Origin of the sequence: Bacillus sp. FSL K6-0073, from assembly GCF_038006085.1 — a bacterium.
Classification (GTDB): domain Bacteria; phylum Bacillota; class Bacilli; order Bacillales; family Bacillaceae_G; genus Bacillus_A; species Bacillus_A cereus.
This window is the reverse complement of record NZ_JBBOUN010000001.1, coordinates 32,501-80,000: the sequence shown is the minus strand read 5'-3', so window position 1 is coordinate 80,000 and position 47,500 is coordinate 32,501. Positions and strand designations below refer to the sequence as shown.

Here is a 47,500-nt window from a genome sequence, read left to right as displayed (position 1 = left end):
CTAGAAAAACTGCCAGCAACTAACTGGCAGCTCTTCTTTCTTTCACGTAATTATAGGAAGTGTATAGAAGAATGTCAATCTCCTATGTCCATTATTAACCAACGTAAATTGTTTGTTGTTTCGCTTCCACTTCTTCTACAAATGTACCTAACACATTCGCAAGGTCTTCCCGTGTGTTACAAGCATTAATACCATTACGTACACTCGCATTACCACGAACACCTTTTAAATACCAAGCTGCATGTTTTCTCATCTCTCTTACAGCGACACTTTCATTCTTTAAGTTGATAAGACGATCTAGATGCAACATACATACATCAATTTTCTCGCGCACTGTTGGTTCCGGCATTAATTCACCTGTCTCCAAATACTTTACCGTACGATAAATCATCCACGGATCTCCAAGAGCAGCACGACCAATCATAACACCATCTACACCAATTTCATCAAGCATACGCTTTGCATCTTGCGGCGTTGCGACATCACCATTTCCGATAACCGGGATATTTACAGCTTGTTTTACTTGTTTAATAATATCCCAATCCGCTTTTCCTTCATACATTTGCACTCGTGTACGTCCGTGAACCGCCACAGCTTGGCCACCAGCACGCTCAACAGCCCTAGCATTTTCTATTGCGAAAATATGTTCTTCATCCCAACCGATACGCATTTTAACTGTAACCGGCTTTTCAACAGCATCTACAACCGCTGCTACCATTTCATATATTTTATTCGGGTCTAAAAGCCACCTTGCCCCAGCATCACATTTAACGATTTTCGGCACTGGACAACCCATATTAATATCAATTATGTCTGCTGTCGTATATTTATCTACATATTTCGCAGCATCTACAAGAGTTTCTTTCTCTCCACCAAAAATTTGTAAACTTAATGGCTTTTCTCTCTCGTCGATATATAACATATCTAATGTTCTTTTATTATTAAGTAATATTGCCTTATCACTTACCATTTCAGCACAAACTAAGCCGGCACCAAATTCTTTTACTGTTAAACGGAATGCAGAGTTACACACTCCCGCCATCGGTGCTAGTACAACCGGATTTTTCATCTCGATATTTGCAATCTTTAACAATCAATCTACTCCTTCCTGTACAATCACTTTGGCATTAATTCCTCTATCGAAACATTTAATGCCTTAGCAACTTCTACTACAAAATCTTGAGAAGGCGATCTATTCCCTCTCTCAACCTCACCTAAAACAGATACAGATACCCCTAGTGCTTTAGCAAAACCTTCTTGTGTGTAACCTTTTAGCTTTCGAAAAGCACGAATGCGTCTTCCCCATTTTTCTGCTTCCATACCGTTACTCCCTCTCGCCTTTTCATTTCTTCTACTTGTGAACATGAAATGTTTTGTTTTATGTCTTGATTAATTTCTAACAACGGAACGATAACAAAAGCTCTTTCAAACATCCGCGGATGCGGAACAATAAGATTCTCTGCTTCAATATTCTCTTGATTATAAAGTAAAATGTCAAGGTCGATAGTCCTCGGCCCCCACCTAATTTCCCTTTTTCTTCCTAGGTCATTTTCTACTTTTTGTGTTACTTTCAATAATTCTTGTGGTGATAAATTGGTAGAAATTTTTATAACTAAATTTAAAAAGCAACTTTGGTCAGTATAGCCAACTGGCTCAGTTTCATATACAGATGAAATATCATCAACCTGAATATAAGGATTTTTATTTAAAAACTGAATCGCTTCGGTTAGATACGTATAACGCTCTCCAATATTTGACCCTAATGCAATGTAAGCTATATTGTTCATGGACGTTCTCTCGTAATTTCTACTGCTACAGCACGATAATGACCCGGTATCGGTGGATCCGGCTTAATTACCTTAATTGTACAGCGCGAAATACTTTCATATTGTTTTAATATATCTGCAGCAATATTTTCAGCGATACTCTCCACAAGCTTATACTTTCTATCCTCAACAACTTTTCTACATAATTCGAAAAGCTCTCCATAATTGACCGAATGCTCTAAGTCATCACTTTCCCCTGCACGCTTTAAATCCAACTCCACCGTTAAGTCAACTTTAAATCTCTGACCTAATTTATTCTCCTCTGGGAACACGCCATGATAACCATAAAACTCCATATCATGGATATAAATTTTATCCAATTACCTTACCCCCTTACCAATCATCGCATCCATCATTTTAGCCATACGCGCCATTTCTTTCACATCATGGACACGAACAAACTCACAGCCCTTTTCAATACCAAGACAAACAGTAGCTCCCGTTCCCTCAAGGCGTTCCTCTACTGGCAAATCTAATACGTGCCCAATAAAGGACTTTCTCGAAGTACCTAAGAGAACCGGATAACCTAGCACATTTAACTGTTCTAAATTACGCATCGCCTCTAAGTTCTGCTCAGGTGTTTTAGCAAAACCGATACCTGGATCTAAAATAATATTCTCATCTCGCACACCAGCATTTTTAGCAATTTTAATACTGTCATACAAATCAGCAATCATATCCGCCATTAAATTACGATAATTCATGTTATCGCGGTTATGCATTAAAATGATAGGTACATCGTAATGAGCTGCGACTTCAGCAATTTTCGGCTCCGCCTTCGCTCCCCAAATATCATTAATAATATGAGCACCAGCCTCAATTGCTTGCTTTGCAACTTCAGCTTTATATGTATCGATAGATATAGGCAACTTCACTTCTTTTGAAACTGCTTGAATCATCGGGACAACTCGCTTTATTTCTTCTTCTACTGATACTTTAGCAAAACCTGGGCGAGTAGATTCGCCACCAATATCAATAATATGAGCACCTTCACCTTGCATTTTTTTTGCGTGACGTACCGCAACATCTACCTCGTTGTAACTCCCACCATCAGAAAACGAATCTGGTGTTACATTTAAAATCCCCATAATTAATGTCTTTTCATTTAAATTCAATGTATATTCGCCGCAGCATAAATCATAATCCCACTTCAAACTACACATCTCCTCTTCGTAATTCATTTCTGCTCCATAATTTCTCTCTTTGCATTCCATAAAGGTACATTAAACTTTTTGTAACCACTCCTACTTTACCCGGGAAATCCTGCGCTTCTATACGATAAAGCGGAACAATTTCTTGAATGGAGTTTGTTACGAAGACTTCATCCGCTGAAAGTAGCTCATCTTTTGTAAAGAAACCTTCCTTTACTTCTATATTTAATTCTTCAGCACTCTTTATAATAAACGCACGAGTGATACCATTTAAAATCCCTGTCTCTAACGAAGGTGTATATAAAACATCACCTTTCACAAAAAATAGATTGGAAACAATACCCTCTGCAACATAACCTGCTTCAGTAAGAAAAATACCTTCCTTACTCACAACATTTCCAATTTCACGCTTCCCTAAAATATTATTTAAATAATGATGAGACTTCAGGCGAAATGTTCCTTCCGGTGTATTTCGCACTTGTTTTAGAATAACACCTTCTTTTTCCACTACATCTCCTGGAGCTGTTAAAGGTTTTATAAAAACAATAACCGAAGGCTCTTCATACATTTCCGTTTGTAATCCTATTTCATCTATACCCGCTGATACATTAAAACGTACATATGCATGCTCCAATTCATTCTTAGCGAGTAAATTTTTTAAAATAAGCATCACGTCATTTTTTGTCATTGTCCATTTAATTTGCAATGTATCCAGCGCTTCTATTAAACGGTCATAATGATCATCCAATAAGAAAGGATGACCATTATAAATACGAAACGTTTCAAAAACTCCAAGACCATATAAATAACCATGATCATAAGGAGAAATTTTCGCTTCACTTGCTTCTACATACTGACCATTTACGTAAATTAACATAATGTTGCACTTGGACTGTATTTACGAATGAAATTCTGTAACAACTCTTTCCCATGAGAAGTCATAATAGATTCCGGATGGAATTGCACACCCTCTATCGGCAATGTCTTATGACGAAGTGCCATAATTTCTCCTTCCTCTGTCCAAGATGTTACCTCTAAGCAATCGGGTAACGTCTCTTTCTTAACAATAAGGGAATGATAGCGCGTCGCAGTAAACGGATTAGGAATATCCGAAAAAATCGTCTTTCCATCATGATGCATAAGCGACGTTTTCCCATGCATTAATCGTTCTGCACGGACAACCTCTCCACCAAACACTTGTGCAATGGATTGATGCCCAAGACAAACTCCAAAAATCGGAATCTTTCCAGCAAAGTATTTAATAACTTCCATACTAATCCCCGCTTCATTAGGACTACATGGACCTGGAGAAATCATTAGAAAATCTGGTTTCATATTCTCAATATCTGAAATGGTCACTTCATCGTTACGTTTAACAACGAGCTCTTGTCCAAGTTCTCCAAGAAACTGCACTAAATTAAATGTAAAAGAATCATAATTATCAATCATTAATATCATTTCTCTCACCTAACCGTTTCTTCGCTACGTTCTTTTGCACGCCATAAAGCAATCGCCTTTTTTAACGACTCTTTATATTCATTTTCTGGATTTGAATCAATTACAATTCCCGCCCCTGCTTGCACATGAGCTTTTCCATCTTTAGCAAGAAGTGTTCTAATTACAATATTCAATTCTGTATCTCCAGAATAACCAATCCAACCGATTGAACCTGTATAAATCCCTCTCCGAACAGGTTCTAATTCCTCAACAATTTCCATCGTACGTATTTTCGGGGCACCAGTAATTGTTCCCCCAGGGAATACAGCCTTCACTAAATCAAAAGCATCTTTATCTTCTTCCACCTCACCACGTACATTAGAAACAATATGCATAACATGTGAGTATTTCTCAATCACCATAAATTCATCTACTTCTACAGTGCCATATTTACAAACACGTCCTAAATCATTTCTTTCTAAATCCACAAGCATTACATGCTCTGCTCTTTCTTTTTCGTTCTCAATTAATTCTCTTGCTAATTCTTCATCCTCTTGCTCATCCGCGCCTCTAGATCTCGTTCCAGCAATTGGTCTTGTACTTACTTCAGTTCCTTGTTTCTTAATTAACAACTCTGGCGATCCACTAACAATTTGAAAATCCCCAAGCTCCAGGTAACCCATATATGGAGATGGATTAATTTCACGAAGACTTGTATAAATTTCTAGTGGGTGTGTCTGTAACGTTCTTTCTTGTCTCGTCGACAAGTTTACTTGGAACACATCACCCGCCCCAATATATTCTTGAATACATTCAACTGCCTTCATAAAGCTGGCTTCAGTAAAAGCAACTGCTTCACTTTTCTTTTCAGGACTTTCAAAGGGCACGGTCACTTCAGGCGCTTCTGTCATCCAAAGACTCTTCCACTCATTTAGCCGTTCTTTTGCCTCTTCATATTTATCTACATAATGCGTAATAACCCATAACACTTTTTCTTTTTGATCATAGACAAATACGTCATCAAATAATAAAAAGAAGATGTCAGGTATATTAATATCATCTTCCGCAAGAGAAGGTAGCTTTTCAATATAACGGATACAGTCATAACTGAAATAGCCAATTGCACCACCTTGAAAAGGCGGATACTCTGGGTTATAGTCCGTCTTCCATTGTTCCATATATTCTTGCATTAAATCTAACGGATTCCCCCGTTTTATTGTTTCCTTACCACTTTCACTTATATGTAACGTTTCATCCTTCCCTCGGATTACCGCTACTGGGTTCAGCCCTACAATGTTATAACGACCGCCACGGCCGCTTTCTAACAAAATATGTTGCGATTTACCCTGAGAAAGAAATTTATATTGCTTAAAGAAATCTAACTGATATGGAATAGAAAGCGCTAAAGATTTTCTTCGTTGCATATCAACACCCCGTCTTCTTTTATCCCACCCTCTTAGATTAACCAGCTCAAACTACATAAGTTATTTATATAGAGATTGATTATACTCGAAGGCTAGTGAAAATAATTTAATTATACTACCTCTTATTTTACATGAAGTTTTCTAGTCATTCACTCTTTTCCTATTTCCAATCCCAAAAGAAAAAGCACCCTTTTTCAAGGATGCTTTTTCAATCGCGTTTAATTATGATTCAAATTGATAAAGTGGTGTACTTAAATAACGTTCACCGTTACTCGGGATAATAACAAGTACCTTTTTCCCTTTACCTAACTTTTTCGCAACTTCTGTTGCTGCATAAATAACTGCACCTGAAGAGATACCAACTAAAATACCTTCCTCTTTAGCCACTCTTCTCGCATATTCAAATGCTTGCTCTGTTTTCACTTGAATAATTTCATCATATACTTCTACATCCAACGTCTCCGGAATAAATCCCGCCCCAATTCCTTGGATTTTATGTGGACCTGGTTTCCCACCAGATAATACTGGTGAATCTGCAGGTTCTACTGCATAAATTTTAATATCTTTATACGCTTCCTTCAGTACTTCACCCGCACCAGTAATCGTTCCACCTGTACCAATACCTGCAATAAACGCATCTAATTGGTCGCCCATTTGTTCAATAATTTCTGGACCTGTTGTTAAACGGTGAATTTCTGGATTCGATTGGTTTTTGAACTGTTGTGGTATAAAGTAGCCATGCTCTTTTGCTAATTCAGTCGCTTTACGAATTGCTCCACCCATTCCTTCAGGCCCTGGAGTCAATACTAATTCCGCACCGTAAGCACGTAATAAATTACGACGCTCAATACTCATTGTTTCTGGCATTACTAAGATTGCATTATATCCTTTAGCAGCCGCTACCATCGCTAAACCAATTCCTGTGTTACCACTTGTCGGCTCAATGATTGTATCGCCTTCTTTTAATAATCCATTTTTTTCAGCATCTTCAATCATAGCTAATGCGATACGATCTTTAACGCTACTCCCCGGATTCATAAATTCTAATTTTAAGTATATATCTGCGCTGTCTGATTCTACGATGCGGTTCAACTTGACGATCGGCGTTTTCCCGATTAATTCTGAAACTGATTGTGCCACTCGCATTCCTGTCACTCCTAACACCGAGTATTTTTATTGGTTTTATCTATATTTAGATTTTGTCAGAAAATTCCCTGTTTGTCAATTCATTTGGAGGATTGCTCCTCTTAATTCCCTTATTACAAATTCTCGATTAAATTTGTAATATCTTCTTTAGAGAACTTGTATCGTTCATTACAGAAATGACAGTGCACTTCTGTCTCTTCCTCTTCTTCACGAACTTGCTCTAACTCTGTTTTACCTAAACTAATTAATACACTCTCAATACGCTCGCGTGAGCATGTGCAATTAAATTGAACATCCATCGTTTCTAATACTTTTACTTTATCTTCTCCAAGAACTGCATATAGTAGCTCTTCCGGAGAAAGGCCTTGTTCAATCAACGTTGATACAGGGGGAATTTTTTGTAAACGGTCTTCAATAAATGAAATCGTTTCATCTTGCGCACCCGGCATAATTTGAAGGATAAATCCACCTGCCGCTAATATGCTATCATCTCCATTTACAAGAACACCAACACCTACAGAAGAAGGCGTTTGTTCAGAAACTGCAAAATAATACGTAAAGTCTTCTCCTAATTCTCCTGAAACGATTGGAGATTGACCAATAAACGGCTCACGCATTCCAATATCTTTAATTACAGTTACAAACCCCTCTGTACCTACCGCTTGATATACACGTAACTTCCCTTGTTCTGTTCCTTCAAAATCAACATGCGGATTCGTTACATAACCACGTACATCTCCATTTGCATGAGCATCTACTAAGATAGGACCAATCGGACCGTTACCTTCTACCTTAATCGTTAACTTTTGCTCACCTTTTAACATTGCGCCCATCATTGTACCCGCAGTTAAAGAACGCCCTAGTGCCGCTGAAGCTGTTCTCCATGTATCATGACGTCTTTGCGCCTCACTTACTGTATTTGTTGTACGTACACTATACGCACGCACTTCTCCATCAAACGCTAACGCTTTTACTAAATAATCTTTCATACGTATTTATTCACCTTTCTCATGCTGTAAATTTGCATTACGTTCATATAACATGTACAAACCTTTTAACGTTAAAAATGGATCTACAATATCAATTACATTCGATTCTTCGGAAATTAATTTTGCTAATCCACCTGTTGCAATAACTTTAGGTTCTTGTCTAGCTTCTTCTTTCATACGCTTAACAATACCTTCCACTTGTCCAACATAACCATAAAGAATACCCGATTGCATCGCACTTACTGTATTTTTCCCAACTACACTGCTTGGTTTTGTAATTTCGATACGAGGAAGTTTTGCTGCTCTGCTATATAAAGCCTCTGCTGAAATCATAATTCCTGGCGTAATAACTCCACCCATATAATGCTTTTCTTCGTTAATATAACAATATGTAGTAGCCGTACCAAAATCAACAATAATAAGCGGACTTCCATATAAGTGGATTCCTGCTACTGCATTTACAATTCGGTCTGCGCCTACTTCACGCGGATTTTCATATTTAATATTTAGCCCTGTTTTTATCCCAGGCCCTACTACAAGCGGTTTAATTTTAAAATATTTTTCACACATGCGCTCTAAAGCAAACATAATTGGTGGTACGACTGAAGACACAATAATACCTTTCACATCTTCAAACGAAAGACCTTCATGCTCAAGCAATTGCTTTACAAGCATTCCATATTCATCTTCTGTCTTATGACGATCTGTTTCCATGCGCCAATGCTGACGAAGTTCCCCCTCTTCAAACACACCTAGTACAGCATTTGTGTTCCCTACATCCAATACAAAAATCATATTCTCACCACTTATCTTATTTAATCTATATTTGTGCAGTATGTATAAAACTTATAAAAACATCATATCACACATACTTATATAATCAGCTTTCCTATCCTCATCATTTTACAAAAAGATCGCTCTCTATTTCAATTTTTAATACTAGTTTTACTTAAATTACTTTATCCACTAAGTTCTCAATAGTAATTAATAAAGGTTTTAACAAACAAAAAAGGAGTGACGATAGTCACTCCTTCGTTTCTTACTTATCTTCTTTATCTTCATCGTCTTTCTTCATGTTGATGTTTACTTTCACATCATCTGAAGATGTTGGACGTTCTGGCAATCTGCCGTAATCACATAAATGATTGATTTGCTCAGCATCTAACGTTTCTACTTCAAGTAACGTTTTTGCAATAAGATCTAGCTTATCACGATTTTCAGTAAGAATGTCTTTTGCACGAGCATAACATTCTTTCATAATCGTTTGCATTTCTACATCGATATCGTGTGCAATTGCATCACTGTAGTTTTGCTCTGAATGGAAGTCTCTTCCTAAGAACACTTGACCACCTTGCGAACTACCAAATTGCATTGGTCCAAGCTTATCACTCATACCGAATTCTGTAACCATACGTCTCGCAATGCCCGTCGCACGTTGGAAGTCGTTGTGAGCACCTGTACTCACTTCACCAAATACAATCTCCTCAGCTACTCGACCACCAAGTAAACCAGTGATTTTATCAAGTAACTCTGGCTTTGTCATGAAGTAACGATCTTCTTTCGGAAGCATTACTGCATATCCACCAGCTTGACCACGAGGGACAATTGTTACTTTATGAACGACATCAGCTTCATCAAGAACAACACCAATTACAGTATGACCCGCTTCATGGAAAGCAACGATATTACGTTCTTTTTCAGAGATAACACGACTTTTCTTAGCCGGACCTGCAATAACGCGATCCGTTGCTTCATCAATGTCACTCATATCAATTTTCTTCTTATCTTGACGCGCAGCTACTAAAGCAGCTTCGTTTAATAAGTTTTCAAGATCAGCACCAGAGAATCCTGGCGTACGAGTTGCAATTGCTCTTAAGTTGATATTCTCATCAAGCGGTTTATTACGAGCATGCACCTTCAGTACAGCTTCACGGCCATTTACATCTGGACGATCTACTGTAATTTGACGGTCAAAACGACCTGGACGTAATAATGCTGGATCAAGAATATCAGGACGGTTTGTCGCAGCGATGATAATAATACCTTCGTTTGCACCGAATCCATCCATTTCAACAAGTAATTGGTTCAACGTTTGCTCACGCTCATCATGGCCACCACCAAGACCTGCGCCACGTTGACGCCCTACTGCATCAATTTCATCAATGAAAATGATACAAGGAGCATTTTTCTTTGCATTTTCAAATAAATCACGTACACGTGATGCACCGACACCGACAAACATCTCTACGAAGTCAGAACCACTGATAGAGAAGAATGGAACGCCAGCCTCACCTGCAACAGCACGCGCTAATAAAGTTTTACCTGTACCTGGAGGTCCAACTAATAGGACACCCTTTGGAATACGAGCACCAACTTCAGAGAACTTACGAGGGTCTTTCAAGAATTCAACTACCTCAACAAGTTCTTGTTTCTCTTCATCCGCACCAGCAACATCTCTGAAACGAACTTTTTTCTTTTCATCATTATATAACTTCGCCTTACTTTTCCCGAAGTTCATAACACGGCTACCGCCGCCTTGAGCTTGGTTTAATAAGAAGAAGAATAAAATGAAGATGATGACAAATGGAATGATTGAAGTAAAGAATGTTACCCAAGCACTTGTTTCTTCTGCTGGTTGATACTTAACTTCGGCACCTTTCGCTTTATCATTAATTTTCTTTTGTAATTCCTCAGTATTTGGTGCATAAGTAACAAATTGTTCTCCTTGGCTAGAGTTATTAAATTGTCCTTTTACCTCAAATACACCATTTTTCGGTTGAAGTTGCACATTACGCACTTCACCGCTTTCTAGTTTAGTAATGAATTTGTCGTAGCTAACTGATGTCGTTTTTTGTGTCGAACCATTAAAATAGCTCACGATTCCAATTACTACTAAGAATATCAGTAAATAAAAGATGGTATTACGGAAGATACGATTCATTCCTAACCTCCTCTCACGGCATAAACACTATAGTAAATCGTAACATAGAAAAACTTTCCTATACAATTGTGAAGCCTATATTTAATTAATTTGAGTAAACGCTTGGTTTTAATACGCCTACATAAGGAAGATTACGGTACTGCTCTTTATAATCTAATCCATATCCTACTACAAATTCATGTGGAACAGTAAATCCAACATAATCCGCTTTCAGATCAACCTTACGGCCTGTTGGCTTATCTAATAATGTAACAATTTTTACAGACTTCGCTTTACGATATTTGAATAAGTCTACTAAGTAGCTTAGTGTAAGACCACTATCAATAATATCTTCGACGATTAAAATATCGCGACCTTCTACAGAAGTATCAAGATCTTTTAAAATTTTCACTTCGCCTGTTGAAACTGTAGAGTGACCGTAACTAGATACAGCCATAAAATCCATTTCAAGATATGTATCTGTTCTCTTTAATAAATCTGCCATGAATGGCATTGCGCCTTTTAATACACCAATTGCAAGAGGTACTGTGTTTTTATAATCCTCTGCAACAATTGCACCTAGTTCGCGCACCTTTTCTTGTATTTGCTCTTCAGAAATTAATACTTTTTCGATATCTTGATTCATCATTTCATTATCCTCCCGGAAGACTCCTTGCTTTTGTAGTGAATAATCATATATTTATCCTTCTTTGCCATCTCTTTCGAAATTGCAAATGCAGATCGCTTCAACAAGGGTACCCAAATAATGGTCCCACTTGCATCACAAACGACCGGCCATTCTTCTCTTTTTTCTTTCGGTACTTTTGCTTCGATAAAAATAGCTTTTATCTTTTTCGTGCCATTCATACCTTGTATTGACATGCGATCTCCATTTTCCCTAGAACGAATACGAAGTGGATATGATATATCATTATACTTAGCAACAAATACTGTTTCATTCATGTTACTTGGTATATCTTCGCTCACCTCTGTTACAAATTCATCCCCGTTCAATAGCGTAATGGTCCCGGGTACTGATAAATCTTGTAAAAAAGGAGAAACAATTTCTTGTTTAAATCTAAAGCTACACTCCTCGTATGTACGAACAATTTTCAAATCACCTGGAAAATCAAGTGAACCTGAAGGTTGTGTCCGCTTAAAAAACTCAATCACCTTGTCAATATGTATGGAAGAAAGAGAAGATGGAATCTTATATTCATAAAGATAGTTTAATATTAGTTGAATCCCTCTTCTTTGTAAAGGCATAGACATGGATTCAAAGGCAGGAATTGATAAGCTAATTTGTTTATCACTTTTTTTTGTAATTACTTTATTCATTTTTTCAAAAGCTAATTCCTGCAAATAAGCCTCATCCTCTTGCATCTGCACGCTAAATTTTTGGAATTTCTCATGCACTTGTGGATTTTCTTCTTTCAAATGAGGAAGGACATATTTACGTAATCGATTCCTTGTATATACTTCCTTTTTATTACTCGGATCTATACGTGGCATTAAATTTAGCTTATTACAGTAATCAACAATTTCTTCCTTCGTTACCCCAAGTAACGGCCTAATTAAATACCCATTATGAAAAGGACGCTTCACTGCAATTCCTGCATATCCTTTCGGAGTACTCCCTCTTACAAGACGCATTAAAATTGTCTCGACTTGATCATCTCCATGATGTCCAAGAGCAACATATCTTGCATCATATTTCTTCATTATTCTTTCCAAAAATGCATATCTGCATTCTCTAGCAGCAACCTGTGCATTCATTCCGTATTGCTGTTGATATTGTGATACATTAATCCTTATCGTTTCACAAATAATTCCCAGTTCTTCACAAAGGCCCTGCACAAACCGTAAATCCTCATGAGATTCATCACCTCTAAACATATGATCCACATGAGCTACTACAATTTCCAACTGTTTTTCCGCTCTTTTTTCTAATAAATAATATAAAAGCGCTAACGAGTCAGGACCACCAGAAACTCCCACAACAATTGTTGAATCATTCTTTAATACATCATGCTGCTTTACAAAGTCATCTACTTTTTCAACAAATGTATCTTTCAACTTCGTAATCACCTTTCATTAAACAAGAACAGCAACGTTAGTTGCCTTGTCTACAATGGTACAACTTTTACAAACATTGTGCAAAAAAAAGATATACAAAAATTACATTTTTATCTTACATCCTCCGTGTATATTCACAAAATTAATAACATTACCTTTTTCCACAAAAAAACCTAGGTATTCACCTAGGTTTTTAAAATCAAATTATAGATAAACATTCCACTTACATTTTACTGCGCCTGCATTCCTACAATCGGAATCGTAGCCCACTTCGGCATATTTTTCTTCACTTTTGCCACTACAATAGTCATATCATCATTTATATAACCATCACAAGAGCGAATCACTTCTTCCATAATGATATCAGCAATTTCTTGCGGGTCTTCGGTTTGCAATTCTTTAATTTTTCGTTTCATCCACAATTCATGATTCTCCACATGCTGTGCTCCTTCAAAAATCCCATCGCTCATCATAATAAGAATATCGCCCGTTTTTAATTGTTCACCCACCACATCAACTTCAACATCTTCAATGATTCCCATCGGCAAATTACTTGCTTCAATTTTCAAAATATTATTTGCGCGTTTAACAAAACTCGGCGTCGATCCAATCTTTAAAAACCTTGCACTCGCATCCCGCAAATCTACCATAGCTAAATCTAACGTCGTAAACATCTCTTCTGTCGTTCTCAAAGAAAGAATTGAATTGATAGACTTAATTGCTATTTCTTCATCAATGCCCGATTGGAGTATTTTTTGTAATAATTTCACCGTTTCCTTACTTTCCATATGAGCCCTTTGCCCATTCCCCATACCATCACTAATTGCAAGTGCATATTTACCAACACTTAAATCCATCATCGCATAAGAGTCACCCGAAACAAATCCACCGCCTTTTGCAGCTGTAGCCAATCCTGTATCAAGAGAATACGTCTTCGCCGAACCAAATGATATTAAACTATGGCCATTTGGATAAGAAGACTTTTCTTCATGTTTAACGACAATATTTTCTTTAAGGATATCCGAAAGCATCGGTGCAACTAACTTTTCACATTCACCATGTTCATTAGATGCAACTGGAATTAACATTTCAATATCAATACTTCCTCTATCTAAACAATAAATATCAACATGCTCTACTTCGACACCAAAATCACGGAATGCTTGCATAATCTGTTCTTCCTGCACTTGATGATTTTCACGCTCTCGTTGTATCTCCTTAGCAAAATCCTCCATAACCTTTGATACACCTAATAATTGCTCCGCTACTATTCTACGATTTTCCTTCATTTGTTTTCGTAATTTTTGTCCCTCATAGAAGTGATCTAATTCACCCGCTACTAAATCCGTCACTTTTTTCCCTCTCACACAATGCTTGTCCCACTCACGAACTAATTTACGATTATGTTGCAGGGTTCCTTCTTCCGTTTCATTCATTATTTGTTTCATATAATCGTACGTTTTATCAAAATTCACTACCCAGCATTGATCCTTTTTAAAGCATGTTTGACATGTTTTCGCAGTAATTGTACTCAAAAACAAATCTGCTTCTGTCTCTTTATCTTCTTCCTCTACATACCCATATACAGAAAAGCTATTAGATAAAGCAGCAAATACATTTGCAAATTGGTTGATTTTATTTGCTGTAACATCACGCATCCTTCTTAAATACTGTTGTTGATCTTGCGAATGCTCTTGTGTACCTGGCATAAATTTAGCAATACGATCCAAAACAAGCTTCGGTGTTAATAAGAAGATAACAATCGCTACACCTGACTCAATTAAAGTTGTTACAATATTTGTCTGTTTGTCCACATATAATGTAATTAAGCTTGTCCCAATTAATAAACCTAAACTAACACCTAAACGCTTCCCTTCTTTTAACAATCCACCAAGCAATCCAGAGAAAGCAAGAAGGCTAAGCTGAGACAAGCTAGACACATTTGCTAAACTTAATATTAGTCCTGTTACAACCCCTACTGTGGATCCTGTGGCAGCACCCGCAATAAATGCAAATACTAGCACTAAATACCTTGTAAAAATATGTTGAATAGAAGCATCATATACAAACCAATCTGTTGTACCCGTTAAAACAGATGCTAGTAATATAATCAAACAAACAATTTCTTCCGTCTCTAATGCCTGTTGTTTTCCTTTCCTTTCCACTAAAAGCGGGACGCTTTGTAAAAATATCATAGTTAATACGAAACTAAGCCCAGCCTCAATGGTACTAACGAGTAAATCGTACATGGTGACAGTTTGTTGCGCAAAATATACAACAACTAAGTGTGCGGTTAATGCGGAGATAAATACTTGAAATGGAACAAGTCCAACAGTTTTACGTGTAAATCGACTAAAGAAGATATTATAAATGAAGAAGGTAAAGATAGATGCAAAGGTAAAAAACAAATTATCTATCGATACCGAAAGAGCTCCTCCCATTAGAGCTAAAAATGCTAGCGGCATCTTATCCCGCTTCATAACATAAACAGCAGCAAAAAATGGGAGTGCAAACGGTAAAATATTTGTTAATATATATGCTCGTCCCAAAAGAAAACCAATAACAACAATAATAAATCCCCATCTAAAGAAAACTTGCTCAAATTTCATTCGCAACTTACTCGTCCACTTTATTCCTCCAAGCTGACTCTCATTCATTGCCAATGCACTTGTATTCATAGTATTCCTTCCTGCTTTAGGCATATTTTTAACACCACCTGCATAGTTTAATTACTGTCATTATAAAAGATGATTGTTGGTTTTTTTGTCAAAACAACAGTTTTCACTTTTATAATCGTTCGACTTTTTATTCGAAATAACTCTACAGATATACACGGTATGTAAGTTATTTTTGAGATTTTAATTAAATATTCAGAAAATATAGGGTGATTTTGTAGAAGTGTTGTATATCTTAATTTATTTAACAAAAAAAGATCATGCAAATTTGCATGATCTTTTTAGATGACCCGTACGGGATTCGAACCCGTGTTACCGCCGTGAAAGGGCGGTGTCTTAACCACTTGACCAACGGGCCGTTAAATTAAATATAGCGGCGGAGGGGATCGAACCCCCGACCTCACGGGTATGAACCGTACGCTCTAGCCAGCTGAGCTACACCGCCATGTCGTCTTATTTAACGGACAATTAGTATCTTACATCAGATACTAATTAAAGTCAACACATCTCAAAAACTTTTTTAAAAATATTTTTAACATATAAAAAAGCACCCTGAGCCATCACTCTGGGTACCTCTCTATATGTTAAAAACTAAACGTCCTTATTATCCGCGACGCGCGCCACGGCCACCACGTTTAGACTCTGTGTTACGCTTTAAAGAAGTTAAACGATCTTCGCTATCTTTTAAGAAGCGTGCCATCTTTTGCTCAAATGTTTCTTTCGGAGCTCGGTCGTTACCGCCACCGCGATTATCTCTGTTGAAAGAGCGATTATTACGTTGTGGACGTCCAGAACGTTGTTGATCACCACCGCGTTGGTATTCACCGCGTGGACGATCTCCTTCTGTTTTTTCACGTTCTTTCGCTTTTTTGATAGATAAACCAATCTTTCCATCTTTTTCAACATTAATAACTTTTACTTCTACTTGGTCGCCCACTTTTAAGTGATCGTTAATATCTTTTACATAGTTATCAGCAACTTCACTAATATGAACAAGACCCGTTAAGCCCTCTGGCAGCTCCACAAAAGCCCCAAAATTTGTAATACCTGTTACTTTACCCTGTAACTTGCTGCCTACCTCGATTGACATAAAAAAAATGCTCCTCCTTAGTGGTTAAAAAGTCAAATTTTACTTTATTATATATAATCCTAAAATATAGTGTCAATAAGACATACTCTACTTAGAAACAGGAAAAATTATCTCCCCTTTACCAGAGAAGAAATAATCCCTTCTAGCAATCTTTAATACGTACTCTTCATCATTTAACTTTTGAACTTCGTCTTTTAGACTTTTTTCTTTATTCGTTAATGAATCCAGTTCTTTTTTCATGTCCTTAACTTTTGCTTCTTTTGCTTTAATGGAACTGTTTTGTTGATAAAACGTTACACTAATACTCGCAATAATTGTAAAAGTAAAGACAAGAAAAACCGCTAAACGGCGATAAAGTCGCTTCCTGTTCTCATCCGTTTGTATTATATGCTCTTTAACAGGATTTGGACTCTGTTTTTCGATTGTTCTTTGTCTCAGTTCCCTCATTTCCGAGGTCCCCCTAACTTCTTTTTTATATGCTCCCATAGTTGGAAGATATGTCCCTTCAATTTTGCTATATATTGCAGGAACCCTATATGTTTCACTATAAAAAGTTTAACACGATTAGGGAGAAGTTTCCATATGAGCGAAGCAATAAATCGAACAGGCCAGAAAAAAACTTTCCATATGAAAAGTAATATCCAAATCACCATTTTCCATAACACATGTCCAATTGAAAGCAGTATACGAAATAAGAATAATATAAATGCAATAAATAGCTGCGCTATAATAATAACAGGTTTTATCATGAGTAGCTGTATAATTCGAACAAAAAAATATGTTGTTTGCATAAAAATATAGATGAGAAAATTTAACAGCTTCATGTATAGTGCCTTCAGTAAGCTTTGATATGCCGCAAAACCACATAATAATGCCAAAAACACATATATACGTAGCTCAGCTTCATTTACGAGAAGCAATACATAAAAGACGGATAATGCTTGGACAATCCAAAATAATATATCATGTATAAATACAAGCCAACGTTTACGTTCTTGGCGCTTTAAAAAACGTTGATATGTATCTAAAGACGCTCCAATCCAAGCACCCATTCCAATCATTGAAAGCATTGTATACAACTGAATTGTTAAGCTCATTTAAACAACTTACTAAAGAAACCTTTAGTTTTTTCCCCTTGATTTTCATCAATATACAGCATCTCATTAACTTTCCCTTTAATCGACACAATACCTTTTTCCACATCTAAATTTTTCATTTGTAAATTTTGACCACGAATTGTTAAAAAACCCATTACGGTCTCTAGTAAAAACTCTTCGCTATCAAAACTCTCTACCTGCTTCACACCGGTAATATCAATTATACGCCTGCCACGCATAATAATGTCATGCTCTACAGAAACATTTTGTTGATTAGAAGACGTAGGTGAGTAACCATTATTCACGTAAATCCCCCCATAGGTTTTTACTAGCTAATAGTAATGTATGAGGGGATAAATGATTTTAGAACAAGCCTTCTTCCGCTTTTACTTTTTCTTCACGAACTAAGCTATACATATTTGCTGCATCTTCTTTTTTAGTTGTTTCTTTTAATTCATTTATTTTCACAGTCACTATTTTTTGACCAAAACGAATTGTTAATTCATCAGCTACTTTCACATCAGAACTCGCTTTTGCCACTTGACCATTAATAGATATTCTTCCTTGATCAGCTACTTCTTTCGCTAATGTTCTTCTTTTAATTAAACGTGATACTTTTAAAAACTTATCTAGACGCATATCAAATCCCCCTATTAACGCTCTGTTTGTTTCGCTTCTTCCCATAAAACATCTAACTGTTCTAATGATAAATCTTTCATCTCTTTATTCATTTCAGCTACTTTTGCCTCCATGTATAAAAAACGACCAGTAAATTTCTCATTAGTTGAACGTAACGCCTCTTCTGGATCTATTTTGTAATGACGAGCTATATTAACAAATGCAAATAGTAAATCACCAAACTCACCTAGCATCTTTTTCTCATCCATATTTGTAACCTCTTGTTGGAACTCTTGCCATTCTTCCAAAGCTTTTTCTATCATCGGTTGCACATCAACCCAATCAAATCCAACCTTACCAGCTTTCTTCTGGATTTCATAGGCGCGTAGTAACTGCGGCAAACTTTTGGGAACGCCATTTAAAACAGATTCTTTCACGAATCCTTTTTCTTGTTTTTTAATTTCTTCCCAATTTGCAATCACTTCATCAGCGTTGTTTACATCCGTATTTCCAAACACATGCGGATGGCGACGAACCATTTTCTCAGATAGAGTTCGAATGATATCATCTATAGAGAACCAACCTTCATCTTCTCCGATTTGAGCATGAAGCATAACTTGTAATAATATATCACCTAATTCTTCTACTAAGTGATCATCATCCTCTTCATCGATTGCTTCCAACACTTCATAAGCTTCCTCAATTAAATATTTCTTTAATGATTGATGTGTTTGCTTTTTATCCCACGGACAACCATTTGGACCACGAAGTTCCGCAATAATTTCTCTAAGAACATCAAACTGTTGATACAAGGACGCACGCTCCTGAACTGGCGGCACGTACACACTCGTTAAATTATTCAATTCCGTTTCATGATCTAACATGTACAACGGTACCTTCTTTACTTGTTCAAATGAAGTTCCTGCAGCTGTTACGATATACACTTCATAATCATCTGGTAACATCTCCATTAATGTTAATTTCACATCAGATGCAACGAATGCATCATATACTTGGCAAAAGATTAAATGTTGACGCAGTTCTAATTGCCCTCTTTCAAATGATGTAGCATCAAGTAATTGGAATCCTTCAATCGGATCAATCTTTAGACTTGCAAACATAGGATCAAGGAAACTTTGTCCACCCTCAATTCGCACTTCAACATTTGAAACCTCTCCTTTTTCCAACAGTAGCTGAACTGTTCTTTCTGCTACAAGTGGATGCCCGGGAACAGCATAGATAATTTCTGTACCTTCAGCTTGTTCTAGCAATTTATTCGCAATTGTTTCATATACAATTTCAAACGTATCATGTGCTTCATATACAGCATCAAAAGACGTATATTGTACGCCTTCTTTCTCCAATTCTTCTATAACTGGATGTTCCTTCGTTCTAACAAACAGATGGTCTGCTTCTTTTATTTTTCGATATACACCCATCGTTAGCTGATCTAATTCACCAGCTCCTAAACCTAAAACAGTAATGATTCCACTCACAACCAGTCACCTCTATCCACTCTTCTTCAATGAACCTTCTTTTTTCTCTTGTTTCATAACGGTTCCTAATTCTTTTTTTGTAAATACACGTAATTTCAAAATAAAAAACATATATGTCAATCCGCCAATGGCTACACCTAACAACGCTTCAAGTGTCGCGCTTCCTCTATGTTCCGTATCAATTACTAATCCAGACATCTGTAACACACGTGTGAACATCATTAATACAAATCCCATACAGATACCACTAATTACTATCCCTAACATATTTCGCTTATTGATAAGTGACCCTGATACAGCTCTCGTAAGCAACAAAGTATTTAGTCCAGAGATTATAATTAACGCACATAAAGTCGCAAAGGCTGCACCTTTCACACCAAAATAAGGCATGAATATATAATTTAACGCTAACTTTAAGCAACCTCCAAATACAACAAATAATGCTGGCTTAAACGTTTGCCCCAATCCTTGTAAAATAGAAGCTGTCGTAATTGACAATGAACTAAATAAAATAGATAACGATAAAATAGATAAAACATCTGATCCATCACTGTTTTCAAACAACATAATATTCGTAGGTTGAATAATACAAGTTAGTCCAATAGCTGCTGCAAGTCCAATAACACATGTTATTTTCACTGCTAACTTTACCTTTTCTTGAATAAAGGAAAGATCTCCTCTTTCCTTCGCCGCTGTGATAATCGGAATAAGTGACAACGAGAAAGAAGTCGTCACAACAGTACCTAATTGCATTAGCGGAATACTTCTATCATAAACACCCTTTAATACCTTTGCATTTTCAGCCTGTTCTCCCGCACCAATAAGTAAGCTGTAAAAGGACACTGAATCAGCCATCTGTATAAAAATAAGCACTAAATTACTAACACAAATCGCTAACCCCTGCCAAAAAAGGATTTTAACTATCTTCCTTTTACCCTTAATTCTCGCTGCACTTTTGAAGAATATAGAACGAAAATCTTGACGCATATACAATATAAGTACAATAATCCCAATAAGTCCACCCGCAATTGAGCCTAACATAGCCCCTGCACCAACTGTATATAAATCAAATCCGTGAGCAATTAGGAATAGCGATACAAATACAATAATAGAAACTCGAATTGTTTGTTCTATTACTTGCGAAACAGCCGTTGGCATCATATTGTTGAATCCTTGAAAATACCCTCTTGCTACAGACAAAAATGGCATCAATAAGAATGAAAATGAAATAACACGTAGTAACTTATCTAAGTGTATATCGCCCATAGCTACCGCAATTGTTTCGGCCCCAAAAAACAATGTAAAGAAGCCTATAAAACCAATTCCTAATAAGAACCAAAAAGATACACAAATAATTTCTTCTGCTTCTTTTTGTTTTCCCCGCTCTAGTCGTTCTGCAACCATTTTCGAAATGATAACAGGAAATCCATAAGTAGCTAAAATTAAACAAAATCCATAAAACGGGTAAATTTGTTGGTAAATATAAAACCCAATATCCCCCGCTATATTTTGATATGGAATACGGTAAAAAGCGCTTAATACTTTTGTAACGAAACTTGCAATCGTTAATATAATAGCCCCACGCCAAAAGGCTTGATACTTCTTCGCTTCCATACAAGAAAACTCCTTTTTCTATTCTCACCTCTCGTATTATATCATAAAGAAAAGAACAAACTCCCTTCCCAACACGGGTAATAATGAGTTCCTACACGTTAAAAATATTCAACGAAAAAAGGTAGCAAAGTGCTACCTTCATTCAATATACATATATCTCCAAATAATTGATTTCTCAAAAAGAAAGATCATAATTAGGAAAGATTGCTACTTCTAAAATCAATATACCCTTACTGTTCCATTTGTTTCGCTAAGAAACTGGCAGCAGTATTAACCGCTTTATGCTCGATCTCGCTTATAATAGCTTCTTTTGAAAAAATAATGACGGCTCCAATCGGATCTCCGTTTGCAACAATCGGTCCAACTGTATAAGAATGAACCTTTTCTGTTACACCATCAATAATGGAAATATCACTTTCATCCGTCATAATAACAGACTTTCGTTCTTCCATCGTTTTTTCAATTAAATCGCCAACACTTTTATTTAAGTATTCTTTTTTCGATACGCCTGATACTGCGATGATAGAATCTCGATCACACACAAGCACATTATGTCCTAAGCTGTCATATAAAGCATCAGCATATTCTTTTGCAAAATCACCTAGCTCACTAATTGGAGAATACTTCTTTAAAATTACCTCTCCATCGCGATCAACAAATATTTCTAGTGGGTCTCCTTCTCGAATACGTAAAGTTCTACGAATTTCCTTCGGGATTACGACCCTGCCTAAATCATCAATTCGACGTACGATTCCAGTTGCTTTCATTCTAATGCTGCCTCACTTTCTACTGATGATCAAAGTGGTGAATTTACCTGTTCATGTAAAAATCACCAACTGTTAGATATAGTATTTTACACATTAGTTCTTCTATGCACGTCGAATTGTATTTTTTTATCTTATTTTAGGCATTTATTACTTCTTTTTTTACATCTGGCAAGCCTTTTAATAAATTTTCAGCAATCGTTAACCACTTCGATGTCTCTAAGCCATTTGTTTTCATAACAATTTTCAATTGTGATCCTTCCATTCCTAAACCGATCATACGTCCAAAACTATTTCCGAGCATGAATAATTTTCCACCATCAATATTTTGACTTGCTTGTTCAGAAAACAGGAATGTTACTTCAAATTTATTCTGCTTAATTAATTCAATTTTTTCTTTCATTGCCAACACTTTAATATTTGCAATTTGTAATAAATAACCAACTTCTTGTGGATAATCGCCAAATCTATCGATCATTTCTTCCTGCAATTCTTCAATATCCTCAATTGCAGAAACACCTCTAAATTGTTTATACATCATAATTTTTTGCTTACTATCTGAAATATAAGCATCTGGTAAGTATGCATCTACCTCTAAGTCAATTTCAACATTAACTATATTTTCAGCCCCATCTGTTCCTCTACGCTGTTCAATTGCATCTTTTAACATTTGAGAATATAGATCAAATCCGACAGAATCAATAAATCCATGCTGTTCTGCCCCTAACAAATTACCTGCTCCACGAATAGATAAATCTCTCATCGCAATTTTGAAACCAGATCCAAGTTCCGTGAACTCTTTAATTGCTTGTAGACGCTTCTCTGCAACCTCTGACAGCACTTTGTCACGTTTATATGCAAAGTATGCATATGCAACACGATTAGAACGTCCAACACGCCCACGAAGCTGATACAACTGTGATAATCCCATACGATCTGCATCAAATACAATTAACGTATTTACATTCGGGATATCTACACCCGTCTCAATAATTGTTGTACTTACAAGAACATCATGCTGTCCTTCTAAAAATGATAGCATAACAGACTCTAATTCGCTTTCGTTCATTTTCCCATGTGCGTACGTTACGCGGGCATCTGGAACTAACATCGAAATTTCATCTGCTTTTCTTTCAATATCCTCTACACGATTATATAGGAAGTAAACTTGACCACCTCTTGCAAGCTCTCGCTCTATCGCCTCTCGCATTAACGCTGGATTATACTCGACTACATACGTTTGGACTGGGAAACGATTTTCTGGTGGTGTCTCAATAACAGATAAGTCGCGCACACCAAGCATAGACATATGAAGCGTCCGCGGAATCGGAGTTGCCGTTAATGTTAATACGTCAACATTCGCCTTCAATTGTTTAATTTTTTCTTTATGTGTCACACCAAATCTTTGTTCTTCATCAATAATAAGAAGCCCTAAATCTTTATACGTAACATCTTTAGATAAAATACGATGTGTTCCGATTACAATATCTACTGTTCCATCCTTTAAGCCCTTAATTGTTTCATTTTGTTGTTTTCTCGTACGGAATCTACTTAATAAGCCTATATTGATCGGATAATCTTGAAAACGCTCTCGAATTGTTTCATAGTGTTGCTGCGCAAGAATCGTTGTCGGTACTAAAATTGCAACTTGTTTTTCATCCATAATTGCTTTAAATGCCGCACGAATAGCCACTTCAGTCTTTCCATACCCTACGTCACCACAAAGGAGCCTATCCATCGGGCGTCCGCGTTCCATATCTTTTTTAATCTCGTCAATAGAACGTAACTGATCCTCTGTCTCTTGATACGGGAAAGATGATTCGAACTCTTGTTGTTCTGCCGTATCTGGCGTATATGCATAGCCTTTTGAAGCTTCGCGCTCAGCATATAGTTTAATTAGGTCATCCGCAATGTCTTGTACAGATTTTTCAACTTTCGTTTTAACCTTTTTCCAATCATTCCCACCTAATTTGTAAACTTTCGGATCCTTACCTTCAGATCCTACATATTTTTGAACTTGATCAATTTGTTCAATTGGAACGTATAGCTTATCATTACCTTGATATTTAATATTTAAATAATCTTTATGAACACCATTAATCTCTAATGTCTCAATACCTAAAAATTTACCTATACCATGATTTACATGAACTACATAATCTCCAACTTTTAATTCCGAATAACTTTTAATACGTTCAGCATTCGATAACTTTTGTTTACGTTGTGATTTTTTAACTTTCTTATGAAAAAGCTCCTTTTCAGTAATGACAACAAGCTTTTGCATCGGCATTTCAAATCCTGCATGTAAATCACCTACAGCAATTTGTAATCTTCCAGGCAATAAAATATCTGTACCTTCTACAATATCTGCCTCAATATCATAATCACTTAAAATATGTTGTAATTTTTTCACACGTTCATCATCCGTTCCGAGTACAACAGTCGTAAAATGCCCTTCATTCCATCTATCAATTTCTGTTTTTAACAAATTCATCTGTCCATGGAAATCTTGCATTGTTTTACATGTTACATTAACAATATTTTGCGGATGTGTGTGTGCGATATGACGCAAGAATAACGTTAAATATACAAAACTTCTTTTTTTATGATGAAGAAACCCCTCGAATGGGTGAGAGAAAGATAAATCTTGAATAATTGTTCCTTCACCAAGAAGTGATATATACCATTCCGCCTCTTCTGTTTCAAGATGTGATGCTGTTTCTTGAATACGGGAAATCTCATCTAAAATTACAACACCATCTTCTGGTAAATAATCTATCAGACTAGCAGGTTCTTTATAGAAAATAGATAAGTATTTAAACATCTGTTCTATACTTTGCCCGTTTTTCAACATCTCAATTTCATGACTTACCGTCTCAAGCACTTTAGTCTTTAGTTTATCATCAGAAAGTTTTTGCATCGTCTTAGTCAAGCCTTCTTCAAGATGCTGAATTCCTGATTTTAATTCTTCCTGTGAAAATAAAAACTCTGTTGCCGGACCAAACCTAACGCTTTCTTTTTTACCTTGAGAACGCTGTTCATCCACATCAAATAATCGAATAGAATCGACTTCTGTATCAAAGAATTCAATACGAAATGGTAGTTCTTCAGTTAAAGGATATATATCTAATATTCCCCCACGCAAACTGAACTCCCCTGGAGCTTCTACCATCGACTTACGTTCATAGCCAATATGATGTAAAGTATGCAAGAGCGCATCTAAATCAATCTCTTGCCCTAGATTGATTTCAACTTGCTTTTGCTTCCACAATTCTTTTATTGGTAAAAATCTACGCAATCCTGCCACTGGCGCTACAATGATTCCATTCTCTCCCGCAGCCAAGCGATTTAACACTTCTATACGTTGCGCCTTCAATTCTGGACTTGCAACTCCAATTTCCGATGCTATCAGTTCATTCACTGGATATAACCACACATCTTTTTCACCAAGTAACGCCACTAAATCTTCATATACTTTTTGTGCTTGGTATAAGTTATGTGTCACGATTAATTGTGATTTTTTTGTTTTTTTATATAAAGCCGCCATTAATAATGAACGAGAAGACGTTGCCATCCCTGATATAAGTTGTTCTTTTAACCCATCTTCTAACCCATTAATAACCGATTGTATCTCTTCATTTTTATAAAATTGCTCTAATAAACCTATCATTTTTAAAACTCCTCTCAACATAAAGAGCAAGTCATTCTATTTTATGCAAATATTTTGGAAAAGGAAAACAGAAAAATGCTTTGGACATGCCAAAGCGACAACATTTTATTGCAGAAATTTTTCATACTCATAATACTCAGGATAAGATGCGAGCGTTTCTTGACACGATTCACAAATCGTTTTTATATATATATTTCCATTCTCATGAAAATGAATCATTTCTACTACTTCTTGCTCCGTTAGTTGAAATAAAACGTCGCTATATACTTTTTCTGCGTTAATGGAGCCTACATTACCTCCGCAGTGTCTGCAATAATAATACCCTTCCATACTAGCCTCCTAAAAATTCAATTACTACTAGTATGGGTAAAACAAAAGAGAAATATTCCCAATCTTATTTTTAACTATTGAAAGTATTCATGATTTGAAGAAAAGGCTTATTTAGCCACTCTTCACATGCATCCGCTGCTTTTTCAATAGAATGGTTAACATCCGGAATCTCTTCAGATGTAAAGCGTCCTAATACATAATCGACTACCTTCATTCCATTTTTCGGGCGATCAATTCCCATACGGATACGTTGAAATTCTTGTGTTCCTAGGTGCGAAATCGTTGACTTTACACCATTATGTCCACCAGCACTACCTTTCATGCGAAGACGCAATTTACCTACAGGAATGTCTAAATCGTCGTACATAACAACGAAGTCCTCAACATCAATTTTATAATAATCCATGAGTGGACGAATACTTTCCCCAGATAAATTCATGTATGTTAGCGGCTTTAATAAGATTACCTTTTCTCCATTAACAAACCCTGCACCAAATACACCTTTAAATTTTTGTTCATTCAAAGAAATGTTCCAACGCTTCGCAAGTTCATCAATGGCCATAAATCCAATATTATGCCTTGTTAATTCATATTCTCTACCTGGGTTCCCAAGTCCTACTATCAATTTCATTCTTGTACCACTACTTTCTTTTTTCGATACGAAAAGACGTAACCAATTTTGGTTACGTCTCATTCTATCCAATTAATTGAATAATACACTCACAGATTCTTCTTCGTATACACGAATGATTGCTTCTCCGATTAATGGAGCAACTGAAAGTTCATGTACTTTGTCGATTTTCTTCTCTTCCGGTAATACGATAGAGTTCGTTACAACTAACTCTTTAATATTTGAATTTTGAATACGCTCAATTGCTGGACCAGATAATACTGGGTGTGTACAGCAAGCATATACTTCAGAAGCACCGTTCTCAACAAGAGCGTTTGCTGCTAATGTAATTGTACCAGCTGTATCAATGATGTCATCAATTAAAATCGCTGTTTTGCCTTCAATATTACCGATAATGTTCATTACCTCTGAAACGTTCGGGCGAGGACGACGCTTATCAATAATAGCGATTGGCGCTTTTAGACGATCTGCCATTTTTCTCGCACGAGTTACACCACCATGATCAGGAGACACGATTACGATATCTTTAAGACCTTTTGTTTCAAAGTAATCAGAAAGAATCGGTACACCCATTAAGTGGTCGATTGGGATATCAAAGAACCCTTGAATTTGTGGAGCATGTAAATCTAGAGTGATTACACGAGTTGCACCTGCTGTTTCAAGCAAGTTTGCTACAAGTTTCGATGTAATTGGTTCACGAGAACGCGCTTTACGGTCTTGACGCGCATAACCATAGTAAGGAATAACAATATTAATTGTTTTCGCAGATGCACGTTTTAATGCATCGATCATAATAAGTAATTCCATGATATGTTCGTTTACTGGGAAGCTTGTAGATTGAATAATGAATACATCGCAACCACGGATACTTTCTTCAATGTTAATTTGAACTTCTCCATCACTAAAACGATCAACAGAACATTTTCCTAGTCCTACTCCAATATGCTTTGCAATCTGCTCAGCAAGTTCCTTATTAGAGTTTAAAGAGAATACTTTCAAATTAGAATTTAGATATTGAGTCGACATCTAGATTAACCCTCCACATTATTATGATTTTTTCTTATTCAGCAATTGATCAACATAGTCTTCTTTGTTAACTTGACGTGCACGTGCTACCGATAATGCTTTTGATGGAACATTCTCTGTAATTGTAGAGCCTGCCGCCACATAAGCACCATCTTCAACTGTTACTGGAGCAACAAGGTTTGAATTACATCCAATAAATACCCCATTACCAATCACAGTTTTGAATTTATTCTTACCGTCATAGTTCACCGTAATTGAACCACAACCAAGATTCACGTCTTCTCCAACTTGTGCATCCCCGATATAACTCAAGTGTGAAGCTTTACTTCTATTACCAAAGACAGTTTTTTTGATTTCCACGAAGTTTCCAACGCGTACTTCGTCTCCAATAACTGAATCTGGGCGAATATGTGCAAATGGACCAACCGATACTTCTGTACCAAGCTTACTATCATGTACAGTAGATTGTCGAATTGTCGTACGATCTCCAATTTCACTATCGCGAATTACTGTATGCGGTCCAATTTCACAATCAGAACCAATTACAGTGTTCCCCTCAATAATTGTTCCTGGATGAAGAACTGTATCGCTACCGATAATTGCATCAGCAGAAATATAAGTGTTACTTGGATCAATAATTGTAACACCATTTACCATGTTCTTTCGATTGATACGGTTTTTCATAATAATTTCCGCTTGCGATAGAGCGACTCTGTCGTTAACACCTAACGTTTCATCGAACTGCTCTGTTTGATAAGCTGATACGATATGACCTTCATTTTTTAAAATCTCAATAACATCTGGAAGGTAATATTCACCTTGCACGTTATCATTTGAAACTTTAGAAAGTGAAGCAAATAAAGCCTTATTATCAAAACAATACGTACCTGTATTGATTTCTTTAATAGCTAATTCTTTCTCATTTGCATCTTTATGCTCAACAATCTTTTCAACATGACCATTCTCATTACGAACAATACGGCCATATCCAGCAGGCTCTTCTATGTATGCTGTTAGCACCGTCGCCATTGCTCCTGCTTCTTTATGTTGCTGAAGTAATGCTTCCATTGTTTCAGCAGTTATTAGAGGCGTATCACCACAAATAACTAAAGTTGTTCCTTCTTCATTTGCAAGTACATTTGCAGCTTGATCTACAGCATGTGCTGTACCAAGTTGTTCTGCTTGTAATGCAAACTCACTTACGTTCCCTAGCTGTTCTTGTACCATTTCAGCACCATGTCCAACAACCGTTACAAGTTTCTGCAATCCTAATTGAGATACTTGATCGACTACGTGTTGTACCATAGGTTTTCCACATACAGGATGCAGCACTTTGTATAGCTTTGACTTCATACGTGTGCCTTTACCTGCAGCTAGAATCACTGCAAATCTGTTTGACATATAGACCCTCCATCGCAACCTATTTATCCATTAAAGATATTATCCTAAATCATCATATATTTCAAGAAACACATTTTAACTATTAAATTTTACCATAATTCTTATAAGATGTTTTACTCTTTAGTATCTTTTTTAAGAAATAAGCTATACTATTTAAAATGATTTTGAAAAAATTAGTAGTTTCTTCTTTTTATGTTAATAAATTATGAAGTTTCCAAATATAAAGCAAAAAAACAAACCCCTGTAAATGCTTACAGGAGTTTGCTACAAAATTATAAGGCTTTTTGTCAAAAGCCCTTTTCATTCGAATTTTACGAAGCACCTGCTTCTTCAAACTCAACCTCTTCTAACTCGCCTAAACGATGATACTCTGTTAAAACCGCATCTTGAATTTTAGAGCGTGTACCAGAATTAATTGGATGTGCAATGTCACGGAACTCTCCATCTGGAGTACGTTTACTTGGCATTGCTACAAATAATCCATTATTACCATCAATTACACGAATATCATGAACAACAAATTCATGGTCTAGAGTAATAGAGGCAATTGCTCTCATGCGGCCTTCTGTGTTTACGCGGCGTAATCTTACGTCAGTCACTTCCATCTTGTGTTCACCACCCTTTTCTAAATAAGCGATATATTTGTATAAATTCCACAAATTTTCTATTTTCCCTTTAATTTTTTAAAAATTTTTAAGATAAAAATTTTTGAAGTAGTTGAATATAGAGATTAGTGGAGGTTATCGCTTACAAAAGGTTACTTAACTAGGGCGATTACTTCAATTTCAACGGAAACATCTTTCGGTAATTTTGCTACTTGCACACAAGATCGAGCTGGTTTATGAGTAGTGAAATAAGAGCTATACACTTCATTCACAGCATTAAAATCATCCATGTCCTTTAAAAATACTGTTGTTTTTACGACTGTATCAAATGAAGCACCTGCTTCCTCTAATACCGCTTGTAAATTTTGAAATACTTGTTCTGTTTGTACTGTTACATCTCCTGTTACAAGCTCCCCATTTGCCATCAATGGAATTTGTCCTGAGCTATAGAACATGTTATTTACAATAATCCCCTGTGAATAAGGTCCAATTGCTTGTGGTGCCTTGCTTGTTTGAACAACTTTCATACTTTTCACCCTTTTATTATTTATTTTACTCTTTAAAAATAGTGTACGAAAGGCAGTTTGTCCATCTATTTTATAATCTATAAATAAAATAAAAAAAGATAGAGCTATCTGCTCTATCTTTTATTCCGCCTCTACAAGCCCTTCATCAAATGGCGCAAGAGAATAATTCCCTTTTTCCACTTGAATCGTTTTTTCTTTCACATCAACTTCCGATAGACGAATTAATGATACAAAATTATTAATTAGTCGTTCTTCAATATCTGTGGATTCTACTAATACACCAATACCAACAACATTAGCCTTGAACTCTTCTAACATACTCATCATACCTTGAATTGTTCCGCCAGCTTTCATGAAGTCATCAATGATTAAAACATTCGACCCTTCTGGAAGACTGCGTTTCGCTAACGTCATTGTTTGAATTCGTTTAGAAGAACCCGACACATAGTTAATACTAACAGTCGGACCTTCTGTTACCTTATTATCTTTCCTTGCAATTACAACTGGTACATCTAAGTAATTTGCCACTGCATAAGCAAGTGGAATCCCCTTCGTTGCCACCGTCATAACTGCATCAATTGGTTGCCTAGCAAAAACAGAAGCAAACAAACGACCTGCGCCATTAATATGGCGAGGATTACTCAATAAATCTGTCATGTATAAGTAACCGCCAGGCAAAATACGATCTCGGTTTTCAAATAAGCCACAAAGCTCATCAATAATTAGATCTGCCTCTTCTTCACTTATATACGGTATATATTTCACTCCTCCTGCTGCTCCTGGTATCGTTTGCAATGTGCCGACCCCTTGTTGTTCAAACGTTTGCTTAATAATAACTAAATCTTCACTAATGGAAGACTTAGCCGATTGATACCTTTCAGCAAAAAAAGTGAGAGATACTAGCTGACGAGGGTTTTGTAGCAAGTAATAAGTCATATCGACTAATCTTGTACTTCTTCTAATTTTCATACTCTCACCTCAAATCACGAATATTCTAAACAAATCATAACGTATTATACGTCTTTATTCAAGCGTTTCTCGCTCTCCTAATAAACGTACCGCATAGACTTGTTCACAAAATCCTTTTAATCCGTTATAAATGCGATGCATTCGTGAATCATGGTGTACAAGTCCAAATACAGTTGGACCACTTCCACTCATTAATACAGCATCCGCTCCAAATCGCTTCATCTGTGATTTAATACGGGCAACTTCAGGATGCATTCCAAATGTTACATCTTCTAAAACGTTACCAACAGTATCACAAATTCCTTTATAATCACCAGAATTTATGACATCAACCATTTTATCTACATTTGGATGTGTAACTCGATTTAACTTTAAATTTCCATACACATCAGCAGTAGATACACCTATATGTGGTTTCGCTAAAATAACCCAACAAGAAGGCGGAGTCTTTATATGCTCAATTTTCTCTCCTCTTCCAGTGGCAATTGCTGTGCCTCCGTATACACAGAACGATACATCTGATCCAATTTCTGCACCAAGCTCTGCTAACTCATCAATTGTAAGCCCTAAATTCCATAATTTATTAAGACCACGTAATGTCGCTGCTGCATCACTACTTCCACCTGCTAATCCAGCTGCTACTGGAATCGTTTTTTCAATAGTAATAGATACACCTTTTTTTACATTAAACTTCTCTTTTAATAATTTCGCTGCCTGATAAGCTAAATTTCGTTGGTCGTCTGGGACATACCGATTATGGGATAAAATTTCAATACGGTCTTCTGCTAATTCCGTTAGTTCTAGACGATCTGCTAAATCAATGGTTGTCATAATCATTTTCACTTCATGATATCCGTCTTGTCTTTTTCCCAGTACATCTAACGACAGATTAATCTTTGCTGGTGCTTTCACTAGTAGCTTCAATCTATTCACCCACTCTATGTACTCAATCTTTTATCGTTTATTTTACCATAAATTTATAGTAAGACGATGACACTTCCCTAATTATAACGAAAAGCATTCAGAATGAAACTACTTATGTAAAATGATGGCACCTTTTAGAGTACAAAAAGCCGAGGAATGTCTCCTCGGCTACCGTAGCATAGAAAGTATCTTACAACTACTGGTTTCGTTTCATTAATTGCTGTTCTGCAATTTCTATAGCACGTTTCACCATGTTACCAGCATCTTTCGCACGAATTCCGCCCCATCCTTCTTTCTGAACAACATCATAAAAGCCAAGCTCTTTTGCTAGCTCTTCTTTAAATTGGTTTGACATGACACCTCTTCGTCTACTCAATGCAGAGTCCCTCCTTATTTTGCTACGGTATAGTTAGTATGCAAAATAATATAGCTTTTCATTTATGGGAATATATGTAATGATATACGGATTATAAAATGACCTCATTATGAGGGTCTCCATAAAATGTTAACTCTACTGTCTCTGTTAAAACATCTGCATAACTATAAGATACACGTTGCAACGCATCTTCTTGTTGATCCAATTGTACAACAAAAACGGAGCGGTATGTTTCTGCTAGTACACCTGATTGCTCCACAGTTTTTCTTCTTCCACTATTTGCTTTTAACATAAGTCGCTGTCCAAGATGGTGATCTAATTCGCTTTTAATTTCATCTAAACGTTTTGACATATACTTCGCTACACCTCGCTGTAATTTAGATTGAACACTTAAAGCACGATATATCTATCCTAATTATTAACCGCGATTCACAGCTAATATCATCCTGCGTTTGAATAGATAGAAGAAATACTATATTGTAAAAGTATCATTACGTAGTCTTTACGTTCTTACCTCTTTTTATCCAAATTCATTTAAATCCTTCCATACAAAAAAGCAAGATACATATGTATCCTGCTTACTCTTCGTAATGTTGAAAAGGTAATCCCGTTCGTAAAATCCCTCTCGTTTCAATTCCACCTAGTCCCTTTTCACCAGTAATTGTATTACGTACGACATCCCATACATTGACTCTCTCCATAAATGAAGTAAAACTAATTTTACCAACTACATATACAGGATCTAGTGCATGAATATTAATTCTAGATGGTGAACTAGCGAAATTGGCCCCTGCACGAATTAGTGCCTCAAAATGTGATTGACATGCCCCAGCAAAAATAACAAGTTGATCCAATGATGGATATTTTTTTCGCACTTCACGAACAGCCTGTACAAAATGCCTTGAATGCCTATATGCCGCTAAATCTCCCTTCACTCCTTTTGATTTTGTATATGCATCATGCCCTGTAATAACGAGAATGTCTGGGCGAAAGTGATCTATTAAGTCTACTACTTTTTCATGCATCTCCGTTTCTTTACAATGAATACCTTGAACAGGAACGCCAATTTTATTATATAAATCTAAGCACTTGCGCAAATATAAAGGGTCTCCATCTATATGCAATACACGTCCCGGCATTTGAAAATAATTTACCTCACTTGTGTATCCACCAGTTGAAGTATGTTCATGCCTTTGTTTCATCAGTACATAATCTTGTTGAAACAAACGATACGTGCGCTCCATTGTTTCTTTCTCACGCTTCACCCTTTTTTTATGTTCTCTTTGATCTATACTAATTAAATCTTCCAGTGGCGCATCCGCCACCAGTCTAATTTCCTCTCCAAACAATATAGCTATCTCGCCTTTTATTTCTATAATACGAAAAAGAATATCCCTCTTATGAGAATATCGTTCCACTAACTCTCCAACATGTAAAACCATTCTCCTACCTCCAAACTCATTAGGCCATCTTACCTGTTTTTAAAGTATGAATTTAGAGAGAGAAAGGTGACAAAAGGGACAGTTCAACTTGAACTGTCCCTTTCATATTCTTATGATAATTTATGAAGAACTAATGCATTACTTAATGTTGCAAACTCTTCAATAGATAGCGTTTCGCCTCTTCGCTTTGGATCAATTCCTACTTCTGTTAAAATTCGATCCAATAACTCCTTATCTTTCGGGAAACCATTTAAATTATTTGATAAATTATTCATTAAAGTTTTACGGCGCTGTGCGAAACTTGCTCGTACTACTTCAAAGAAGAACGTTTCATCTGTCACCTCTACAACCGGTTTAGGACGCTTTAGAAGGCGGATAATTGCAGAATCAACGTTTGGCTGTGGTACAAACACTGTACGCGGTACAGTCATAACTGTTTCAACCTCTGTATAGTACTGAATGGCAATCGATAAAGAACCATACTCTTTCGTTCCAGGTTTAGCAGCTAAACGATCTCCAACTTCTTTTTGCATCATAACAACAAATCCACGAACTGGTAACTTTTCTTCAAGCAATTTAAATAAAATTGGCGTTGTAATATAGTATGGTAAGTTAGCTACTACCATTACATCTTGCCCTTCTTCAAATTGCTCATTAAATACTTCATGTACATCTGCTTTTAGTACGTCTTTATTAATAACTGTAACATTACCATATGGCGCTAACGTCTCATCTAAAATTGGTAATAGTCTTTGATCAATTTCAAAAGCCACTACTTTTTTAGCACGCTTCGCTAATTGCTCTGTTAATGCACCAATACCTGGTCCAATTTCAATTGCACCACTTTCTGAACCAATTTCTGCATGATCGACAATACGATTTAATACATTTGTATCAATTAAAAAGTTTTGTCCTAAACTTTTTTTGAATGAAAATCCATATTTTTCAACAATGTCTTTTGTACGATTTGGCGTTGCGATATCCTTCATTTTTTTTCCTCCTGTATTACTTGCTTATAAGCTTCTGCAAATGATTCCTTTGAAACTTGAAACATCTGTAATCGTTTATGTAACTGTTTTGCATTTGTATAACCAATCTTTAATAGCTTACCCATTCTTTCTCTGCGGCTCTTTGCCATTTCTCCGCCCACTAAGCCTGCATCGACTAAATCACTCCAACTAATTTCACTTGTGTAAGCTTCCATTTCTTCATGTATATTCTCTAGAGCACGGCGAATCGACTCATTAGAAGCATGTTCAATCCCAACACCCTTTTTCCTTTTAGCAAGCGCTTCTTCCTTCGGTAAAAAAGCATGCTTACAGCCAGGAACCTTGTCAGAAATAATTTTTCGAATACGCTCTCCAGGATAATCCGGATCTGTGAAAATAATAACGCCCCTTTTTTGCTGCGCTAATTTAACTTGCTCAATAACATGATCACCGATTGCTGAACCGTTCGTTTCAATTGTATCCGCATCAACAGCACGCTTAATCGCAACTGTATCATCTTTACCTTCTACAACGATAATCTCTTTTATTTTCATGCTTGCCTCCACACTCATTTCGTCTCTACTTAGTAAAACAAAAAAATGACGACTTTTCCATTATTATTTTCCCCATTCTTATATTTTAAAAAATAGAATAGAAAAATCTTTGTTCCCTGTTCTTATTGTAACACTTCATCATTCACATTTATTTTCTTGATTACTTCTACTAGTTTTTCTCAAAATAAAAAAGAACAGGTTTCCCCCGTTCTTTTTATTCAACACCAAATAAAACTTTTGCATTTTTAGTTGTCATTTCTGCTACTTCCTCATAAGAAATTCCTTTTAAATTCGCAATTTCTTCTGCTACGAGTTTTACATAACTCGGTTCATTTCGTTTCCCGCGAAATGGATGCGGCGTTAAATAGGGACAATCCGTCTCTATTAACAATTTCTCTAACGGAATCTCCGTAGCAACTTCTTTCGGTTTCTTAGCGTTTTTAAATGTAACTGGTCCACCTAACGAAATTAAAAAGTTCATATCAACACATCGCTCTGCTACTTCTACGCTACCGCTAAAGCAATGCATAATGCCCCCTACTTCAGCTGCATTCTCTTCTTCTAGAATATCAACAATATCTTGAGTTGCATCGCGGTTATGTATAATAATCGGCAAATTTACTTTTTTCGCTAATGCAATTTGTTTACGAAATACTTCTTTCTGTATTTCTTTTGGAGACTTATCCCAGTGATAATCTAAGCCCATTTCTCCAAGTGCAACAACTTTAGGATGAGAAGCAAGTTCTTCTAACCAAGCTAAATGTTCTTCTGTCATGTCGATTGCATCAACTGGATGCCAGCCAACCGCAGCGTAAATAAAATCATAGGCTTCAGCTAATTCCATCGCCTTTTTTATCGTTACTTCATCAAAACCAACAACAACTGTATAAGTAACTCCCGCTTCTTTCATTCGGGAAATAACCTCTTGCAAATCTTCTTCGAATTGCTCTGCATTCAAATGTGAATGTGTATCAAACAACATACTACATAACTCCTTTTATATTGAAATCAAGTTTATTCTACAAAAATAAGTTCTTTAATAACTTAACGATAACAATACTACAATCTTAATGCAAAAATAGAGAGTGTAAAAAGAAAAAAGACGCTTCACACATGTTACACGTGAAACATCTCTTTTCTTGTCTTAATTACTTGATTTTGGTACCATTTGGTAGATTTTGGTCGATTGATGCTAATGACAATACGCCATTCTCTTCGCCCGCTAAAATCATACCTTGCGATAATTCACCGCGTAATTTTACAGGTTTTAAGTTTGTTACACAAATAACCTTTTTACCTTTTAAGTCTTCCGGCGAATAGAATTTTGCAATTCCAGAAACAACTTGACGCTTTTCTGTGCCTAAGTCTAGTTGAATTTTTAACAACTTGTCTGCTTTTTTCACAGGTTCAGCAGATAGTACTTCAGCTACGCGTAATTCTACTTTAAAGAAATCATCAATTGTAATTTCTTCTGCCTTCGGTTCTTCTTCTTTTTTCTCTTCTACTTTAGGAGCAGAGCTTTTCATTTGTTCTTTAATGTACTCTACTTCCACTTCCATTTCTAAACGAGGGAAAATTGGGTTTCCTTTTTCTACTTTTGTTCCAGCTGGAATGCAGCCAATTGTAGATAGACTTTCCCAAGATTTATGAGCTTCATCAGTAAGGCCAAGCTGAGCAAACATCTTGCTTGGTGCTACTGTTAAGAATGGCATAAGCATAATACCTGTTTGACGAAGTACTTCTGCTAAATGAGCCATTACAGAGGCTAACTTTTCACGATCATTCTCATCTTTTGCTAATACCCATGGTTGTGTTTCATCAATATATTTATTCGTACGACTAACTAGTTGCCAAATAGATCCTAACGCTACAGAGAACTCCATATTCTCCATTGCTTCTTCTACTTTTTTCAAAGTATCTTGTGCAAACGCTACTAACGTTTCATCAAATTCCGTCACATTTTCTTTAAATGCAGGGATTTCTCCGTTAAAATACTTATCAATCATAGCTACTGTACGATTTAATAAATTACCTAAGTCATTTGCTAAGTCGAAATTAATACGCTCCACAAATCCTTCTGGTGTGAATACGCCATCAGATCCAAATGGAACTTCACGAAGTAGGTAATAACGTAATGCATCTAATCCGTAACGATCGATTAATGTAACTGGATCTACTACGTTTCCTTTTGACTTACTCATCTTTCCATCCTTCATTAAAATCCAGCCATGAGCAAAGACTTTCTTCGGAAGAGGTAAATCTAATGCCATTAAAATTATCGGCCAATAAATTGTATGGAAACGAACAATTTCTTTCCCAACTAAATGCACATCTGCAGGCCAGAATTTTTTATATTTCTCTTCATTTGCTGTTCCATAACCTAACGCCGTAATATAGTTAGATAATGCGTCAACCCATACGTAAATAACGTGTTTTGGGTTACCAGGAACACGAACTCCCCAGTCAAATGAAGTACGAGAAACCGCTAAATCTTCTAATCCTGGTTTAATAAAATTATTAATCATTTCATTTTTACGAGACTCCGGCTGAATGAAATGTGGATTATCTTCATAGAACTTTAATAGTCTGTCGACATATTTACCCATTCTAAAGAAATAAGATTCTTCACGAACAAGTTCTACATCATGACCACTATCTGGGCTTTTTCCTCCAACTACTTTGTCGCCTTCCATAATTGGATCTACTAATTGATGCTCTGTATAGAACGTCTCATCTTGTACAGAATACCAACCTTCATATTCATCAAGATAAATGTCACCTTGATCTACTAATTGCTTAAAGATTTTTTCGACAACATCTTTATGACGATCTTCAGTTGTACGAATAAAATCATCATAAGAAATATCCATCTTCTCCCAAAGCTCTTTGATTCCTGCAACAATGTTATCAACATATGCCTGTGGCGTAATATTTAACTCTTCTGCTTTCTTTTGGATCTTCTGTCCATGCTCATCAGTTCCTGTTAAATAATGCACATTATAACCTTGCATACGCTTATATCGTGCCATCGCATCTCCTGCTACTGTCGTATAAGCATGTCCAATGTGTAATTTTCCACTTGGATAATAAATTGGGGTAGTAATATAAAAGGACTTATTTTCCTCTGTCATTGTTTTGGACCTCCCGAATAACCTCATATGTATTTATAAACAGTATATCAAAAACTCATATATAAAGTGAAACTTTAATCAGTAGGGTTTTGTTCCTCCCCACTAATTATTAGCCCACGTTAATTGGGCTTTTACGAGCAGCCCAAATCTAACTTATCTTCTTTACGCCAACCTAATTTTAAATTTAGGTCTTAATGCTCGATATCTTTATCATCTATTGCTCATATTTCAAAAAAATATACAATATCTACTTTAAATTTATTATTTTTTCAGAAAATAATGTAAATAATTGTGGAATTTCCTCTCAATCTATTATATATAAGAAATAAGAAATCTATAAATCTTTTTAAAAAATATAGAATTTAAGAATTGACGGAAATGTAAATGATTGGTATCATATGTCCATAGGGTATTTTGTCGAAAAATGACGAATCTAAAAATAGACTCGAAACTTATAAACTATTTATTTAGGAGGAAAAAAATTATGAAATCTACTGGTATTGTTCGTAAAGTTGATGAATTAGGTCGTGTAGTAATTCCAATCGAATTACGCCGTACTTTAGGTATTGCAGAAAAGGACGCTCTTGAAATCTATGTTGATGACGAAAAAATCATCTTAAAGAAATATAAACCAAACATGACTTGCCAAGTAACTGGTGAAGTATCTGACGGTAACCTTTCTTTAGCTGAAGGTAAAATCATCTTAAGCAAAGAAGGCGCTGAGCAAATCTTAAACGAACTTCAAGATTATATCGAAACAGCAAAATAAGCTTCTCAATTATGAGAAGCTTATTTTTTATCGACATGATAGATTTGATATACATCTCTTTTCGACAAATCTCGATCTTTAGCGACTGTTTTAATCGCTTCTTTTGAATTCATACTTTTTTCATTTATATAATATTCAATATGATCATATACCGAAAGAGATTCCCACCATTGTTCTTCTGGAGCAGGTTCTTCTGTTGAACCAGCTACTAAAATACAAAACTCACCACGTACTTCATTTTGCTTCGTCCACTCAATTGCTTCTTCGATTGTTCCTCGAATAAATTCCTCAAATTTTTTCGTTAACTCTCGACATAATACAATCTCTCTATTTCCCAACACTTCCTGCATCGAAATTAAAGTATCATCTAAACGATGAGGTGCTTCATAAAACATCATTGTAGTTTGTACATAACGAAGCTTTTCTAACTCCATCTTCCGTTCCTTTTTGTTTCTCTGCAAGAAACCATAGAAATAAAACTGCTTTGTTTCAAGACCAGATGCAATTAATGCTGTAAGGGCTGCATTTGCTCCAGGAAGCGGAATTACATGATATTGCTCAGCTACTGCCTCAACGACAATATCGTAACCTGGATCAGAAATACATGGCATACCAGCGTCACTAACAAGTGCTACATTCTTTCCATCCTCTAATTTCTCTAATAGTTTCTTCCCACTTACTTCTTTATTGTGCTCATGATAACTCGTGACAGGTGTTTCAATTTCAAAATAATTACAAAGTTTTTTCGTTTGTCTCGTATCTTCAGCAGCAATTAAATCAACTTCTTTTAAAATTCGGATTGCACGAAATGTCATATCTTCTAGATTTCCAATAGGAGTTGGCACTAAATATAAAACTCCCTTTTCATTTTGTTGAAAGCTTTTTTGTTGCCACATAGCGTTCTCCTTTTTGCATATATGCCTCTTTTTGTTTTCTCGTTAATTTCTTAAAGTAATACTCCGCTTGCATAGCTGTACGCTTATCATCATGGGTCTCTACATATTTTAAAACGACAGGAAGCCTGACACGTGTATACTTAGCCCCTTTTCCGCTATTATGAGTCTGAATTCTCTTTTCTATATGGTTTGTATATCCAGCATAATAACTTCCATCAGAGCACTCTACCACATAAAAAAAGTGCTTATTCTTCTCCATATAAAATTGAACGTAGCTCCTTTGTATATTCGTTATTGTTCTCATATACAACGAGAGGCGGTAAGATTTTCAAATCTGCATTTCCATCCTTAATTCCTTCAATTAACAATGTATTTGCTTCTTTTCCAACCTTAGGATAAACAAATTGCACACGCTTTGGTTCAATTTTATATTTACGCATTAATGTGACAATGTCTAGTAATCGCCCTGGACGATGTACAAACGCTACTTTCCCACCTTGTTTTACTAACTGACTACTTGCAGATACAACATCTTCTAATGTACACATAATTTCATGACGAGCTATCGCTAAATGTTCATTCATATTTTTCTCTGAAGTTTGAGGTGTTTGAAAATATGGTGGATTACATGTAACAACATCATATTGATGACGCCCAAGTTTCTCTGGCATATCTTTCAAATCTCCATGTATGAGGTGAATTCTTTCTTCCAACCCATTGTATTGAACACTTCTTACTCCCATATCATATAAGCGTTCTTGAATTTCCACACCAGTAATATTTCCTTTTGTTCTTGTACTTAATAGAAGGGGAACAACCGCGTTACCTGTACACAAATCAAGTAAATTCCCCTTTTGAATTGGTACCCATACAAAATCTGCAAGTAAAACGGCATCTAAAGAAAAATTAAATACCGATGGGCTTTGTATAATCTTCATGTCTTGTGCTAATAAGTAATCTAAACGTTCATCTTCATATAAATTCATATACTGCTCCTTTTCTTACCCTTAACCTACCCTATTTCATGTATAAAAAATTACCTTTCCAATTATAATTGGAAAGGTAATTTCACTTTTTATTTAAGAATGACAGACAGAACAAACAATCTCCCTCTTTACGTACACTTCCATAATGTAGATTGCAAATATGAAAACCTTCTTGATACAGTCTCGCTAAATTGTCATAGCCTTCACCAATATCTGTTTTCGGCTTCACTTCTTTACGTTTTTGAGTTTTTTGTTTTTCTTTATTCTGCACTTCTTCAAAACGGTGTCGCAAATTGTTATTTTCCATTTTTATATGCTGGTTTTCTTCCAACAACTCTGCAAGATGCTGTTTTAACTCTCCCAACTGTTTATATAAATGTCCAATTTGCTCTTCCATACTAGAAACCGATTCAAAAATATCTTTTTTCTCCACAAGCACCCACCTCATTAATCTGTGGTTTGACTCGAAACGACCCCTTTATTTACTAACTCATCTAACGTATATTCTACTATCCGTTCCTTGTCTACTAGTTCCACTTGAATTAATCTTTCTAAAATATTTAATCCGATAACACGGCCAGTACCATGCGGGGTTTGTATACGTTGATCTAAATCAGGAAGTTGTTCCTTTGCTGCCTCATATTCATCATTCTCATATTTTAAGCAACACATTAAGCGACCACATAAACCAGAGATTTTTGCAGGATTTAATGATAAATTTTGATCCTTTGCCATTTTAATGGATACAGGTTCAAAATCCCCTAAAAAAGTAGAACAACAAAGCATACGACCACATGGACCAATACCACCTAGCATCTTCGCTTCATCACGAACACCAATTTGTCTTAGTTCAATTCTTGTTCTAAAAATTGCGGCTAAGTCCTTCACTAGTTCGCGGAAATCGATCCGACCATCCGCAGTAAAATAGAAAATAATCTTATTACGATCGAATGTATACTCTACATCTACAAGTTTCATATCAAGATTATGCTCTACTACCTTTTGTTGACAGACTTGATATGCTTCTTTTGCAGCATGTTTGTTCTCTTCAACAATGGTACGATCATTTTCATTTGCAATACGAATAACCTTTTTTAGCGGTAATACAACGTCGTTTTCATCAACTTGTTTTTTGGTAATAACTACTTTTCCGTATTCAATACCTCTTACCGTTTCTACAATGACAAACTCATTTTCAGAGATATCGAACTGATTTGGATCAAAGTAATATACCTTTCCGGCCTTCTTAAAGCGAACACCTACTACATCATACAAAACGGTCATCCCTCCTGCAACCGCAACACTAACTGTTCGAACACAAGCTGCGCATTTACATTAGCGTTGATTCTATTTTTTGCCTCTAATATATTAAAGAGAGCTGATACAATGCGCTTCTGAGCATAGGAAAACGATTCAAACATCTCTTTCTGATCATGAAAAACAAGACGATCTTCTTCTCCAAGTTGAACATATAATAAATCCTTATAAATAAGGAGTAACATATCTAAACCTTGCTGTAATTGTTCTTTCTCTCCAAAGTGTTTTCCCCATTTTTCTTGTACAAAAAAAATAGAGGTTTTATCTTTTTCGAGCGCTTCACATAATTTTATCACTAAAGCTCGTGCTTGTGCAAACCATTCATCACTACATAAAGCTAAAGCTTCATCAAAACTATTTGTAAGTTGAGCAGCAAGTGTCGATAAAGATGCTGTAATCCCTTCATCCTGTAATCTTCTAATTAAAGATTCCGTAGGTAACGGTCTAAACGTAACAACTTGGCAACGAGATAAAATCGTATTTAAAATTTGATGACTTTGTTCAGTAAGTAAAATAGCAGTTGTATCACTACTTGGTTCTTCTAAAAATTTCAAAAGTGTATTTGCCGCATTTGCTGTCATACGATCTGCGTGCTCAATAATATATAATTTTTTATTTGCCTCTAATCCTGTTTTTGAAAACTCTTCTTGTAAATCATGAATTTGCTGCTTTTTAATAGATAATCCGTCTGGTTTTACAATATGTAAGTTAGGGTGGTTACCTGAATCAATTCGCTTACAGTTTGTACATACATGGCAGGGCTCTACCCCATTCCGCTCAGAACAGAGGAAACTCTTTGCCATTTGAATTGCTGTCGCAAACTTTCCTGTCCCTTTCCCTCCCTCTAACAAGTAAGCGTGGGATATACGCTCTTTTGCAATGCTATTCATCAACATTTTTACACCGATGGGTTGTATAGCAGAAAGCTGCTCCCACGTCTTCGTCATAATGCATACCTCACTTATTTCATTCTTTCCTTCTATTATAACAATTTATCTTCTATAATCTGAACAACTTCTTCTATAAGTTTTTCCATCGGCTGATCAGCATTTACCAATACAATACGATCCGAGAAACGTTCTACAACTTGTAAATACCCTTCGCGTACACGTTTATGGAAAGAGATATCTTCCATATCTAGTCGATTTACTTCACGTCCTGCATCTTTTTCAATCCGAGCCAAACCAACCTCAGGCTCAATGTCTAGATAAATTGTTAAACTAGGCATACAGTCCTCTGTTGCGAAACGATTTATTTCAAATACCTTATCCATACCCAATCCTCTTGCATAGCCTTGGTATGCTAAAGAGCTATCTATAAAACGATCACATAACACGAGGTAGTTCTCATTAAGTGCTGGCATAACTTTTTCTACTAAATGTTGTCTGCGCGCAGCAGCATAAAGAAGCGCTTCTGTACGTGCTTCCATCATCGTATATTCTTGTTTATGTAAAATCGTCCTAATGTCCTCAGAAATTGCAATACCACCTGGTTCCCTTGTCGCCATTACCTTTTGTGCTTTTTTTTCAAAATATGGCAATAAGCTTTTAATTAACGTTGTTTTACCTGAACCTTCTGGGCCCTCAATTGTTACAAATAATCCCTTCATCCTAAAACCTACTTTCTATATCATACACTTTCATATATTTCGTATTCCCTTGAAAACGAGCTCCTGCTCTCTCTAAATACATAATTTGCTCTTTATGCCCTGAAGTAATTCTCTCTCCATACATAATCAATGGAATTCCAGGTGGATACGGAATCACCATTTCCGCCGCTATCATTCCAACAGCCTCTTCTATAGATACTATCTTTGTTTTATATCCTTCTAGTTGTTTATACGTATACGGTAAAAGAGAGAACTCACCTTTATAAGTATAACGAATAGATTCTCTCTTGTCTTTCACCTCATAATGTTGCAATGCTACTCGGATCATCTCTATAACCTTCATATACCCCTCATTTGCTTGTAGTGGTAAAATAAATAGGACATTGTACGGATCAGCCATCTCTGTATATATACCGACCTTTTCAAATACAGACTGTAATTCGTACCCTGATAACTGACAACGAGTTTGTACGGTGACCTTTAACTCATCTTGCAACGGATATTCTAAAATGGCGATTTGAGGAATAGAACGTAGTTGTTCCTTAAATCTTTGTAAAAACTCAACAATTTCACTGTGACCTTCTTCTTTTATACGTGCCATTGTAAAGCGTGCTATATCCAAGGAAGCCATAATTGGATACGATGGACTACTAGATTGTAGCATACTTAAATAAGTAGTAACCTTCTCTTCATCTACTAAGTGACTATTTATATGTAAATAGGAACCCATTGTCATTGCGGGTAATGTTTTATGTGCAGAATGAACTACAATATCTGCACCATATGTTAATGCTGACTTCGGGAATGGTTCTCCCAAACACAGATGTGCCCCATGTGCCTCATCTACCAAAACAGGTATTTTATGTGCATGTGCAAAAGCGATGCTTGCCTCTAGATCCATCCCCATACCATAATAATTAGGATGCGTTAAAATGAGTGCTTTCGCAATTGGATACTTTCCAATTGCTTTCTTAATAATTTCGTTACGAACTCCCACTGGTACATTATAAGCTTCGTCAATCCATGGATCTAAAAAAATGGGATTTGCTCCCGCAAGTTTTAAAGCATTAATAATTGATTTATGACAATTTCTTTGTACAAGAACAATATCATGTTCCCCGCAACAAGACAAAATCATTGCTAAGTTCCCGACTGTTGAACCATTAATTAAAAAATAGCTCCTCTTTGTATTATAAACTTCAGCCAATAATTGTTGTGCCTCATCTATACATTCAAACGGACTATGCAAATCATCTAGTCCTGCTAACTCAGTTACATCAATAGATAGAATATCTTTAAACTCTCTTATTGCCTCCTGAGGGAAGTTTAAACCATTCTTATGACCTGGAACATGAAAGGATAACGGCCCTCTTTCTTTAAACTCTATTAACGCCTCATATAAAGGCATACGATTTTGATTCATCTACATCTCTTCCTTATTATTCATTCTCTATCTATTATACAGAACAAAAAAAATAATAGGCATATGCCTATTTAAAAATATGATACTTCTAGTTTTCGAAGCTGCTTTAAATAATGTATATATTTCGGATCATCTGTCTCTGTATTCACCATATCCTTTTCACATTCATAGCATATTAAATTATTATAAACATATATACCTTCTTTTCTTTTCGTCTCACAAACAATACAAACTTCACTTTGTAATTTCATAACCTTCCCTCCCTATTTAAGTGAACCTATTTTATACTTCTAATCCTTAACAATTTACAGAAAAATATACACCCATCTTTTATATAATATGATTAACTCTTGGGCAACGTGTTTGTATTACTCTTACTTCTTTCCTATTCTTTTTAACAATACAAAAAAACACAAGTCAAATGACTTGTGTTTTTAGTTGCTTGGCGACGTCCTACTCTCACAGGGACAAGGTCCCAACTACCATCGGCGCTAGAGAGCTTAACTTCCGTGTTCGGTATGGGAACGGGTGTGACCTCTCTGCCATCATCACCAAACTATTGAAGGCATATTCCTTCAAAACTAGATAACATTTGCTACATATTATATGGTTAAGTCCTCGATCTATTAGTATTCGTCAGCTCCACATGTCACCATGCTTCCACCTCGAACCTATCAACCTGATCATCTTTCAGGGATCTTACTAGCTTACGCTATGGGAAATCTCATCTTGAGGGGGGCTTCATGCTTAGATGCTTTCAGCACTTATCCCTTCCGCACATAGCTACCCAGCTATGCCCTTGGCAGAACAACTGGTACACCAGCGGTGCGTCCATCCCGGTCCTCTCGTACTAAGGACAGCTCCTCTCAAATTTCCTACGCCCACGACGGATAGGGACCGAACTGTCTCACGACGTTCTGAACCCAGCTCGCGTACCGCTTTAATGGGCGAACAGCCCAACCCTTGGGACCGACTACAGCCCCAGGATGCGATGAGCCGACATCGAGGTGCCAAACCTCCCCGTCGATGTGGACTCTTGGGGGAGATAAGCCTGTTATCCCCGGGGTAGCTTTTATCCGTTGAGCGATGGCCCTTCCATGCGGAACCACCGGATCACTAAGCCCGACTTTCGTCCCTGCTCGACTTGTAGGTCTCGCAGTCAAGCTCCCTTATGCCTTTGCACTCTACGAATGATTTCCAACCATTCTGAGGGAACCTTTGGGCGCCTCCGTTACACTTTAGGAGGCGACCGCCCCAGTCAAACTGCCCACCTGACACTGTCTCCCGGGTCGATAAGACCCGTAGGTTAGAATTTCAATACAGTCAGGGCGGTATCCCACCAGCGCCTCCACCGAAGCTAGCGCTCCGGTTTCAATGGCTCCCGCCTATCCTGTACAAACTGTACCAAAATTCAATATCAGGCTACAGTAAAGCTCCACGGGGTCTTTCCGTCCTGTCGCGGGTAACCTGCATCTTCACAGGTACTATAATTTCACCGAGTCTCTGGTTGAGACAGTGCCCAAATCGTTACACCTTTCGTGCGGGTCGGAACTTACCCGACAAGGAATTTCGCTACCTTAGGACCGTTATAGTTACGGCCGC

At 36.4% G+C, this 47,500-nt stretch carries 49 protein-coding genes, 2 tRNA genes and 2 rRNA genes (1 of these 53 only partly in view); 1 reads left to right on the top strand and 52 read right to left on the bottom strand.

Features of this window, described 5'->3' with window-relative positions; translation table 11 throughout:
• Positions 1-94: 94 nt before the first annotated feature.
• The 41 genes from dusB to metG form a co-directional block, all read right to left on the bottom strand.
• Positions 95-1,093: a tRNA dihydrouridine synthase DusB gene (gene dusB / locus MHB52_RS00425; RefSeq protein ID WP_000912248.1), complete on the bottom strand. Its 999-nt coding sequence runs from the start codon at positions 1,091-1,093 to the stop codon at positions 95-97.
• A gap of 23 nt (positions 1,094-1,116) precedes the next feature.
• Positions 1,117-1,320, bottom strand: a complete 204-nt coding sequence (locus MHB52_RS00420; protein WP_000387024.1) for a helix-turn-helix domain-containing protein — start codon at positions 1,318-1,320, stop codon at positions 1,117-1,119.
• Entirely contained in the window at positions 1,272-1,787 is a 516-nt protein-coding gene (folK, locus tag MHB52_RS00415; protein ID WP_001059447.1) for a 2-amino-4-hydroxy-6-hydroxymethyldihydropteridine diphosphokinase, read from the bottom strand. The genes MHB52_RS00420 and folK overlap by 49 nt, the downstream gene beginning before the upstream one ends.
• Positions 1,784-2,146, bottom strand: coding sequence for a dihydroneopterin aldolase (folB, locus tag MHB52_RS00410; protein ID WP_000358062.1), 363 nt, complete (start codon positions 2,144-2,146; stop codon positions 1,784-1,786). The genes folK and folB overlap by 4 nt, the downstream gene beginning before the upstream one ends.
• Complete coding sequence (folP, locus tag MHB52_RS00405; RefSeq protein ID WP_061663948.1) at positions 2,147-3,007, bottom strand: dihydropteroate synthase; 861 nt, start codon at positions 3,005-3,007, stop codon at positions 2,147-2,149.
• Positions 2,982-3,854 carry an aminodeoxychorismate lyase gene (gene pabC / locus MHB52_RS00400; RefSeq protein ID WP_000909876.1) on the bottom strand — a complete coding sequence of 291 codons (873 nt, stop codon included), beginning with the start codon at positions 3,852-3,854 and terminating at the stop codon, positions 2,982-2,984. The genes folP and pabC overlap by 26 nt, the downstream gene beginning before the upstream one ends.
• A complete protein-coding gene (gene pabA / locus MHB52_RS00395; RefSeq protein WP_000602297.1) occupies positions 3,848-4,435 on the bottom strand; it encodes an aminodeoxychorismate/anthranilate synthase component II in 588 nt (195 codons plus the stop codon). Before pabA ends, pabC begins: the two co-directional genes overlap by 7 nt.
• 5 nt (positions 4,436-4,440) lie before the next feature.
• Positions 4,441-5,838 carry an aminodeoxychorismate synthase component I gene (pabB, locus tag MHB52_RS00390; protein ID WP_061663947.1) on the bottom strand — a complete coding sequence of 466 codons (1,398 nt, stop codon included), beginning with the start codon at positions 5,836-5,838 and terminating at the stop codon, positions 4,441-4,443.
• Between the two features lie 222 nt (positions 5,839-6,060).
• Positions 6,061-6,984, bottom strand: coding sequence for a cysteine synthase A (cysK, locus tag MHB52_RS00385; RefSeq protein WP_001261718.1), 924 nt, complete (start codon positions 6,982-6,984; stop codon positions 6,061-6,063).
• Between the two features lie 113 nt (positions 6,985-7,097).
• Complete coding sequence (gene hslO, locus MHB52_RS00380) at positions 7,098-7,973, bottom strand: redox-regulated molecular chaperone HslO (RefSeq protein ID WP_000656372.1); 876 nt, start codon at positions 7,971-7,973, stop codon at positions 7,098-7,100.
• A gap of 6 nt (positions 7,974-7,979) precedes the next feature.
• Positions 7,980-8,768, bottom strand: coding sequence for a type III pantothenate kinase (locus MHB52_RS00375; protein ID WP_000578368.1), 789 nt, complete (start codon positions 8,766-8,768; stop codon positions 7,980-7,982).
• 244 nt (positions 8,769-9,012) lie between these two features.
• Complete coding sequence (gene ftsH, locus MHB52_RS00370; protein ID WP_001079672.1) at positions 9,013-10,914, bottom strand: ATP-dependent zinc metalloprotease FtsH; 1,902 nt, start codon at positions 10,912-10,914, stop codon at positions 9,013-9,015.
• An 85-nt stretch (positions 10,915-10,999) separates the two neighbouring features.
• The gene (gene hpt / locus MHB52_RS00365) at positions 11,000-11,542 is read right to left on the bottom strand and encodes a hypoxanthine phosphoribosyltransferase (RefSeq protein WP_000981844.1); all 543 of its coding nucleotides are present in this window, start codon (positions 11,540-11,542) and stop codon (positions 11,000-11,002) included.
• Positions 11,539-12,969, bottom strand: coding sequence for a tRNA lysidine(34) synthetase TilS (gene tilS / locus MHB52_RS00360; protein ID WP_000655458.1), 1,431 nt, complete (start codon positions 12,967-12,969; stop codon positions 11,539-11,541). Before tilS ends, hpt begins: the two co-directional genes overlap by 4 nt.
• 230 nt (positions 12,970-13,199) lie before the next feature.
• Complete coding sequence (gene spoIIE / locus MHB52_RS00355; RefSeq protein WP_001123552.1) at positions 13,200-15,671, bottom strand: stage II sporulation protein E; 2,472 nt, start codon at positions 15,669-15,671, stop codon at positions 13,200-13,202.
• A 259-nt stretch (positions 15,672-15,930) separates the two neighbouring features.
• Positions 15,931-16,002 (bottom strand) — tRNA-Glu (locus tag MHB52_RS00350).
• A gap of 13 nt (positions 16,003-16,015) precedes the next feature.
• Positions 16,016-16,089 (bottom strand) — tRNA-Met (locus tag MHB52_RS00345).
• Between the two features lie 159 nt (positions 16,090-16,248).
• Positions 16,249-16,734: a S1 domain-containing RNA-binding protein gene (locus tag MHB52_RS00340; protein WP_000021451.1), complete on the bottom strand. Its 486-nt coding sequence runs from the start codon at positions 16,732-16,734 to the stop codon at positions 16,249-16,251.
• Between the two features lie 87 nt (positions 16,735-16,821).
• Positions 16,822-17,181: a cell division protein DivIC gene (gene divIC, locus MHB52_RS00335; protein ID WP_001208739.1), complete on the bottom strand. Its 360-nt coding sequence runs from the start codon at positions 17,179-17,181 to the stop codon at positions 16,822-16,824.
• Complete coding sequence (gene yabQ, locus MHB52_RS00330) at positions 17,178-17,831, bottom strand: spore cortex biosynthesis protein YabQ (RefSeq protein WP_000059777.1); 654 nt, start codon at positions 17,829-17,831, stop codon at positions 17,178-17,180. Before yabQ ends, divIC begins: the two co-directional genes overlap by 4 nt.
• Positions 17,828-18,136: a sporulation protein YabP gene (yabP, locus tag MHB52_RS00325; protein ID WP_001059104.1), complete on the bottom strand. Its 309-nt coding sequence runs from the start codon at positions 18,134-18,136 to the stop codon at positions 17,828-17,830. The genes yabQ and yabP overlap by 4 nt, the downstream gene beginning before the upstream one ends.
• Before the next feature lie 58 nt (positions 18,137-18,194).
• Positions 18,195-18,470, bottom strand: a complete 276-nt coding sequence (locus MHB52_RS00320) for an RNA-binding S4 domain-containing protein (RefSeq protein WP_001234876.1) — start codon at positions 18,468-18,470, stop codon at positions 18,195-18,197.
• Between the two features lie 14 nt (positions 18,471-18,484).
• A complete protein-coding gene (gene mazG / locus MHB52_RS00315) occupies positions 18,485-19,945 on the bottom strand; it encodes a nucleoside triphosphate pyrophosphohydrolase (RefSeq protein ID WP_000014279.1) in 1,461 nt (486 codons plus the stop codon).
• Positions 19,946-19,957: 12 nt separating this feature from the next.
• The gene (locus MHB52_RS00310) at positions 19,958-21,559 is read right to left on the bottom strand and encodes a putative polysaccharide biosynthesis protein (protein WP_061663946.1); all 1,602 of its coding nucleotides are present in this window, start codon (positions 21,557-21,559) and stop codon (positions 19,958-19,960) included.
• A gap of 230 nt (positions 21,560-21,789) precedes the next feature.
• Entirely contained in the window at positions 21,790-22,326 is a 537-nt protein-coding gene (gene spoVT, locus MHB52_RS00305) for a stage V sporulation protein T (RefSeq protein ID WP_000648302.1), read from the bottom strand.
• 136 nt (positions 22,327-22,462) lie between these two features.
• The gene (gene mfd / locus MHB52_RS00300) at positions 22,463-25,993 is read right to left on the bottom strand and encodes a transcription-repair coupling factor (protein ID WP_061663945.1); all 3,531 of its coding nucleotides are present in this window, start codon (positions 25,991-25,993) and stop codon (positions 22,463-22,465) included.
• 105 nt (positions 25,994-26,098) lie between these two features.
• Positions 26,099-26,323 (bottom strand): anti-sigma-F factor Fin family protein, encoded by a 225-nt coding sequence (locus MHB52_RS00295; protein WP_000399438.1) that lies wholly within the window; start codon positions 26,321-26,323, stop codon positions 26,099-26,101.
• A gap of 70 nt (positions 26,324-26,393) precedes the next feature.
• Positions 26,394-26,954, bottom strand: a complete 561-nt coding sequence (gene pth / locus MHB52_RS00290; protein WP_000767702.1) for an aminoacyl-tRNA hydrolase — start codon at positions 26,952-26,954, stop codon at positions 26,394-26,396.
• 72 nt (positions 26,955-27,026) lie between these two features.
• On the bottom strand, positions 27,027-27,980 hold the full coding sequence (locus MHB52_RS00285) for a ribose-phosphate diphosphokinase (RefSeq protein WP_000107420.1): 954 nt from the start codon (positions 27,978-27,980) through the stop codon (positions 27,027-27,029).
• Positions 27,981-28,001: 21 nt separating this feature from the next.
• Positions 28,002-29,381 carry a bifunctional UDP-N-acetylglucosamine diphosphorylase/glucosamine-1-phosphate N-acetyltransferase GlmU gene (glmU, locus tag MHB52_RS00280; protein ID WP_000071033.1) on the bottom strand — a complete coding sequence of 460 codons (1,380 nt, stop codon included), beginning with the start codon at positions 29,379-29,381 and terminating at the stop codon, positions 28,002-28,004.
• Between the two features lie 311 nt (positions 29,382-29,692).
• Positions 29,693-29,986 carry a septation regulator SpoVG gene (gene spoVG, locus MHB52_RS00275; protein ID WP_000454041.1) on the bottom strand — a complete coding sequence of 98 codons (294 nt, stop codon included), beginning with the start codon at positions 29,984-29,986 and terminating at the stop codon, positions 29,693-29,695.
• Positions 29,987-30,138: 152 nt separating this feature from the next.
• The gene (locus MHB52_RS00270; RefSeq protein WP_000869812.1) at positions 30,139-30,513 is read right to left on the bottom strand and encodes a RidA family protein; all 375 of its coding nucleotides are present in this window, start codon (positions 30,511-30,513) and stop codon (positions 30,139-30,141) included.
• 120 nt (positions 30,514-30,633) lie between these two features.
• Entirely contained in the window at positions 30,634-31,482 is an 849-nt protein-coding gene (purR, locus tag MHB52_RS00265; protein WP_000702468.1) for a pur operon repressor, read from the bottom strand.
• Positions 31,483-31,536: 54 nt separating this feature from the next.
• A complete protein-coding gene (gene ispE, locus MHB52_RS00260; protein ID WP_000772104.1) occupies positions 31,537-32,406 on the bottom strand; it encodes a 4-(cytidine 5'-diphospho)-2-C-methyl-D-erythritol kinase in 870 nt (289 codons plus the stop codon).
• Between the two features lie 196 nt (positions 32,407-32,602).
• Positions 32,603-32,782, bottom strand: coding sequence for an acid-soluble spore protein SspF (sspF, locus tag MHB52_RS00255; RefSeq protein WP_002094215.1), 180 nt, complete (start codon positions 32,780-32,782; stop codon positions 32,603-32,605).
• Positions 32,783-32,873: 91 nt separating this feature from the next.
• Positions 32,874-33,134, bottom strand: coding sequence for a biofilm formation stimulator Veg (gene veg, locus MHB52_RS00250; RefSeq protein WP_000044347.1), 261 nt, complete (start codon positions 33,132-33,134; stop codon positions 32,874-32,876).
• 226 nt (positions 33,135-33,360) lie between these two features.
• Positions 33,361-34,224, bottom strand: a complete 864-nt coding sequence (yabG, locus tag MHB52_RS00245) for a sporulation peptidase YabG (RefSeq protein ID WP_000242868.1) — start codon at positions 34,222-34,224, stop codon at positions 33,361-33,363.
• A 110-nt stretch (positions 34,225-34,334) separates the two neighbouring features.
• A complete protein-coding gene (gene rsmA, locus MHB52_RS00240; RefSeq protein ID WP_000651548.1) occupies positions 34,335-35,213 on the bottom strand; it encodes a 16S rRNA (adenine(1518)-N(6)/adenine(1519)-N(6))-dimethyltransferase RsmA in 879 nt (292 codons plus the stop codon).
• Positions 35,210-35,767 carry a ribonuclease M5 gene (gene rnmV, locus MHB52_RS00235; protein WP_000692835.1) on the bottom strand — a complete coding sequence of 186 codons (558 nt, stop codon included), beginning with the start codon at positions 35,765-35,767 and terminating at the stop codon, positions 35,210-35,212. The genes rsmA and rnmV overlap by 4 nt, the downstream gene beginning before the upstream one ends.
• Positions 35,768-35,981: 214 nt before the next feature.
• On the bottom strand, positions 35,982-36,749 hold the full coding sequence (locus tag MHB52_RS00230; RefSeq protein WP_000895846.1) for a TatD family hydrolase: 768 nt from the start codon (positions 36,747-36,749) through the stop codon (positions 35,982-35,984).
• Between the two features lie 166 nt (positions 36,750-36,915).
• Complete coding sequence (metG, locus tag MHB52_RS00225) at positions 36,916-38,898, bottom strand: methionine--tRNA ligase (RefSeq protein ID WP_000134135.1); 1,983 nt, start codon at positions 38,896-38,898, stop codon at positions 36,916-36,918.
• A gap of 484 nt (positions 38,899-39,382) precedes the next feature.
• Between metG and MHB52_RS00220 the strand changes: the two genes are divergently transcribed.
• Positions 39,383-39,667: an AbrB/MazE/SpoVT family DNA-binding domain-containing protein gene (locus tag MHB52_RS00220; protein ID WP_000843036.1), complete on the top strand. Its 285-nt coding sequence runs from the start codon at positions 39,383-39,385 to the stop codon at positions 39,665-39,667.
• A 20-nt stretch (positions 39,668-39,687) separates the two neighbouring features.
• On the opposite strand, the gene rsmI is transcribed toward MHB52_RS00220, so the two are convergent.
• The 11 genes from rsmI to MHB52_RS00165 form a co-directional block, all read right to left on the bottom strand.
• On the bottom strand, positions 39,688-40,563 hold the full coding sequence (rsmI, locus tag MHB52_RS00215) for a 16S rRNA (cytidine(1402)-2'-O)-methyltransferase (RefSeq protein WP_000267821.1): 876 nt from the start codon (positions 40,561-40,563) through the stop codon (positions 39,688-39,690).
• On the bottom strand, positions 40,532-40,822 hold the full coding sequence (locus MHB52_RS00210) for a GIY-YIG nuclease family protein (protein WP_061663944.1): 291 nt from the start codon (positions 40,820-40,822) through the stop codon (positions 40,532-40,534). Before MHB52_RS00210 ends, rsmI begins: the two co-directional genes overlap by 32 nt.
• A complete protein-coding gene (locus MHB52_RS00205) occupies positions 40,809-41,549 on the bottom strand; it encodes a tRNA1(Val) (adenine(37)-N6)-methyltransferase (RefSeq protein ID WP_016118985.1) in 741 nt (246 codons plus the stop codon). Before MHB52_RS00205 ends, MHB52_RS00210 begins: the two co-directional genes overlap by 14 nt.
• Before the next feature lie 82 nt (positions 41,550-41,631).
• Positions 41,632-41,982: a DNA replication initiation control protein YabA gene (yabA, locus tag MHB52_RS00200; RefSeq protein WP_000412063.1), complete on the bottom strand. Its 351-nt coding sequence runs from the start codon at positions 41,980-41,982 to the stop codon at positions 41,632-41,634.
• A gap of 14 nt (positions 41,983-41,996) precedes the next feature.
• Complete coding sequence (locus MHB52_RS00195) at positions 41,997-42,824, bottom strand: PSP1 domain-containing protein (RefSeq protein ID WP_000272429.1); 828 nt, start codon at positions 42,822-42,824, stop codon at positions 41,997-41,999.
• 5 nt (positions 42,825-42,829) lie between these two features.
• Positions 42,830-43,813, bottom strand: a complete 984-nt coding sequence (gene holB, locus MHB52_RS00190; RefSeq protein WP_000169563.1) for a DNA polymerase III subunit delta' — start codon at positions 43,811-43,813, stop codon at positions 42,830-42,832.
• Between the two features lie 35 nt (positions 43,814-43,848).
• Positions 43,849-44,475, bottom strand: coding sequence for a dTMP kinase (gene tmk, locus MHB52_RS00185; RefSeq protein WP_000677214.1), 627 nt, complete (start codon positions 44,473-44,475; stop codon positions 43,849-43,851).
• A gap of 1 nt (position 44,476) precedes the next feature.
• The gene (locus tag MHB52_RS00180) at positions 44,477-45,898 is read right to left on the bottom strand and encodes an aminotransferase class I/II-fold pyridoxal phosphate-dependent enzyme (protein WP_061663943.1); all 1,422 of its coding nucleotides are present in this window, start codon (positions 45,896-45,898) and stop codon (positions 44,477-44,479) included.
• Positions 45,899-45,969: 71 nt separating this feature from the next.
• Positions 45,970-46,149 carry a sigma factor G inhibitor Gin gene (locus MHB52_RS00175; RefSeq protein ID WP_000776279.1) on the bottom strand — a complete coding sequence of 60 codons (180 nt, stop codon included), beginning with the start codon at positions 46,147-46,149 and terminating at the stop codon, positions 45,970-45,972.
• 189 nt (positions 46,150-46,338) lie between these two features.
• A 5S ribosomal RNA gene (gene rrf, locus MHB52_RS00170) occupies positions 46,339-46,454 on the bottom strand.
• A gap of 50 nt (positions 46,455-46,504) precedes the next feature.
• A 23S ribosomal RNA gene (locus MHB52_RS00165) occupies positions 46,505-47,500 on the bottom strand (it continues 1,927 nt past the right edge of the window).

What these genes read in the sequence shown, in the direction of transcription:
- MHB52_RS00420 (WP_000387024.1), bottom strand. Translation starts at nt 1,320, where the DNA reads ATGGAAGCAGAAAAATGGGGAAGACGCATTCGTGCTTTTCGAAAGCTA.
- folK (WP_001059447.1), bottom strand. Translation starts at nt 1,787, where the DNA reads ATGAACAATATAGCTTACATTGCATTAGGGTCAAATATTGGAGAGCGT.
- folP (WP_061663948.1), bottom strand. Translation starts at nt 3,007, where the DNA reads ATGAATTACGAAGAGGAGATGTGTAGTTTGAAGTGGGATTATGATTTA.
- pabC (WP_000909876.1), bottom strand. Translation starts at nt 3,854, where the DNA reads ATGTTAATTTACGTAAATGGTCAGTATGTAGAAGCAAGTGAAGCGAAA.
- pabA (WP_000602297.1), bottom strand. Translation starts at nt 4,435, where the DNA reads ATGATATTAATGATTGATAATTATGATTCTTTTACATTTAATTTAGTG.
- pabB (WP_061663947.1), bottom strand. Translation starts at nt 5,838, where the DNA reads ATGCAACGAAGAAAATCTTTAGCGCTTTCTATTCCATATCAGTTAGAT.
- cysK (WP_001261718.1), bottom strand. Translation starts at nt 6,984, where the DNA reads ATGCGAGTGGCACAATCAGTTTCAGAATTAATCGGGAAAACGCCGATC.
- hslO (WP_000656372.1), bottom strand. Translation starts at nt 7,973, where the DNA reads ATGAAAGATTATTTAGTAAAAGCGTTAGCGTTTGATGGAGAAGTGCGT.
- MHB52_RS00375 (WP_000578368.1), bottom strand. Translation starts at nt 8,768, where the DNA reads ATGATTTTTGTATTGGATGTAGGGAACACAAATGCTGTACTAGGTGTG.
- ftsH (WP_001079672.1), bottom strand. Translation starts at nt 10,914, where the DNA reads ATGAATCGTATCTTCCGTAATACCATCTTTTATTTACTGATATTCTTA.
- hpt (WP_000981844.1), bottom strand. Translation starts at nt 11,542, where the DNA reads ATGATGAATCAAGATATCGAAAAAGTATTAATTTCTGAAGAGCAAATA.
- spoIIE (WP_001123552.1), bottom strand. Translation starts at nt 15,671, where the DNA reads ATGCCTAAAGCAGGAAGGAATACTATGAATACAAGTGCATTGGCAATG.
- MHB52_RS00340 (WP_000021451.1), bottom strand. Translation starts at nt 16,734, where the DNA reads ATGTCAATCGAGGTAGGCAGCAAGTTACAGGGTAAAGTAACAGGTATT.
- divIC (WP_001208739.1), bottom strand. Translation starts at nt 17,181, where the DNA reads ATGAGGGAACTGAGACAAAGAACAATCGAAAAACAGAGTCCAAATCCT.
- yabQ (WP_000059777.1), bottom strand. Translation starts at nt 17,831, where the DNA reads ATGAGCTTAACAATTCAGTTGTATACAATGCTTTCAATGATTGGAATG.
- MHB52_RS00320 (WP_001234876.1), bottom strand. Translation starts at nt 18,470, where the DNA reads ATGCGTCTAGATAAGTTTTTAAAAGTATCACGTTTAATTAAAAGAAGA.
- MHB52_RS00310 (WP_061663946.1), bottom strand. Translation starts at nt 21,559, where the DNA reads ATGGAAGCGAAGAAGTATCAAGCCTTTTGGCGTGGGGCTATTATATTA.
- spoVT (WP_000648302.1), bottom strand. Translation starts at nt 22,326, where the DNA reads ATGAAAGCAACTGGAATCGTACGTCGAATTGATGATTTAGGCAGGGTC.
- mfd (WP_061663945.1), bottom strand. Translation starts at nt 25,993, where the DNA reads ATGATAGGTTTATTAGAGCAATTTTATAAAAATGAAGAGATACAATCG.
- MHB52_RS00295 (WP_000399438.1), bottom strand. Translation starts at nt 26,323, where the DNA reads ATGGAAGGGTATTATTATTGCAGACACTGCGGAGGTAATGTAGGCTCC.
- pth (WP_000767702.1), bottom strand. Translation starts at nt 26,954, where the DNA reads ATGAAATTGATAGTAGGACTTGGGAACCCAGGTAGAGAATATGAATTA.
- MHB52_RS00285 (WP_000107420.1), bottom strand. Translation starts at nt 27,980, where the DNA reads ATGTCGACTCAATATCTAAATTCTAATTTGAAAGTATTCTCTTTAAAC.
- glmU (WP_000071033.1), bottom strand. Translation starts at nt 29,381, where the DNA reads ATGTCAAACAGATTTGCAGTGATTCTAGCTGCAGGTAAAGGCACACGT.
- spoVG (WP_000454041.1), bottom strand. Translation starts at nt 29,986, where the DNA reads ATGGAAGTGACTGACGTAAGATTACGCCGCGTAAACACAGAAGGCCGC.
- MHB52_RS00270 (WP_000869812.1), bottom strand. Translation starts at nt 30,513, where the DNA reads ATGAAAGTTGTTCAAACAAGCAAGGCACCACAAGCAATTGGACCTTAT.
- purR (WP_000702468.1), bottom strand. Translation starts at nt 31,482, where the DNA reads ATGAAAATTAGAAGAAGTACAAGATTAGTCGATATGACTTATTACTTG.
- veg (WP_000044347.1), bottom strand. Translation starts at nt 33,134, where the DNA reads ATGTCAAAACGTTTAGATGAAATTAAAAGCGAATTAGATCACCATCTT.
- yabG (WP_000242868.1), bottom strand. Translation starts at nt 34,224, where the DNA reads ATGGTTTTACATGTTGGAGAGTTAGTGGAACGATATTCTCATAAGAGG.
- rsmA (WP_000651548.1), bottom strand. Translation starts at nt 35,213, where the DNA reads ATGAAGGATATCGCAACGCCAAATCGTACAAAAGACATTGTTGAAAAA.
- rnmV (WP_000692835.1), bottom strand. Translation starts at nt 35,767, where the DNA reads ATGAAAATAAAAGAGATTATCGTTGTAGAAGGTAAAGATGATACAGTT.
- MHB52_RS00230 (WP_000895846.1), bottom strand. Translation starts at nt 36,749, where the DNA reads ATGTTGTTTGATACACATTCACATTTGAATGCAGAGCAATTCGAAGAA.
- metG (WP_000134135.1), bottom strand. Translation starts at nt 38,898, where the DNA reads ATGACAGAGGAAAATAAGTCCTTTTATATTACTACCCCAATTTATTAT.
- MHB52_RS00220 (WP_000843036.1), top strand. Translation starts at nt 39,383, where the DNA reads ATGAAATCTACTGGTATTGTTCGTAAAGTTGATGAATTAGGTCGTGTA.
- rsmI (WP_000267821.1), bottom strand. Translation starts at nt 40,563, where the DNA reads ATGTGGCAACAAAAAAGCTTTCAACAAAATGAAAAGGGAGTTTTATAT.
- MHB52_RS00210 (WP_061663944.1), bottom strand. Translation starts at nt 40,822, where the DNA reads ATGGAGAAGAATAAGCACTTTTTTTATGTGGTAGAGTGCTCTGATGGA.
- MHB52_RS00205 (WP_016118985.1), bottom strand. Translation starts at nt 41,549, where the DNA reads ATGAATTTATATGAAGATGAACGTTTAGATTACTTATTAGCACAAGAC.
- holB (WP_000169563.1), bottom strand. Translation starts at nt 43,813, where the DNA reads ATGACGAAGACGTGGGAGCAGCTTTCTGCTATACAACCCATCGGTGTA.
- tmk (WP_000677214.1), bottom strand. Translation starts at nt 44,475, where the DNA reads ATGAAGGGATTATTTGTAACAATTGAGGGCCCAGAAGGTTCAGGTAAA.
- MHB52_RS00180 (WP_061663943.1), bottom strand. Translation starts at nt 45,898, where the DNA reads ATGAATCAAAATCGTATGCCTTTATATGAGGCGTTAATAGAGTTTAAA.
- MHB52_RS00175 (WP_000776279.1), bottom strand. Translation starts at nt 46,149, where the DNA reads ATGAAATTACAAAGTGAAGTTTGTATTGTTTGTGAGACGAAAAGAAAA.